Source organism: Prevotella sp. khp7 (assembly GCF_900109055.1).
Classification (GTDB): Bacteria; Bacteroidota; Bacteroidia; order Bacteroidales; family Bacteroidaceae; genus Prevotella.
The window spans coordinates 1-57,501 of the sequence record NZ_FOIV01000004.1 but is presented as its reverse complement, the minus strand read 5'-3'; the positions used below and the strand labels follow the sequence as shown (position 1 = coordinate 57,501).

Sequence of the window (57,501 nt, the reverse complement as noted above, 5' to 3'; positions counted from 1 at the left end):
CCGAATGTCGTGAAGCCGGAAGATATCAAAGAGCGCAGCCGACTGCTGCAAGAACTGGCTAACGCCATCGTCGAGTCACCCGAGAAGAAGAAGGATATTGAGCGGCAGATTGTGGCGCTGAGCCGTGGCAAAAACTGGAAGCACTACTATTACTTCACGCCCAAGACCGAGGCCCTGCAGGAGCCGACGCTCTACACCGGCATCGCCCACCGCATCCTGCGTGAGTTCATCGCTCACTTCAAGAAATACCCCAACAGCAACGCTCGTCTCTTCATCGCATCGAAGGCCGGTACCAAGCACCTGTTGGTGGAGAACGAAGGTGAGACCATCCTCGACCTTTTCGAGCAACTGAAGGACAAAATGCAGTTCAATACCTCGGTAAGTATCATGCCCAAAGCCTTCCGAGACCTACTAGAGCCCTACGCCGCCCCGATAGAAGAACGACTGGCTGCCGTGAAGATGTGTCAGGAGCGCGGCATACAGGCCAACTCGGCCCTGGTGCAGCCCATCTTCGTGCCTTACCTCACCGACGAGCACATCAAGGGGTTCTTCGACAAGCTTCATGATGCTGGCATCGTGAATTACAAGCCCGAGTTCCTCACGGCCTGCATGGAGAATCTGGCACAATTAGGGCAGTGGCTCGGCCATTTCGACAAAAATATGGAGCGCGACCTCTACATGGACTATATCAGTCCGAAGAACGCTGACCACCGCAAGCAGCGCGGACGCACTGCACCTAACCGTGCGCTCTCGATAGAGAATATCCAGCGACTGATGAAATATACTGAAACCCTTGGCATGTCCACCAGCATCTGCTTCTGGGTGCGCAACCAGTTGAAGGTGCCCACTAGCATCATTCCCATCATCAACCGTAACGGATTCCAGTGTCTAGGATACCAGTCAAGACTATTTAAAGGAGAGTGAGCCCTCAGGACATATGTTTTCAGCTGTTCGCTGACAAGACCGCCTACTACCATCATTGGTATCACGACCGCCCGATGCTGATTACCTCGGAGCGGCGCGATGAACTGCGCCGCGTGCAGGCCCTGCTCTATAAGTGTATTTCCTATATGGCGGAACACTACCGCGAGTGGGTACCGGAATATATGCCTTTGGATGAGAAGGTGATGGAGATTCTTGAACGTCAGAGCCGCTATCCCTTTCGGGCAGGTGCCTACCGTCCCGATTATCTCATAAGTGGGGACGGTAGGCTGTTGCTGGTCGAGATCACCAGCCGCTTCTTCGGTCACGGCATCTGGATGAACTATCCCTCTGTGGTCAAAGCCAAGCAATTCATGGCGACTCATCCCGGCGTATCCTGGGAAAACAGCTATAATGAGTTGCTGAGTTATATGCGCGACACCATCCCCGATAGTTTTCCTCTCTACGTGTTGAAAAGCAGCGACCCGACGCCTGAGATTGCCCTCTACAAGAGGTTCTATGAGTACTACGGACATGAGGTAACCGTCTATGAAGCAGAAGAAGTGGAAACTCATATAGACCAGTGGAGTCACGACGCAGTAGTGATCAGTGCGCTCAATCAGCAAGACCTTCTATCCTTCCGGATGGAGACCCTGCAAGCCATGATTGATGCACGGATGCTGAACGATTTCCGCACCATCTTCCTAGCTCACGACAAGCGCTTCCTGCACCTCATCTTCGTTGATGACTTCACCCGCCAGTGTCTCACACAGGAAGAAACGGCGTTTTTGCGCCAGCACACAATCCCCACCTATTTATATAATGAGCATCCGGAGATATGGGAGGATGCTCTAAAGAACAAGGATAACTACATTCTCAAACCCTACGATTTGGGTAAGAGTGTAGGTCTGTATGCCGGTGTCATGACTGATGAGCGGACATGGCGGAATGTACTGGAAGCAAAGGCCAATGTTTTACAGCCTTTCATCCAGCAGCGTACGTATCCCTGCGAATGGGAGGGCAAGCACTACGACGAGTATGTCTGTGGCATGATGCTCTGCATGGATGATCGCTATTTCGACAGCGGCATGTTCCGCACTAGCAGTGCCCCAGTGACCAACAAGGTCGATGACCGCAAGATGTGCGTCATCCATAGTGATGACGAAGGACTGAAACAAAACTGTTATGTGTTATGATTGACGGGAAACGCCATATTGCTATCATGCAGCCATACTTTTTCCCGTACATCGGCTACTGGCAACTCATAAATGCTACCGATTTGTTTGTTGTTGGCGACAATGTTCACTATATCAAGCATGGCTGGATCAACCGTAACCGTATTCTGGGCGAAGGCGGCCAACCACAGTACTTTGGCATTGAAGTCAGTCATGCCTCTTGCAATAGTCTCATCTGCGAGATAAGTCGGGTGGTTAGCCGCAAACGGGCTGATTATCTGTGCCGTGTGTTGAAGTTCTACTACAGCCAAGCACCACACTACAGCGAGGCGATGGAAGTCATCAAACCTATTTTACTGGATGAGGAATCCGACCTGACGCGTTATCTTGTCAAGCAACTGAGGGCTGTGGCCGATTATTTAGGCATCAATACGGAATTCAGAATGCTCTCGGAGGTGTCAGACCGCTGGGAGTTCAGGACTCCGGAGATTATCCGTTGCGCTTGCGAGCACTTCGGTTATACCGACTATATTAATCCTTCCGGTGCGGGAATGAATTACTACGACAAGGATACTTTCCGTGAGATGGGCATCAACCTCAGTTTCCTGCGGCGCAATGAGGACATCCGCTACAAGCAACGCTCTGATGAGTTTGTCCCCGATCTGAGTATCATCGACCTGATGATGTTCTGCTCGCGCAGCGAACTACACAATATATTGAACAGTTATCATTTCTTGTAAACATGGCAGAATCGCTGAAAAATAAAATGGTAAAAGGATTAGGCTGCTCGACCTTGGACAATGCTGCGTGCTACAATATGGTGGCAACAAGGTGTTTCACTTATAACCAAGCCACCTTGATAACAGATGCATTGCACGGATTTATAATTCAGAAGACAGATTTTCCTGTTGTATATATAGTAATTGACGATGGCAGTATTGACGGTGAACCCGATGTGTTGAAAAAATGGGCTGCAGAGAATCTGGATGTGGAAGAGGGCACGCAGTTATGTAAGACCATGCATTATGGACAACTTATTACTGCCAAGTTGAGGGGTAACTCGCTGGCATCTTTCGTAATAGTGTTATTGGCAGATAATCACTACCAGGCGGGTATTTATTATAAAGTTCATGAATACATTGCAGAATGGGAGGGAAATGCAAAATACTTAGCAGTTTGTGACGGAGACGATTATTGGACTGACCCTCAGAAACTGCAGAAACAAGTAGATATTTTAGAATCTGATGACAGTATTGGTTTAGTTCATGCAAAGGCTAAGGTTTTTGATCAAAACAAGAATCGCTACACTAGAATATATGGGAATGATAAGGACGAATTCAGACAGATTATAATATCTAATCCCATTTGTCATTCTACTACTTGCTATAGGAATTCACTTCGATCTGCATACGAAAATGAAAAGAAAAATTGGGACACCTCTAACTGGAAAATGGGAGATGCGCCTATGTGGCTGTGGATGTCGTATTACTTCACGTTTCATTTCATGGATGAAGAAGTGGCTGTTTATCGTGAAATTAAAGGGTCTATCGCTCATTCTGTATCAATAGATGATAGACTTGCGTTTCATAATAGTAGCCTAGAGGTTTGTTTATTTTTTGCAGACTTATTCCATCAAGGAATTGAAATAAAAAAGCAAATATATAATAGTGCATACAAGAATTGTGCATTAAGCTGTATTTATAGTGGTAGAATAATGGATGCAAATAAGTTTCTGAAGGAAGTGCCTTTTATGTACAGGTGTTACTTCATTTTGTTTGCTTTAGGGTACTATCTGAAAAAGAATATTAGCAATTATTTAAGGCTGAATTGCATCTAAGGAGCGAAGCCGCCAAAACATCATATGCAAAACTGGAAAATAAGTAGAATATGGAAAATATAGAGAAGTACATTGAAGCATTTGTGCATGTGTTTGGTGCACAGGCTGGAGATCTGAATGACAAGTATGGGAAGGCTACAGTAGAAGAGTGGGATTCTGTACACCAGTTGAGTCTGGTGGCGGAGCTGGAAGAGGCTTTCGACATTATGTTCGACCCAGAGGACATTATGGAAATGACGTCCTATGCCAAAGGAAAAGATTTGTTAAAGAAATACGATATTGAGTTGTAATGGCACGCTGGGAAATAAAGAATGTCAATATCGCCGGGGTGGCAATGGCGGTGCCTGAGCATACTGTCAAGACTGCCGATATAGACCTCTTTACTAAGGAGGAAGCTGAGCTGTTTGACAATACGGTTGGCATTAAGTCACGCCATATCGCACCAGAATCGATGTGCGCTTCTGACATGTGTCAGGCAGCTGGCGAGAAGTTGTTGGAAGAGCTTGGATGGGAAAAAGAGAGCATCGATGCGCTGATTTTCGAGTCGGTAACGGGGGACTATCGCACACCACCAACCTCCTGTCTGCTGCAATACCGCATGGGACTTAGCGAGGACTGCTTCTGCGTAGATGTTCCGATGGGCTGTTGCGGTTGTATGTATGCCATTACCGTAGCAGGCAACCTGCTCACTATGGGGCAGATTAAGCGAGCCCTGGTGTTGGTGGGAGATACGGCATTGAGGATGGGCTCGATGAAAGATAAGAGTCGTGTACCTCTCTTTGGTGATGGTGGTACTGCCTTGGCATTGGAATATGATGAAAGTGCGAACGATATCATTATCGACTTCCATACATTAGGAAAAGGAGGAGATGCTTTGATGACGCCTCATGGTGGTTTCCGACATCCTGCGACGCCTGAAAGTTTTGAGTACGAAGACTTTGGTAATGGCATTGTCCGTGCTCCAATTCACACCATGATTAATGGCATGAAGGTATTTACATTTGCCATCAGCCGTCCACCGAAGAGTGTTGAGCAGTTCATGGCAGATTATAATATCGACCGGAATACTGATATCGACTACTTCCTGATTCACCAGGCTAATAAGATGATCGTAGATCGCGTGGTTAAGAAGTTGAAACTGCCGTTAGAGAAGTGTCCGTATAATCTGGAAGAGTTCGGTAATCTGGGCGGTGCCAGTATTCCTTCATTGATGGTAACGAGAATTGCAGATAAACTTAAAAAAGAACCTACGACCATTCTCGGCTCGTCATTCGGTCTTGGCCTCACTTGGGGCACGATGCTGCTGAAAACGAAGCCGATGGTAATACCTGATTTGATTCGTTTGTATGTATAATAGATTCTTTAAACGGCTGTTGGATTTCTGTATCTCGCTCATTCTCTTAGTCTGCATATCTCCGATACTGCTGGCTATTTCTATATGGCTGTATTTCGCCAATAAAGGGGCTGGAGCTTTCTTTTTTCAGGAACGGCCGGGGAAGGATGAGAAGTTGTTCAAGGTTATCAAGTTCAAGACGATGAAAGACGAGTGGGGACCGGATGGAAAACCTCTACCCGATGCCCAACGATTGACCAAAGTAGGAAAGTTTATCCGCTCTACGTCTTTAGATGAGTTGCCACAGTTGATTAATGTTCTGAAGGGAGACATGGCTCTCATAGGGCCACGCCCCTTATTGGTTCAATATCTGCCACTCTATAGTAAGGAACAGGCTCGTAGACACGAAGTCAGACCTGGCATATCAGGCTGGGCGCAGTGCCACGGGCGTAATGCTATTAGCTGGACGGATAAGTTAAAACTGGATGTGTGGTATGTGGATCACTGCACGTTGTGGACAGACTTGAAGATTGTCTTCATAACGATTAAGAAGGTATTAAAACGAGAGGGCGTATCAGAAGAAGGCCAAGCTACAGTAGAGGAGTTTAATGGTCATAACTAGTAACAGATGATATATCGTAGGAAAGAAAAATCCCCGCTCAAATCGAGCGGGGATTTTTTATGTTTAGAGCGCCTTGGAGGTGGGCTCGGTGTATTCACTCAGGGTGAGCTGGGCAGTGGCTGGGAGGTTGCGACTGCTGTTGCCGATGAGGAAGGTGTACTGGCCTGCCTCGGTGAGCCATTGTGAGCCTGCCTCGTCGAACGAAGCCAGATCGCGCACGGGAATGGTCATGGTGAGTGTCTGGCTCTCGCCGGGCTGCAGCTCACGGGTCTTGGCAAAGGCCTTCAGCTCGTGGGACGGCTTTTCCAAGCGGGCCTGTGGGGCCTTGACATATACCTGAGCCACTTCCTTGCCAGCGCAAGAACCGGTATTCTTGACGGTGACCGTCACCTCTACTGCGGTCTTACCCTTTGCCTTCACCACAGGCTTCGAGAAACTGAAGGTGGTGTAGGAGAGACCGAAGCCGAAGGGATAGGCTACTTCTTTCTGATAGGTGTCGAAATAACGATAACCCACATAGATGCCCTCTTCGTGGTTGGTATAGGCATGTCCTGGGATTGGTTGCTTGTTGGCTGTCATATCCTTGAAGCTGTAGTAGTCGAGCTGACCAGGGAAGTTCTTCGTCGAGAGGTGGTCGGTGGCGGCGATGGGCCATGTCATGGTGAGCTTGCCAGAGGGGTTCACCTTGCCGGTGAGCAGGTCGGCAATCGAGTTGCCGCCCTCCATGCCTGGCTGCCAAGCGCAGAGAATGGCGTCGGGGTAGCTGCTCCAAGAGGCGGTCTCGATGACACTGCCTGAGTTGATAATCACGATGACGGGCTTGCCTGCAGCGTGGAAGGCGTTGCACACGTCGGTGATGAGGGCGCGCTCCTCGGCGATGAGGTTGAACTCGGTGTCGATGTCGCGATCGACACCTTCACCTGCCTGGCGACCGATGGTGATGATGGCTGCATCGGCAGTCTGCACCTCGTTGTTGATGGCGATGGGTGAGAGGCCGATCTCCGGATATTTCTGCTGACCGAAATACTCGCGCTGGTACCATTTGGCAGGATGACGCTCGGCCTGGAACTTGACCTTTGCGAACTCGATGTACTTGCGATAGATGTCGGTGAGAACGGGTGATGACTGGATGCCTGCGTTCTTCAGACCTTCAAGCATGTCAACTACATAAGGTGGATGTACACAGCCTGAGCCTGTGCCGCCAGAGAGGAAGTCGTAAGAGTTCTCGCCAAACAAGGCCACGGTCTTGATGGCACTGTCCTTCCAAGGCAGGGTGCCGTTGTTCTTCAGCAGTACGATGCCCTCGGCAGCCGTCTGACGGGTGATGGCGGCATGAGCTTTGAAGTCGGGGGCGTTGCTGGCTGGATACTTGTGGAAACTGGGCGTCTTGACGATGTACTCGAGCATGCGACGCACATTGCGGTCGACATCGGCGATGGCGAGGGTTCCGTTCTTCACACCAGCGATGATCTCTTCAACCTGAGCAGGCTGGCCCGGCTCCATGAGGTCGTTGCCTGCCTGTACCTCGCGGATGGTGGGCAGACCTTCGCGGATGCCAATCCAGTCGGTCATGACGATGCCCTTGAAGCCCCAGTCGTCGCGGAGGATCTTGGTGAGCAGGTCGTGGTTACCCATCGAGAACTCACCGTTCACCTTATTATATGATGCCATGATGGTCCAGGGGTTGCTCTCGCGGACTGCAATCTCGAAGCCGCGGAGATAGAGCTCACGGGCTGCACGCTGAGAGACGCGCTCGTCGACAGAGGTGCGGTCGGTCTCCTGTGAGTTCACAGCGAAGTGCTTGGCAGAGACGCCTGCACCCTGACTCTGTACGCCGTTGATATAAGCAGCGGCAATCTTACCGGTGAGCAGGGGGTCTTCTGAGTAGTACTCGAAGTTGCGACCGCAGAGGGGATTGCGATGGAGGTTCATGCCAGGACCCAGGATGACATCGCAGCGATATTCCTTGGTCTCATTGCCGATGGCCTCGCCCACACGTCCAACGAGTTCGGTGTTCCAGGTGGAAGCCAGACAGGAACCAATGGGGAATGCAGTGGCATAATAGGTCTTGTCGGTGCCCGGACGAGTGGGGTCGATACGCACACCTGCAGGGCCGTCGGTGAGTACTGTGGCTGGGATGCCAAGACGGGGAATGGCAGGGGAGGTGCCGGCAGCACCTGCCACGAGGTCGGCCTCGCCGCCTACAACGGCATTGGCGCCGAAGAAGTTGTTTGCACCGCCAACCAGAAGTTTGGCTTTCTCCTCAAGGGTCATGGCCTTAAGTACTTCGTCGATGTTTGTTGCCGAGAGTTGCGGCTGAGCATTTGTTGTCATAGCGAATGTGGTAGCTAGTAAACAAGATGTTAGTAATTTCTTCATTTTTTTATTGTTTAGTGTTTATAGTCGATAGTAAGGGGTTTAGGGGAAGGTGCGGAAAGAATAGCCCTGGTCTTTGAGCCATTGGAGACTCTCTGGGAGGGCTGTGCGGAGCTTGTCGATGGACTTGAGGGAGTCGTGGAAGGTGATGATGGAACCGTTGCGTGCGTATTTCTTGACATTGTTGACCACATCCTCGGCTGTCATCCATTTAGAGTAGTCGCGGGTGACAAGGTCCCACATCACGATTTTGTACTTACGACTGAGCCAGGCATATTGTGCCATACGCATCCAACCATGGGGCGGGCGCACGTAATGGCTGTGGATGTAGGCATTGGCCTTCTCGACATTATAGCTGTATTCCTTGATGGTGTGGCGTAGACCACCGATATGGTTGTGGGTGTGGTTACCCACCTGATGGCCCTCTGCCACGATGCGCTGATAGAGCTCCGGATACTTGCGCACATTGTCGCCCACCATGAAGAAGGTGGCCTTGGCATTGAACTGCTTCAGCGTTTCAAGGATAAACGGGGTGGCTTCTGGTATGGGGCCGTCGTCGAAGGTCAGGTACACTGACCTGTCGTGACGGTCCATCCTCCAGTAGGCCCTAGGGTAGAGCCAGCGGAGATAGGGTGCTGGTTGCTCAATAATCATTCTCCGTAGCTCCCTCCTTTGGATTCGTATATATGCATGAGGCTCTGGAGCTGTTGCTCAAGGCGCTCAGACTTCTTCTGATCTATCATGTCCTCGATGCTGAGTATCTGCTGCATGATATAGAGATGAACCATGCAGTCGTGCTGTGACATGCTGAAACGAGACTCGTCGAGCGAGCAGTAGAACTGCAGGTACTGTGCCGACTTCTTCCAGAGTTCGTCGATGAGCTGCTGGGCCTTCTTGGGCTGAGCCGTCAAGGCATAGGCACGAGCCAGGTCGAGTGAACCGCTCTGGAAGTCGTGCGGGATGTTATAGGATGGCAGAGCCTTCTCACACTTGTCGAGTACCTGCTTGGCCTTGTCGTTCTTACCCTCGTTGACGAGGTTCATGGCCAACAATGAGAGCAGGCGACGGTGGGTGTAGCACATACGGATCACCGTCTCGTCAAGATAGATGCCCTTGGTATCAACACCACCGAACTTGAACTTGTTCATCACGTTGTTGAACGTCTTCTCGGTATCGAAGTTCTTGGCACCTGGAGCGTTGGTGGTGAACGGCGTGATGCGATTGGCCAGACCCTCCTGCACGAAGTTGTCGCCCAGGTTCATGTAGTTCTCGGAACCCACGGTAAGGGCTACATAGACAGGACGTGTCCAGTTGGCATTGGCAAGAATCTCGAGCATCATGAGGTCGCCCTTGTAAAGGGCACTCTTACCCTTGAGCGAGATGACCATCTTGTCGGGGATGCTATCAGCTGCCATCATCATGCCACTCTTGCGGACAGCCTCTTTATCGATGGTCATATAAACGGTATCGGTGGGGATGACGTGGAAGTCCTTGACCTTAGAGCGTACCCAGTGGTTGAGGATGTTCTTCAGCTCGAAGGGCTCTTCGCCCAGCTGCTTCTTAGCCTCCTCAGGATTCTGACGATAGAGCTCGAGCACCTGTTCCTTAAGCGAGGGGTCGACCTGTACATACTCGTTGGTGCCGGCGCAATACTCCAGTCGGCTCCATGTGATGGGCAGTGAAGGTGAGTCGTAAGCCTGACGGCGCATCTGGTCGATATACCAGTCGGTCTGCAGGTAAGAGAGGTTGCAGACGCGGGCATCGGTACGCACGCCCTCGGTGTCTTGGTTGTACCAGAGGGGGAAGGTGTCATTGTCGCCATTGGTGAAGATGATAGGATTGCCCTCCTCCTGCAGAGTCATGAGGTAGTTCTGACCGAAGTCGCGACAAGTGTAGCGTCCAGAACGGTCGTGGTCGTCCCATGTCTGTGAGGCCATCTGGATGGGAACCAGCAGAGCAACGACAGCTACCACGGCTGCGATAATCATATTCTCCTTCTTCAGCTTGCGCTGGAGCCAGTCGATGATGGCTGCCACGCCCATGCCACACCAGATGGCGAAGGCATAGAACGAGCCTGCGTAAGCGTAGTCGCGCTCACGGGGTTGCATAGGTGTCTGGTTGAGGTAGATGACGATGGCCAGACCGGTCATGAAGAAGAGGAAGAACACCACCCAGAACTGGCGGATGCCCACGGGGTCGTCGATGATCTTCTCTGTGCCGTTGACCACGGTCTTACGCTTGCGGGTGTACCATGCCTGCCAGAAGAGACCGATGAGGCCCAAGATAAGTGGCATGCAGTAGAACACGTTGTGGCCCTTGTTCTCCTTCAGTTCGTCGGGCAACAGCTCCTGGTCGCCCAGGCGTGCGTTGTCGATGAAGGGGATACCTGTGATCCAGTTGCCGTGCTCGAGTTCACCATTACCTTGGATATCGTTCTGACGACCGGCGAAGTTCCACATGAAGTAACGCCAGTACATGAAGTTACACTGGTAAGACAGGAAGAAACGGATGTTCTCGAACTGTGAGGGGACCTTGACGGTCATGGGCTCGCCACAGCGGTCGTAGGGAACCTCGGTGCCGTCGACACCACCCATCCACGATTCGTAGGCTGCAGCATGACCTGCATCGTACATACGTGGGAAGAACATGTTCTGGGCATATACGTATTCGTCTTTAGTGCGAACTACGAAATAAGAGTCTTTCTCGTCGGCAGAAGCCTTCTCCTTGCGCTGGTAGACGGGCTTACCCTTCGACATGACGGGCTTGCAGTAGTTGCCATCCTGTTCGAGGGCTACCTGAGAGGTGTAAGCCTGACCATAGAACAGTGGGCGGTTGCCATACTGGTCACGTCCCAGATAGTCGCCGAGTGTGAAGATGTCCTCTGGAGAGTTCTGGTCCATCGGAGGGTTGGCAGAAGAACGGATGACAATCAGCGCGTAGCTGGAGTAGCCAATCATAAGCATGAGCATGCAGAGCAGGGTGGTGTTCTTCATGCGGGCTGTGATGAGTGCTTTCTTGTCCTTTGTATAACCCAATACGAACCAGAGGGCTGCCAGTACGATGATACCGATGATGAAGGCCGACCATCCCCAGCCGTAGAAAGGAATGCCAAGCATGCCCACTGAGAGCAGGAAGGCAATATTCTGTACCTTCTCGGAGTGACGCTGCGTCTGGGTCTCATAGACTGCCCAGATGACACAGCTCACCAGCAGGATGATATAGATGATCTCGCCCGTGTTGAACGGCATGCCGAGCGTGTTGACGAAGAATAGCTCGAACCAGCCGCCCACGGTGATGATGCCAGGAACGACGCCATAGAGCACGGCTGCCAGGATGACCAGCGAAGCCGCCAAGGCAATGAGCGAGCCCTTGAGATTGGCATCGGGATAGCGACGGTAGTAATATACCAGGCCGATGGCAGGTACACACAGCAGGTTGAGCAGGTGGACACCGATAGACAGACCTGTCATATACATGATCAGGATGAGCCAGCGGTCAGAATGAGGCTCGTCGGCATGGTCTTCCCATTTCAGGATGAGCCAGAACACCACAGCAGTAAAGGCCGAGGAGTAGGCATAGACCTCGCCCTCGACAGCCGAGAACCAGAAGGTATCGCTGAAAGTGTAGATCAATGCGCCCACCAAGCCAGAGCCCTCGATGGCTATGAGCTTAGAGAGCGAGAGGTCTTCCCAGCGGCTGATGAGCAGTCTGCGTACCAAGTGGGTGATGCTCCAGAAGAGGAATAGGATACACGTGGCAGAGAGCAGGGCGCTCATCGTGTTGACCATGCGGGCCACCTGAGTCGCATCGCTTGTGAACTGCGAGAACAGGTTGGCAGTAAGCATGAAGAACGGTGCCCCAGGGGGGTGACCTATTTCAAGTTTATAACCTGTCGTGATAAACTCCGGACAGTCCCAGAAGCTGGCTGTCGGCTCGATCGTGGAGCAATAGACAAAGGCGGCAATCAGAAAAGAAAGCCAACCGAGGGTATTGTCCACCAGTCTGAATTGTTTCATTGAAAATATGCTATTCTAACGTTAAAACTCAAATTATGACTGCAAAGATACTAAAAACTTTGTTTACATAAACAGCCCTGCGCCGTAAATTAAGATAATATAACGGAATAATTTGCCTATGGTGATGGCGATGAATGTGATGACGATGTTGGAGCGCATCAGTCCCAAGGCGATGGTGATGGCACTGCCGAGAACAGGCAGGAAGGCGAAAAAGCCCATCCAAGAGCCATGACCTGCCATAAAACGATGGGCTTTGTCGAGGCTTTCTTTCCTGACATGGAGGTACTTCTCAATCCATTCCATCCTGCCCATACGACCGATGCCGTAGTTGACCACAGAGCCCAGCACATTACCGATGGTGCCGTAGATCATGAGTTGCCAAGGGTCGAGGCCAGTGGCCATGAGCGCTATCATCACCGCCTCGCTGGAAAAAGGGAAGAAACTGCCAGCCAGAAAGGCTGCCAGCAGCATGCCCCAATAACCATACTGACTTAAAAGAGTGATGATGACATCCATAGGTTATAGCCTGTGAACAAAAGGGCCATGATGATGATGACGATGAACAGGATATTGGTGAGACGTGTGTGGGTGAGCGCAAAGAAATGGGCGACGATGGGGCTGACCACCAGAATCAGCACGCGGATTACCATGTCGTAGCACTGGGGCTGAACCACCACCAGCAATAAGGAATAAATGGCCACCATGATAAAACTGTAGTATATCTGGCGTACACGGATCTTATCCTTATAACTAGTGAGGATAAAGTGGATGGCACCGATGACAAAGAGCACTACAAGAAAGCCCAGAAATGTCAACTGGGACAAGTTGAGCATCGTGTAGTCGGGGCGCGACACGATATCGAACAGACTGCTCAGATGACTTGACAGCAGAGCCAGACTGTCTTCGCCCTGATAGACATAATAAGGCAGACAGAACCAATAGGGAGTGAGCAGGCCCAACAGGGAAGCAAAGAACGTGCGCCATGAGAGTGAGAAGATGAACCACGCCATCATAATCCAGAACGCAGGCAGGTAGTAAAGCACCTGACTCTGGATGATGCTTCCTATGCCCAGACAAAGGAATGTGTAGAATGTCCAGCCTACCGAGTCGCGGTCCTGATAGCTGTGCCAGAGCAGGTAAAGAGCCAAAGCTGCTCCCATCTGCATGAGTGCTCCTGAGCGCGAGGGAAAGAGAAAGACTGCCGCACAGGTGATTGCCAGATAGGCGCACGACACCAGTCGGCTGTAGATGCGGATGAGCAGGTTCTCATTGTTGAGTTGCATCATCATCCACGCCGACAGCACGAAACAGCCGAACTGGACCCACCACTGCTGGGACACCAGACCAGCGGTGAGCCAGATGAGTATGGCGTAGAAGGCCGTTACTGGCAATGCGTAACGGCTTTCTGCGATTCTGTTTTGTAAGCGTTTGATCATAGATCAGCGCCGATGTCGCGACGGAAATATTTATCGGTGAACTGAATCTTCTGAGCCTCCTCAAACGATTTCTGTAGTGCCTCGGCCTTATCCTTGCCGTAGGAAGAGACAGCGATGACGCGACCACCAGCCGTCACTACCTGACCGTCCTTCATGGCCGTGCCACTGTGGAAGACGATAGATCCCTCTACCTGGTCGATACCTGTGATGGGGTAACCCTTCTTGTACTCCTGGGGGTAACCGCCGCTCACCATCATGACGCACACGGCAGAACGGGAATCGAACTCGATGGCACGCTTGTCGAGGTCGCCGGCAGCTACACCCTCGAACAGATCGACGATGTCGCTCTTCAGACGGAGCATAACGCTCTCAGTCTCTGGGTCGCCCATACGACAGTTGTACTCGATGACGTATGGCTCAGCCTCTTTGCTTGGCGTATTGGTGCGGTTGATGAGGCCGAAGAAGATGAATCCCTTATAGTCGATGCCGTCAGCAGCCAGACCTTCTACTGTGGGACGGATGATGCGATCCTCCACCTTCTGCATCCACTCCTTGGTGGCGAAGGGCACAGGGGTAACGCTACCCATACCGCCAGTGTTCAGACCCGTATCGTGCTCGCCGATACGCTTGTAGTCCTTGGCCTCAGGCAGAATCTTATAGTTTTTGCCATCAGTGAGTACGAAGACAGAGCACTCGATACCACTCATGAACTCCTCGATGACCACACGGCTCGAGGCGTTGCCGAACATGCCGCCCAGCATCTCCTTGAGTTCTTTCTTGGCCTCGTCGAGGGTGGGGAGAATCAGAACGCCCTTACCTGCGCAGAGACCGTCGGCCTTGAGAACGTAGGGAGCTTCGAGGGTCTCAAGAAACTTTAGACCCTCCTCCAGATGTTCGCCGTCGAAGGTCTGATAGCGTGCTGTGGGGATGTTGTGGCGCTGCATGAAACTCTTGGCAAAGTCCTTGGAGCCTTCGAGTACGGCACCAGCCTTTGAAGGGCCGATGACGGGTACGTCCTTAGTACGCTCGTCGGCCTTCAGGTTGTCGTAGATGCCTTTCACCAGAGGGTCCTCAGGACCGACAACCACCATGTTAACGCCCTTGGCCACGATGAACTCCTTGATGGCCTCGAAGTCGTCGGCCTTCATGGCTACATTCTCACCGCAGTTGCCAGTGCCAGCGTTACCTGGGGCAATATAGAGTTTCTCACATTTCTCACTCTGAGCAATTTTCCAAGCTAGGGCGTGCTCACGTCCGCCACTTCCTAACAGTAGTATTTTCATATTTCTTATCCTTTTCTCTTTTTACTTTTTCACCTTTTTACCTTTTTACCTTTTTTACCTTTTTACCTTTCTACCTTTTTACCTTTTCACCTTTTTACCTTTAGGTAGTCTTCGAAGTACTGTGTGATGCGCTCATGCAGATGCACGCTGGCATGGCCGCGCATGTTGTGCTCCTCACCAGGGTAAGCGAAGAAGTCGGGCTGTGTGTCGGCCTTGATACAGGCATCGAGGAACGACAGGCAGTGCTGAGGTACCACGGTGTTGTCGTTGTAGCCGGTGATAATCTGCAGCTTGCCCTTCAGGTTCTTGGCTTTGGCAAGCAGAGAAGTCCTGGCATAGCCCTCAGGATTGTTCTCAGGGGTGCCCATATAGCGTTCGCCATACATCACCTCATACCATTTCCAGTCGATGACAGGGCCGCCAGCCACACCCACCTTGAACACATCGGGGTAGTTGGTCATCAGCGAGATGGTCATGAAACCGCCAAAGCTCCAGCCATGTACGCCCAGACGATCCATATCAACGTAAGGCAGGGTGCGCAGATAGTCGACACCCTTCATCTGGTCCTGCATCTCTATCTGTCCCAGCTGGTGGAAGGTGGCCTGCTCGAAGTCGCGTCCGCGATTCTCTGAACCGCGGTTGTCGAGGATGAACAGGATATAGCCTTTCTGAGCCATATATGTCTCCCACGAGCGACTCATCCAGTGCCATGAGGCATCGACGTTATGGGCGTGGGGACCACCATATACGTATACCACGGTGGGGTATTTCTTGCTGGCATCGAAGTCGGCTGGCTTCACCATGCGGAAATACAGGTCGGTCAGTCCGTCGGCAGCCTTGATGCTGCCATTCTCGAAGATGGGCTGCTGGTAGTTCTGCCAGGGGTCTTCGGCATTGAGCAACTCGTAACGCTTCCCATTGCTGGTGTTCACGATATCGATGATGCGAGGAATGTCGGGCGCAGAGAACTTCTCAACAGCCTGTTGGCCAGAGGCAGAGAGGCTGACGCTGCGAGTCACGCCGATGCCACGGTCGAGAAGGGTGCGCTTGCCCGTCTTCACGTTGACGGCATAGAGATTGCTCTGCAGGGGACTGAGCTCGTTGGAGCGAATGATGATGCTCTGGCTCTTGCGGTTGAAACCAACCACCTCCATTACCACCCAAGGGCCTTTGGTGAGCTGCTTGAGTTCCTTACCCTTCACGTCGAACAGATAGAGGTGGTTATAGCCGTCCTTCTCACTCTGTAGGATGAACTTCGTGTCATCCCAAGGCAGGAACTGGATGGGGTTCTGTGGTTCTACATATTTATCGGATGTCTCGCGATAGAGTTCTGCGATACGTTCACCAGTGATGGCGTTATAAGACACCAGACGACAGTCGTTCTGACCGCGATTCAGTTCAAGAATATAGACGGTCTTGCTGTCAGGGCTCCATGCGATGTTCGTGAAATAGCGGTCTGTGGGGTCGCCAGCCTGCAGGTAGACGGTCTGCTGCGACTGGAGGTCGTAGACGCCTACGGTGACCTTATGAGAGGTCATGCCGGCCATGGGATATTTGTCAGGCTCATGGGTAGCTTCGCGAGGGAAGATATCCACCTGCGGATAGTCGGTCACCATGCTCTGATCCATGCGATAGAAGGCCAGACGCATACCATCAGGACTCCAGAAAGTGCCCTTGTTGATGCCAAACTCATTGCGGTGGACAGACTGCCCGTAGACAATCTCGCGTGAGCCGTCGGTCGACAGCTGGTGTTTCTTGCCCTGTGCGTCGGCGATGAAGAGCTGATTGTTCTCGACATAGGCTGTGGCGCGCGATTGGGCGTTCCAGTCGTTTGCCTCCTGACCGGAGATGCTGTCCTGCCATACAATCTTCTTTGCCTCGAAGTCGACAAGGATGAAAGCCTTTCTGTTGCCTACTGCCACAATGGGCTGACTGGGGTAGGGGAAGGTGGCGTTCATCAGGTGGCGAACATATCTCACGCTGTCGCTCTCTGCCCATGTGTTGATGTCATCGAGGGTGAAGAGCAGGTGCTTCTCACCAGTCTTCGTGTCGATAAGGTAGCACTCCTCCACATCCGTCTGAACGAGTCTCTCGCCCCACCAGGTGAGGAACATGTCCCTGGGCTGCATACGGTAGTAGTTGTTGCCGCCGAAATTCAGGTCCTCAAGGGAGAAAAGTCTGTTTTGTGCGCTCATTGTCATAGAGGCTGCCAGGAGCAATGTCGTGGTCAGCAACTGCTTAATCCTCGTCATCGTTGAATCTCCTTTTCTTTCCGAAATCCTTGCCTTTGCTGAATGAGCGACCTTTGCCGCTGCGGTCGAAACGCTCATGGCCGCCCTTGTTCGCGCTGCTCTTGTAGCCGCCCTTGCGGTCTCTGCGCTCCTCACGGTCTTCACGGCCGTTGTCTCTGCGGCTTCTGCGCTCATTGCGCTTGTCTTTGTCGAGGTTGTGGCGGTGGAAGGTGAACGAGCGGATGTCGGCCTCTTCGTTCTCCTCCTGCTCCTCCAAACGTTTCTTGAACTCGCGCTCTTTCTTGAAGCGGTGCTTCTCGGCCATCTGGCGCTTCTCCTCCTCGGTCTTCACGATGCCGCCTTCAGAGCGGAAGTCCTTCAGTTTTCCATCGAACATCTGGTACTTGCGGAACTCGCACTCCAGACTGCCGTTATAGAGAGGAATCTTGATGCTGGGCTTCAGACCAATCTGGTCGAAACACTCCTCGCGATAGCTCAGCACCCAGGCGTCGTTGCCCTTGAACTGGTGCTTCAGTCGCTCGCCAATCATACGATAGGTACCCATGAGGTCAGGGGTAGAGATGCGCTCGCCATAAGGCGGATTGGTGATGATGATGCTCTTGTTCTCTGGCTGGGTGAACTCTTTGAAGTCGCGCTGCTCTATGCTGATGATGTCAGACAGGCCAGCAGCCTTCACATTCATGCGAGCTGTGTTTACAGCCTTCATGTCGATATCGTAGCCGTAAATCTTGTGATTGAACTCACGTTCCAAACTCTCGTCGTTATAGATGCTGTCGAAAAGGTCGGCGTCAAAGTCAGGCCACTTCTCGAAGGCAAACTCCTTGCGGAACAGACCAGGAGCCATGTTCTTGGCAATGAGGGCAGCCTCAATGAGCAGCGTACCGCTGCCGCACATGGGGTCGATGAAATCGGTGTCGCCCTGCCAGCCAGAGAGCAGGATCATACCTGCTGCCAGAACCTCGTTCAGAGGTGCCTCGACACTCTCCTGGCGATAGCCGCGGCGATGCAGCGACTCGCCGCTGGAGTCGAGACTCAGCGTACACTTGTCTTCTGCGATATGCATATTCAGACGGACGTCAGGGTTAGCCACAGAGATGTTGGGGCGCTTGCCTGTCTTCTCGCGGAACTGATCCACGATGGCGTCTTTCACCTTGTAGGACACGAACTTAGAGTGGCGGAACTCTTCAGAGAACACCACAGAGTCGACGGTGAAGGTCTTCTCCGTCCCTAAAAATTCTGTCCAATCTATCTTCTTGATTTCCTCATACACATCGTCAGCGCTCTTGGCTTTGAAATGCCGTATGGGTTTTAAAATTCTGATGGCAGTGTGCAACTGGAAATTTGCACGATACATCATTTCCTTATCACCTGTAAACGATACCATTCGTCTACCGATTTCCACATCGTTAGCCCCCAGTTGGGTCAGCTCCTTCGCCAGTACAGGTTCCAGTCCCATAAACGTTTTGGCGATTAATTCAAATTTTTGTTCCATGAATGTCATTCAATTACAGCCTGCAAAGTTAATGTAAAGTGAGCAAATATCACACATTTTTTCTGTTAATCTTACAAAAAAGATGACTTTTTACGAAAAAAACAGGCATTTTTGTTGGCAATTCAAATAAAATCCTTAATTTTGCCCACCGAATTCATGTTTGAAACCATTTAGAAACCATGCTTGGATTGCTACTTTTCTTCCAGATTAAAGATGCTTATCTTTATCCGTTGCTGTGGGGCATATTCATCTTGCTGCTGCTGGTAGCCGTGGCTGGTATCATTATACAATATCGCAATGGCATTAGGATACGTAAGGAAATCGACGATTTAACAAGGGTTCAGCAATATAATATTGAGTACGACCTGGTGCTGAAGGCCATGAAACTGTCGACGTGGCACGTTGATACCCGTACCCGCATCATCACCTATGATGCCGATTTCCGCGACGGCCCTACCTTCCCTTCAGGAACAGAGGCGCCAATCGACCTGCTGCAGGATGTGCTGATGCCTACCGATGCCTCGCGAGTGATGTCGGCATTGGAAGATCTGGCTGAGGGGCGTTCAATGTTCTTCAACCAACAGTATCAGGTAAAGGATAACCCGAATGCGAAATACCACTGGGCGCAGAGCTTCGCCACGGTGGCCGACCGCGATGCCGATGGCATACCGACGAAAATCGTGGGTGCCTCGATGCGCATCGACGACCAGAAGCAGATGGAGACAGCCCTGATCAATGCCCGTAACAGAGCAGAGGAGAGCGATCGCCTGAAGACCGCCTTCCTGGCTAACATGGGTCATGAGATACGTACGCCGCTGAATGCCATCGTTGGCTTTGCCGACCTGTTGCCTGTGGTGGATAACGAGGAAGACCGCAACCAGCTGATAGCAGAGATACAGATGAACAACCACAAGCTGTTGCAGATCATCGACGGTCTTGTGAGTATGTCAAAGGTAGAGGCCGAGGCTAAGAGTCTGGTCAAGGCTCAGACCGACATCGTGCCTGTGCTCACAGAAGTGGCAAGGAAGTGTGCCCAGCTGGTAGATGGCGTATCGGTGAAAGTGGTGACCCAGTATCCATACAACGAGTTGCTCATGAATACCGATGTCGACAAGCTGCGTGAGATGGTTGAGAACCTGATGGAGAATGCGGTGAAGTTTACTGAGAGCGGTACCATCACCTTGGGCTTCAGTCTGCCTCAGGGCGACCATGTCAAGATATGGGTGGAGGATACAGGTAAGGGTATCGCGCCAGAAGACCAGAAACGTATCTTCGACCGATTCGTCAAGGTCGACGACTACATCCCTGGCGCTGGTCTCGGACTGTCAGTAGCCAAGTCGCATGCAGAGAGTCTGGGCGGTAATATCGGCGTCGACTCGACCATCGATCATGGCTCTACTTTCTGGGTTGATCTGCCTTTGGTATAAATTTGATATAAAAATATTTGCTGACGATGAAACTTTTGCGGCTATCTTTGCGTCTAATAGGCAGAAGTTGAATAAAAAATACGAAAGCGTTATGAAGAAACATCATTTTCTGTTGGGCATCGCTATGGTGGGACTATCCGTCGCAATGTCGTCGTGTGTGAATTGTTATAGGAGTCTTTCCTTTAGCGAGAAGGATATGGTGACAGAGACGCGCCATCTGAAAGATTTCGAGCGTATCGAGGTCAATGGCTCGCCTACGGTCTATTATACTCAGGCCGACAGTTTCTCTGTAGTGGTGAAGGCGCCTGAGGATGTGATCGACGAGATCCTGACCGAAAAGGAAGGTAGTACCCTTATTGTGCGCAACCGTGGTAAAATGGGCATGGTGAACGTCAGTTTCAACGATGGTGCCGATATGTCGATATATGTCACATCACCCGACTTGACTAGCGTGCGCCTCAATGGCTCTGGCGACTTCGTCAGTCGCGAACTCATTGACACGGACAATATGGAGTTCGTGTTGCGTGGCTCTGGCGACATCGACGTGCAGGATGTGGTCTGCGACCGATGCCGTGTAGAGGTGGTAGGCTCAGGCGATCTGGATGTGAAAAACCTTGAGTCGCGCAACGTCTCAGTGACCCTCGTAGGCTCTGGCGACATCGACCTCAACCTGCATCGTGTGAATGATACCAACATCGGTTTACGTGGTTCAGGCGATATCAACGTGAACTTCAATAACGACTGTGGTTCAGTGGATTGCCAGCTCAACGGTTCAGGCGACATCAACCTCAGTGGCCGTGTCAGTCGCTTCCACATGGAAAAGCACGGTTCAGGCGATATAGATATAGACAATTTATCAATAGAAAAATAAATAAGATTTAAAAGTTTTCTGATTTTCGAGGGAAATACGTATCTTTGCCCCCAGTTTAGTGTACGTACAAGAGAATCAGAATGAAATATGCAATCATAGCCGCGGGCGAGGGCTCGCGACTGGCTCAGGAGGGAGTCCAGAATCCCAAACCTCTGGTAGAGGTATGTGGAGAACGGTTGATTGACCGTCTTATAAGAATCTTCATGGCTAATGGCGCCACAGAGATTGTGGTGATCTGTAATGAGCAGATGAAGATGGTGAGTGCCCATCTGGAGACAATACAGAAACGGGGCGACGTGCCCTTGAAGTTCATTGTCAAGTCTACGCCCAGCAGCATGCATAGCATGTGGGAGCTGAGCCGTTGGCTTGGCAATGAACCTTTTATACTCACCACTGTCGATACTATCTTCCGCGAAGAGGAGTTCTCAACCTATGTGGAGACCTTCCAGCACCAGCTGTTCTGCGACAAGATTGACGGTCTGATGGGTGTGACCGACTATATCGACGACGAGAAACCACTCTATGTGGCTACCGATGGAGAGCTGCGCATCACGGGTTTCCTCGACCAGTGTGACCAGCCCAAGTATATCAGTGGCGGCATCTATGGTCTGACGCCCCGTTCGCTCACTACACTGGCTCAGTGTATCGAGCGTGGCGAGAGCCGTATGCGTAATTTCCAGCGTGCGTTGGTGGCCGACGGACTGCGCCTGCAGGCATGGCCCTTCTCCAAGGTGCTCGACATCGACCATGCCAGTGATATCCAGAAAGCCGAAAGTTTCTTGAAGGGCGAAGATAGATGAAGAGGGTGCTGATGATACAGCGGGCAGAGGTCTTTTCGCCTAATTCTGTGGAGAAAGACCTGGCGATACTCGAGGCTGTGGCTCAGAGGCTGCGCAGTAAGGGCTGCGAAGTGAGCCTGGTGAGCGAGACGGCCCCCTTAGAGTCGGCTCCCAGTGCTGACGTCATCTTCACGATGGGTCGACTGCCTGAGACGCTGTCTTGGTTGAAGACGCTCGAGGGCGTACAGATAGTCAACCGTCCTGAGGGTATCGAGCATTGTGGCCGCTGTCAGCTCGAAGCTCTTATGGCGCGCATAGGCACCCCTATGCCCCCTAAGGAAGGAAGCGACGGCTATTGGCTGAAACGTGGCGACCAGGCTGCCCAGAGTCAGGGCGACGTGGTGTTCGCCCCCAACCGTGAGGCCTTGGAACAGGAGAAAGAGAAGATGCAGCAGCGTGGCATCAGTCAGTATGTGGTGAGTGCCCATGTGGTGGGCGACCTGGTGAAGTTCTATGGCGTTCAGAGCACAGGCTTCTTCCGCTATTATTACCCCACAGACGACGGTCAGTTCAAGTTTTCCGACGAGGCGCGCAATGGCGAGGCCCGTCACTACGCCTTCAGTGAGGCCAGGCTTCAGCAGTGCGTGGAGCAGTTGGCCGAGGCAGTTGGCATTAAGGTATATGGCGGCGACGCCATCGTGCGTGCCGACGGCTCGTGGTGCATCATCGACTTCAACGACTGGCCCAGTTTCTCGCGCTGTCGCGACGAGGCTGCCGACGCCATCGCAGATTTGATTTAGAAATTCGATTTTTTATAGATATATGGCAACATTTAAGGAATTATTGAGATTATCTTTTAAGTCAGAGGACACTGAGGAGTGGCTCGACGTCCACTTTACACGTCCCATAGGCTTGGCTTTCGCTTTGTTGTGGAATAAGTTTGACATCCACCCCAACGTCATCACCATCGTGTCCATTTTCCTGGGCCTGGGTGCAGGATGGATGTTCCATTATACCGATTTGTGGTCGAACGTCTGTGGCGTGCTGCTGCTCATGTTTGCCAACTTCTGCGACTCGACCGATGGTCAGATGGCGCGTCTCACAGGCAAGAAGACCCTCATCGGCCGAATGCTCGACGGCTTCTCAGGCGACGTGTGGTTCTTCGCCATCTACATAGGCATCGTGGCCCGTTTGTGGCATCAGCACATCCCCTTCACCAACATCGAGTGGGGCATCTGGGGCTTCGTGCTCTGTGCGCTGGCAGGCTTCGGCTTCCACTCCAAGCAGAGCTCACTGGCCGACTACTATCGCCAGATTCACCTCTTCTTCCTGTTGGGCAAGGAGGGTAGCGAACTCGACAACTACCGTCAGCAGCGCCAGATCTACGAGAATCTGCCTAAGGGCGAGGTGCTCTCGCGTCTGTTCTATTACAACTATGCCAACTACTGCAAGAGCCAGGAGCAGCGCACACCCCAGTTCCAGCAGTTCTTTGCCCGTTGGAAGAGCGACGCCGCCCTGCAGACCGAGGACGTGCGCCAGCAGTTGCTCGCAGGCAGTCGCCCCCTGATGAAGTACACCAACCTGCTCACGTTCAACTCGCGAGCCATCACCATCTACGTCACATGTCTGCTGGGCTGTCCGTGGGTCTATCCCCTCGTAGAGCTCACTGTGCTGCAGGCCATGTATGTGTATATGCATCGTAAGCACGAGAAACTTTGTGCTGCGCTAAATACAAAACAATATAAGGATAAAGCATGATAAAAGGATATATATTCGATTATGGCGGCACGCTCGACACGGGCGGACAGCACTGGGGCAAGGTCATCTGGCATGCCTACGAGCGCCAGCAGGTTCCCGTCGGCTGGGAGCTGTTTCGTGAGGCTTACATCCATGGTGAGCGCACGCTGGGCAAGAACCCCATCATACAGCCCGACTTCACCTTCCGCCAGACGCTCGAGAAGAAGGTCGAGCTGCAGATGGACTACCTGCGTCAGCACCATGCCAGGTTCGACGTGCAGAGCGCACTGCTCCATGTGGTCGACGACCTCTACGAGCAGACCTGTGCCGAGACGGCACGCAGCCGCGAGGTGTTGCTCCGTCTGAAAGAGCAGTACCCCTTGGTGCTGGTGAGCAACTTCTATGGCAACATCGCCACGGTGCTGCGAGAGTTCGGCCTTGAAGGCATCTTCGGCAAGATCATCGAGTCGGCCGTGGTAGGTGTTCGTAAGCCCGATCCACGCATCTTCATGCTGGGCGTCGAGGCCCTCCGCCTCCATCCAGACGAGGTGGTAGTGGTAGGCGACAGCATCGATAAGGACATCATCCCTGCCCGCGAGGCAGGCTGCCATACGGTATGGTTCAAGGGCGAGGGCTGGACCAGCGACCCCGTCGATGAATCAGTTCCAGAACAGATAATCACAAATTTAAAAGCGTTAATAAATGAGTAAAAAAGTATTCCTGTTACTACTCAGCCTTTTAACCTTTTTACCTATAACGACCTTTGCCCAGCACTTTGTGTCGGGCCAGATATTCGATGCCCAGACAGGCGAGCCTCTACCTTTTGCCAGTGCACAGTACAAGGGTCATGGCATCGGCGTGGCCAGCGATATCGAGGGCAATTTCTCCATCGCCCGTCATAACGGGTGGACGCTCACTTTCACGGCCGTGGGTTACGTGTCGCAGACGGTGGTAGTCAATGCCAACGTGAAGAGCATGTTCAAGGTCAGTCTGAAGCCCGACAATACCCTGCTGAAGGAAGTCACCATCAAGTCGAAGCGTGGGCGCTATAGCCGTAAGAACAACCCAGCCGTCGAGATGATGAAGAAGGTAGTGGCCGCCAAGAAGAGGACTGATCTCGACAACCGCGACTTCTACCAGTACAACAAGTATCAGAAGATTACCCTCGCGCTCAACGACTTCAGCCCGGAGATGCTCGACTCGCCCAAGTACAAGAAGAAGCAGTGGCTCATTGACCAGATAGAGCCCTGTCCCTATAACAACAAACTCATCCTGCCCATCAGTGTCGACGAGACCGTGTCACAGAAAGTCTACCGCAGGAAGCCACACGACGAGAAAGTCATCATTAAGGGCATGAACCAGACGGGCATCAACGACATCATCCAGACGGGCGATATCCTCAACACCGTCATCAAGGACGTGTTCACCGATGTTAACATCTACGATGACCAGATACGCATGCTGCAGTATCCTTTCACGTCGCCCATCGGCAAGGACGCCATTTCCTTCTACCGCTATTATATCCAGGATACCCTCATGGTGCAGGGCGACAAGTGTTTCCATCTTCATTTCCTGCCCAACAACCAGCAGGACTTCGGCTTCCGTGGCGACCTCTACATCCTGGCCGACTCGTCGTGGCAGGTGAAGCGCTGCGAGATGACCATCCCCAAGAAGAGCGACGTCAACTTCGTCGAGAACATGCAGGTGGTGCAGGAGTTCCGCCGGTTGCCCGATGGCGACTGGGTGCTGGCTGTCGACGACATGTTTACTGAGATTAAACTCGCCTCCTTCCTCCAGAAGCTGGCCGTCATCCGTAATACCCGTATCACCGACTATGCCTTCGACGAACTGCCGCGCCAGCTCTTCAAGGGCAAAAAGAAAGAGGTGAAGGATGTCAATGCCATGATGCGTGGCGACGACTTCTGGAACCAGTACCGTCAGGTAGAGCTCACCAGGAGCGAGAGCCAGATGGGCGACTTTATCTCCAACCTTGAGAACATCAAGGGCTTCAAGTACATTGTCTTCGGCGTCAAGGCCTTTGTCGAGAACTTCGTCGAGACAGGCACCAAGAAACATCCCTCGAAGGTCGACATCGGTCCTGTCAACACCATGATCACCAAGAACTTCATCGACGGCATCCGTACCCGTCTGTCAGCCCAGACCACGGCCAACCTCGACTCCAACCTCTTCTTCCGTGGCTACATCGCCCGCGGCTGGGACTCCAGGAAGAACTACTACAAGGGCGACGTCATCTGGTCGTTCAACAAGAAGGAGTATCTGCCTCGCGAGTTCCCTACGCGCACGCTCACCTTCTCGTCGAGCTACGACATTGAGTCGCCGTCCGATAAGTTCATGCGCACCGATAAGGATAATGTCTTCACCGCCTTTAAGTGGTCGAAGGTCGACAAGATGCAGTTCTACAACCGCCAGTCGCTCACCTTCGAACGCGAGGAAGACTGGGGCTTCCGTACCCGTCTCAGCGTGAAGGCCGAGGAGAACGAGGCTGCTGGCAATCTCTACTTTATCCCACTGAGCGAGAGTGCCAACCATAGCCTCTGGACCAACTGGAGCCATCCCGTGGCGCCTATGTTCCAGGGTAACACCTTCGTGACAGCCAACTATACCCCTGTGGCCTCCCGTAAGATCCGCACCACCGAGTTGCGTGCCGAGCTGCGTTTCGCCCCTGGTGAGACCTTCATCAACACCAAGCAGCGCCGACTGCCCATCAACCTCGACGCCCCAGTGTTCACCGTCAGCCACACCCTCGGCATCAAGGGCGTGCTGGGCGGCGACTACAGCTACAACTATACCGAGGCCTCTATCTACAAGCGCTTCTGGCTCAAGTCGTGGGGTAAGATGGACTGGCTCATCAAAGGCGGTATCGAGTGGGAGAAAGTGCCCTATCCGCTGCTCATCATGCCAGAGACCAACCTCTCCTACATCGTGCAGGACTATACCTTCGAGGCCATCAACAACATGGAGTTCCCCACCGACCGCTTCCTCTCAGCCCAGCTCAACTGGGACCTGAATGGTAAGATACTCAACCGCATCCCCCTCATCCGCAAGCTCAAGTGGCGTGAGTGGATAGGTTTCCGAGTGCTGTGGGGCGAGCTCAGCGACAAGAACAATCCCTTCCTCGCTCAGAACGCAGGCTCACCCCTGCTCATGTACTTCCCTGAAGGCTCCTACGTCATCGACCCCAAGCGTCCCTATATGGAGCTCTCGCTGGGTGTCCACAATATCTTCAAGCTCATCCACGTCGAGTATGTGCGCCGCCTCAACTACAACGAGTTGCCCACCGCCCACAAACACGGCGTCCGATTCATGGTCCGCATGACGTTCTAAGACAATAAAATATAAACTAAAATAAACGAATTATGAAAAAAAGTATTTTGACGATTGTACTGCTTTCGGTGACGGTGTCGCTGGTGGCAGCCTGTACGCAGAAACCAAAGGCCAATGAGGTGGCTACTACTGAGGTGGCTCAGGAGGAAATGACAACGGATGCAGACATGGCGCCAGACTTTGAGCTGCCCGATTTGCAGGGTAATGCACTGAAACTCTCGTCGCTGAGAGGTAAGTATGTGGTGCTCGACTTCTGGGGCTCGTGGTGTATCTGGTGTATCCGCGGCATTCCCAATATGAAGACGGCGTATGCTAAGCACAAGGATAAGCTGGAGATTCTGGGCGTGGACTGCCGAGACAGTGAGGAGAAGTGGAAGGCTGCCGTTGAGGAGCACGAACTGCCCTGGCTGCAGGTGCGTTGCAGCGACGAACAGCTGCCTAAATTGGGAGAGATGTATGGTATCGAGGGCTTCCCCACGAAGGTGATTATATCGCCAGAGGGTAAGCTGGTGAAGACGATTGTAGGAGAGGATCCTGAGTTCTACACCTTCCTCGATGAACTGCTGAAATAACAAAAAAGAATCCCTCGCTGATGAAGCGGGGGATCTTTTTTATCAGTAGGCGTGGTCGTCGCCTTGGAGCTCGTCTTTGGTGAGTTTCTTCTTGTCGATGGCGTGCCAGGCATGGACGATGTAGGCCAGCACGAAGGGCACGAGCAGCGAGACGTAGAACATGGTGGTGAGCGTGAACTCGCTGGAGCAGGAGTTCTCAAGGGTGAGCGACGACTGGAGGTCGGCCGTTGAGGGGTAGTATGCCGTGTGGTTCCACGCACTGCAGAGCAGCAGGGCAAGAACGGTGAGCACGGTGCCGATGCCTGCAGGCCAGATGCCACCGAAATAGCTCTTGGAGGAGATGGTTCTGAGAATGCCGTAGAGCACTAGGACGATACCTGTCAGCAGCACGACGAGCAGATACCACATCTCAAGCAGGTTGGTAAGATATTTGTTGGGCTCCATGTAGATGATGCCTTCGTCGTTGTAGGCAAAGCCGTCTTTGAGCAGCAGGTGGACCAGATAGGCCACGAAAAGCACCAGGAAGGGCACGGCAGCGCCGATGAGGCGCATGCTGCCACGCGAGCGGATGTCTTCGTCGTCGACGTTGTTCATGACGTAGAGAATGCCCAGCACACGGGCGAGGAACACCACGGCGAAGCCGAAGACAAGAACCCAGGGATTGAGCAGGGCGTCGAGGCCATGGGAGGCGTTGGCCCATCGCGAGATGATGGGGGTGATGGCGCCAGCGTCGATGAGGTTGTTCTTCTCTACGATGAAGTTGCTGCCCTCGAAGAAGGTGGCCACGGCGCCACCTAAGAGCAGTGGGCCGAGAATGCCGTTGAGGGTGAGGAAGAACTGGAACGTGCGAGGGCCGAGGATGTTACCCAACTTGTTCTGGAACTCGTAGCTCACGGCCTGAAGCACAAAGGTGAAGAGGATGAGCATCCAGAGCCAGTAGGCACCTCCGAACGAGGTGGAGTAGAACAGGGGGAAGGAGGCGAAGAAGGCTCCTCCGAAGGTGACGAGCGTGGTGAAGGTAAACTCCCACTTACGGCCTGTGGAGTTGTAGACCAGTCGGCGACCCTCTTCTGTATAGCCGAGACTACGGGCTACGGAGTTGGCGCCCTGGACGAACAACAGGAATACCAGTATGGCACCTAGCAGGGAGACGACGAAACACCAATAATGCTGTAAGAATGTGTATGTCATAGCTGAGGTCCTTTTTTGATTTGATGAAGCATGATGTTGATCTCGACGGCAAGCATCGTGGTGAAGAGAATGAGGAAGAGGAAGAAGGTGATGATGACGCTCGACGACTGGATGTCGGAGACGGATGCCCATGTGGGCAGCATGTCCTGAATGGTCCAGGGCTGGCGTCCGAACTCGGCTACGAGCCATCCGCTCTCTGAGGCGATATAGGCCAGCGGGATGAGGGCGATGGCCACCCAGTAGTGCCAGGCTGGCAGGGCGGTGATGTCGCGCTTCTTCCACAGGGCCTTAGGGAACTGGTAGGCGCCTGCCAGCACTACGGCGAAGAAGAGGATGAACAGGCACCCCATGCCCACCATGACGCGGAACGCCCAGAAGTTGATGGCAACAGGGGGCACCACGGCGTTCTTGTCTTTGATATAGCCATAGCCGAAATAGGGCATGTTCTCTTTCAGCACCTTGAGCTGGGCGGCGGCAATGGAGCCGTCGTCGCTCGAGGCGAACTTGGCGGCACGGTAGGCTGACAGGGCGGCGATGGCTTTCTTGCCTCGATCTATCTTCTCGTCGACAGAGAGCTCTGTCTTGCCGTTGGCCGTGGTGTAGCCGTTGAGAATGTCGTTGATGCCTGGCACGAAGCCATGGGGATCGTTGGTGGCCATGATTGACAGACCATAGGGAATCTCGATGCCCTCGACAATCTTCAGACCTTGTTCTGTGCCTCCGTCGTAGAGGGCCTCCATGGCCGCGAGCTTCATGGGCTGTACCTCGGCCACGTCCATGCCAGACTTATGACCTGTGACACCTGTCAGCAGTGCGGCTGCCAGACCCACGGCGGCGCCTATCTTCATGCTCTCGAGGGCCATCTTGGTCTCGCGCTTCTTAAGGAGATACCAGCAGCAGACACCCACACAGAACACGGCGCCGATAATCCAGGCTGAGGTGACGGTGTGGCAGAACTTGCTTACTGCGAAGGGCGAGAGCGCTACCTCGGCAAAACTGACCATCTCGTTGCGCATGGTGTCTGGGTTGAACTCGCAGCCCACGGGATACTGCATCCAGGCGTTGGCAACGAGTATCCACCAGGCTGAGATGGTGGCGCCCAAGCCTGTAAGCCAGGTGGAGGCGAGGTGGAAGCCTGGCGATACTTTCTTCCAGCCGAAGTACATGACAGCTACGAAGGTCGACTCCATGAAGAAGGCCACGATGCCCTCGACTGCCAAAGGAGCGCCGAAGATGTCGCCCACGAACCAGGAGTAGTTGCTCCAGTTGGTGCCGAACTCGAACTCGAGGATGATGCCTGTGGCCACACCCATGGCAAAGTTGATGCCGAACAGCTTCTGCCAGAACTTGGCTGTCTGTTTCCAGAATTCGTCTTTTGTGCGATAGTAACAGGTTTCCATGATGCCCATGATGACCGCCAGACCCAGCGTGAGGGGCACGAAGAGCCAGTGGTAGATGGCTGTGAGGGCGAACTGTGCTCTCGACCAGTCGATGGTACTGGCATCAATGTCTAAAAGTAGATGATTGAACATAAATATTGTATTGTTTAATTGATTATTGTGCTCTGTCGATGAGTTCTGTGGCCACATAGCCTGCTTCATTGTCGGGAGCTTTCTGTTTTAGGAAATCAGAAAAAAAGAACACTTTCAGTATAGCGAAGATTATGAACAATTTGATAAGGATGACAGCCCAGAGGGTTCGTCCGAGACTCATATGGCGAAATCCGTCATAATAAAGGTCGAACGCGCGATAGAGGAATCCTTTCTTGTTCATAGGGTGTGGTAATATTGTCGTTGCAAATATACGTTATTTATTCTTAACTTCCAAACTTTTTCTTTTGTTTTTTCACCGAAATGACATATCTTTGCACCCGTTAACATGATTGATTAGGTATATGAATAAGAAGATATTGATTCCGATTGTTGTGGTGATGCTGGCGCTGGTAGCTGGTGTGGCGTGGTTGTTCATGAGTCTGCAGGAGCAGAAACAGGTGAACCAGGACATGCAGGAGCTGGCTGAGCTTGACAAGAAGGAGATGGAAAACGAGTATGAGCGCTTTGCCTTGCAGTATAGCGAGATGAAGACGCAGATTAATAACGACTCGATCATAGAGCAGCTCACGCAGGAGCAGATGAGAACCCAGCAGCTGCTGGAGGAACTGAAGCAGGTGAAGGCTTCCGACGCGCGCGAGATAGCCCGTCTGAAGAAGGAACTGGCCACGGTGAGAGCCGTGCTGCGCGACTACGTGATGCAGATTGACTCGCTGAACCGTCTGAACGAGAGTCTGAAGCAGGAGAACACTACCGTGAAGGCCGAGCTGGCCGAGAAGAACCAGCAGGTGGCCGGACTGAGCAGTGAGAAGGCGTCGCTCTCGGAGAAGGTGGCCATTGCCGCCCAGCTCGACGCCACCAACATTGTGATGCAGATGATTGACAAGCATGGTAAGGTGGCCAAGAAACTGAAGGACTGTAAGCAGATGAAGGTGAACTTCGCCATCACGAAGAATGTCACAGCATCGAATGGTAACCGTACTATCTATGTGCGCATACAGAATCCTGGCGGTAACGTGCTCACTGGAGGTGGCACCTTCGCCTATGAGAACCGCAACCTGGAGTGCTCTGCTAAGAAGGTGATAGAATATACGGGTGAGGAAACACCTGTGACTGTATACTGGAACATGACCCAGATGCTGGAGGCTGGCGACTACCGCGTAAGCATCTTCGCTGACGGGAACATGATAGGGTCGAGGACCTTTAACTTTAAGTAAAGAGGATGATGAACAGGAAAGGACTGAAGACGGTAAGAAGTGGGGTGAAAGGGTTTCTGCCTTTTTGCCTTTTTGCCTTTTTACCTTTCACCGCAAGTGCCCAGCGGGTGCTCTCACTCGACAGCTGTAGGCAGATGGCCTTGCGGAACAACAAGCAGTTGGGCATCTCGAAACTGAAGCAGGACGTGGCTGCCAACACCCGAAAGGCGGCACGCACGAAATACCTGCCTCATGTGAGTGCCTTGGGCGCCTATGAGTACACCAGCAAGGAGATATCGCTGCTGAGTGATGTGATGCAGGGCGAACTGGGACAGTTGGGCACCTCGTTTGCAGGTGGACTGACTCAGGGCATGGCTCCGCTGTTGGCACAAGACCCGAAGATGGCTGCCATCATGGGACAACTTGGACCGATGATGGAACAGATGCTCAATGCCGAAGGACAGAAGATTGTAGATGCTTTCCATACAGACACGCGTAACATGTTTATCGGCTCTGTGACGCTGACACAGCCCATCTTCATGGGAGGCAGCATCATCGCCATGAACAAGATGGCCGACATCGCTGAGGAGATGGCGGGGCACTCAATGGAGGCCCGTCGCCAGGCTACCCTTTACAAGATTGATCAGGCCTACTGGCAGGTGGTATCGCTCTATCATAAGAAGAAACTGGCCGAGGGCTATCTCGACCTGGTAAAGAAACTCGACGCCGATGTTCATAAGATGATTGACGAGGGCGTGGCTACGAGAAGTGACGGCTTGACAGTCGACGTGAAAGTGAACGAGGCTGAGATGACGCTCACCAAGGTCAGCGACGGACTGGTACTGTCGCGTATGCTGCTCTGTCAGCTCTGTGGACTGCCCCTCGACGAGCAGGTGGCGCTGGCCGACGAGCAGGCAGAGAACATTGCCGTGGTGGAACTGACGCCACAGCTCGACGTAGAGGCTGCCGTGGAGAACCGTCCTGAGCTGAAGATGCTCCAGAACAGTGTCGACATCTCGAAGCAGACCACCAACGTGCTGAAAGCAGGCAATCTGCCTCAGGTGGCTCTTACGGGTGGTTATGCCGTGAGCAATCCTAATGTGTTTAACGGTTTCGAGAAGAGATTCGCTGGTTTGTGGAACGTGGGCGTGATGATTCGCGTGCCCATCTGGAACTGGGGCGACGTGATGTATAAGGTACGTGCCTCAAAGGGGGCCACCTCGATTGCCAACCTCGAACTGGCTGAGGCTAAGGAACTGATTGAACTGCAGGTGAACCAGACAACCTTCAAGGTGGCTGAGGCCAACAAGAAACTCACCATGGCACAGGCGAATATCCAGCGTGCCGATGAGAATCTGCGCATGGCCAACCTCGGATTCAAGGAGGGCGTCATCACGCCAGCCACCGTGATGGAGGCACAGACGGCATGGCTACAGGCCCAGTCGCAGAAAATCGACGCAGAGATTGATGTCAAGCTCTCGCAGGTTGACCTGCAGAAGGCTTTGGGAACGCTTGAATAAAGGCGGAAAATATTAAAGGTAAAAAAGTAAAATAAAGATATGTCAGCAAAAAGTCAACACAATAACATTCTACTGGCCATCGCAGGATTCGTGGCAGTAGTCATTATCGTAGCCCTGATCGGATTCCTTGCCCTCGATCGTGAGCCAGACGTGATTCAAGGACAAGTGGAAGTGTCTGAGTATCGTGTGTCGAGTAAGGTGCCAGGACGTATTTTGGAACTCCGTGTGAGTGAGGGCGACTACGTGAAGGCTGGTGATACCCTTGCCATTCTCGATGCTCCTGAGGTGAGAGCCAAGATGGAGCAGGCGCAGAGCGCAGAGAGCGCTGCCGCTGCCTTGGAGCTGAAAGCCAGAAACGGTGCCCGCGAGGAGCAGATACGTGGTGCCTATAACGTGTTGCAGCAGGCTAAGGCCGGCTACGAGATTGCAGAGAAGTCGTACAACCGTGTGCAACGCCTCTACGACGAAGGGGTGATGAGTGCCCAGAAGCGCGATGAAGCCTTTGCAAACTATAAGGCTATGGAGGCTCAGATGAAGGCTGCTCAGAGTCAGTACGACATGGCTGTGAACGGTGCTCGCAAGGAAGACAAAATGGCCGCTGCTGCCCAGGTGGGGCGTGCCAAGGGTGCCGTACAAGAGGTGAACAGCTATATCCACGAGACTGTTCAGACTGCCCCAAAAGAGGGCGAGGTGAGCGACGTCTATCCCAAGGTTGGCGAGCTTATCGGCACTGGTTCGCCTATCATGTCGATTGCTGTGATGGACGACATGTGGGGAACCTTCAACGTGCGTGAGGATCAGCTTGGCGACTTGAAGGTGGGGTCTGAGTTTACGGTGTTCGTGCCTGCCTTCAACAAGGAAATCAGGATGAAGGTGTACTATCTGAAGGATCAGGGTTCGTATGCCGTATGGAAGGCTACGAAGGCCAACGGACAGTACGACCTGAAGACCTTCGAGGTGAAGGCTCGTCCTGTTGATAAGCTCGATGGTCTGCGCCCAGGCATGTCGTTGATTATTAAAAAGTAACAAATTGAAGTATCTATCGCAAATATGGCTGATAGCAAAGCGTGAATGTAGGATTCTTCGCAAGAATACTATTTACGGCTTCTGTATGGTCGTGTTCCCGCTGCTGGCGCTGGTGTTCTTCACCTCGCTGATGGGGGAGGGACTGCCTCAGGACATGCCAGTAGGAGTGGTAGATCTCGACAATACAAGTACCACGCGCGGCATTATCCGACGCCTTGACGCCTTTCAGAGCTCGCAGGTGGTGGCGCATTATCCCAGTGTGGCCGAGGCGCGCAAGGCTGTTCAGGAAAACGAGATATACGCCTTTCTGTATATCCCCAAGGGAACGACCGACGACCTGTTGTCTTCGCGGCAGCCTAAGATATCCTATTATTACAACATGGCATCAGTGATGTCGGGAACACTGCTGATGAAAGACCTGAAGACCATCTCTACGCTCGGCTCTGCGGCTGTCGGCCAGGCCACGATGCGTGCCAAAGGTTATACACAGAGTCAGATACAGACCTTCCTGCAGCCCATCCGCATCGACCTGCACCAGATTGCCAACCCGTGGACCAACTACAATATGTACCTCTCGACGGTGTTCGTGCCAGGTGTCATGATGCTCTTCATGTTTCTCATATCAGCCTATTCGCTGGGTATGGAGCTGAAGTTCGACCGCGGTAAGGAGTGGCTTCAGAAGGCCGACAATAACATCGTGGTAGCCCTGTCGGGCAAGTTCCTGCCTCAGGCACTGGTGTTTCTGGTGCTGATATTCTTCTATGAGTTCTATATCTACGATATCCTCCACTTCCCCCATGTGGGAGGCTGGTGGCGCATCGTACTGTTGGCGCTGCTCGAGGTGTTTGCCTCGATAGGCTTTGGTATCTTCGCCTTCGGACTGATGCCGTCGCTGCGCATGTCGATGAGTATCTGCTCGCTGTGGGCTGTGCTCAGCTTCTCACTGGCAGGCTCGGCTTTCCCTGTGATGGGTATGGACACGCCGATACAGGCGCTGACGTGGCTCTTCCCCCTGCGTCATTACTATATGCTCTATCAGATTACGGTGTTCAATGGCTATCCGTTTATCGACGCGTGGTTCCACCTTGTGGGACTGGTGGCTTTCATCCTCATGCCGTGGTTTGTCATCAGTAAGATTAAAAATGCAATGCTCACCTATGTCTACATTCCCTAACATACTGAAGTGGCTGAACGATGTCGCCTATGTATGGCGTCAGGAGATGAAGCAGGTGTTCCGCGACGAGGGCGTGCTCATATTCTTTATCATCGTACCCTTGATATATCCGCTGCTCTACTCGTGGATATATAATAATGAGGTAATCCACGAGGTGCCTGTGGCGGTGGTCGACCAGTCGCACTCCCAGCTCTCGCGCCAGTTCATCCGTATGTGCGATGCCTCGCCCGATGTGCATGTGACTTATTATGCCGAGGATCTCGACGATGCCCAGTCGCTTGTGAGCCGTCAGGTGGTGAAGGGTATCTATCTCATACCTGAGGACTTCGCAACAAAACTGAATCGCATGGAGCAGGGCACCGTCAGTGTGTACTGCGACATGGCGCTGATGCTCACCTATAAAGCCATCTACCAGACCGCCATGATGGTGAGTCAGCAGATGGGCGCAGAGATACAGAAACAGGTGTCGGGCAACTATACCGCTCGTGAGGATATGATTACCACGCGTCCGCTCGATTTTGAAGATGTGCCTATCTTCAACCCCAGCGCAGGCTATGGATCGTCTATTCTGCCTGCTGTGCTGATACTTATCCTGCAGCAGACACTGGTGCTGGGTATCGGACTGGCTGCTGGTACGGCTCGTGAGCGCAACCGTTATGGCGATCTCGTACCCATCCATCCCTGTTATAGCGGGGTGGGGCGCATTGTCAGTGGCAAGGCACTGGCCTATCTCATGGTCTATGCTGTGATGGGCGCTTTCCTCACACTGGTTGTGCCTCGGCTGTTCCACTTCCCACAACTGGCCTCGTGGCAGAATATGCTTGCCATGATGACACCCTACGTCTTGGCCTGCGTGTTCTTCGGTATGACCGTCTCGTGCTTGGTGCGCTATCGTGAGAACGTCATGCTGATTGTGGTGTTCGTATCACTGCCGCTACTGTTCCTCAGTGGCATCTCGTGGCCGCAGTCCAACATCCCAGGCTATTGGCAGGGTGTGTCGTGGCTCTTTCCGAGTACCTATGGCGTCAGGGCTTTCGTGCGAATGAACACGATGGGCGGTACGCTGGGCGACGTGGCTCCTGAGCTGCGCTATCTCTGGATTCAGGTGGCTGCCTATATGGGAGCAGCCTGTCTGGTGTATGGCCATCAGCTGCGCCTCTCAAATCAGCATGCCAAGGAGCGCCTGGAGTATCTGCGACGTAAGAAGGCTGTGCGCAAACAGTTGAAGGAGACGATAATCAAACATTAAACAAAATACGATATGTACTGGCTCAACGAATTCCTGACTGAACTCAGTGGCCTGCTATGGGGATGGCCGATGATCATCCTCCTGTTGGGTACGCACCTGTTTCTCACCATCCGCCTGCGTTTCCCACAGCGTTATATCTTCAAGGCCATCCGCCTGTCGGTCAAGAAAGACCCTGACGCCACTGGAGACGTGTCGCAGTTTGGCTCGCTGGCCACAGCCCTTGCTGCCACCATCGGAACGGGTAACATCGTGGGTGTGGCTACTGCCATTGCCCTTGGAGGACCTGGCGCCGTGCTGTGGTGCTGGCTCACGGGCGTGTTTGGCATCTCAACGAAATATGCCGAGGGCCTGCTCGCCATCAAATATCGTGTCAAGACTCCAAAAGGCAAGATGCTTGGCGGACCCATGTATGCCTTGGAGCGTGGCTTGGGGTGGAAGTGGCTCGCGGTGCTTTTCGCCCTATTTACTGCCATTGCCTCGTTTGGCATCGGTAATACCGTTCAGGCTAACGCCATCGCCACCGTGGCTCATGAGTCGTATGGCATATCGCCCTATATCACGGGTGTGTTCGTCTGTCTGATGACGGGGGCTGTGATTCTTGGCGGCGTGAAGAGCATCGCCCGTGTGTGCGGCATGCTGGTGCCTGTCATGGCCTTTCTCTATATCCTGGGCTGTGTGTATATCCTCTTCGTGAATGCAGAATATCTGTGGCCTGCCCTGCAGCTCATCTGTCGCGCAGCTTTCAGTCCTGAGGCCGCTGGTGGCGGCTTCATCGGCTCTACGGTCATGATGGCCGCCCGTTTTGGTATTGCCCGTGGACTCTTCTCCAACGAGAGTGGTATGGGTTCTGCTCCCATCGTGGCAGCAGCCGCTCAGACGCGCAACCCTGTGCGCCAGGCTCTCGTCTCGTCGAGTGGTACCTTCTGGGACACCGTGGTCATCTGCGCTCTGACAGGACTGGTTATCGTCAGCAGCGTCATTGCCTATCCTGACATCTCATTCGCAAACGGCGCTACCCTCACCAAGGCCGCCTTCTCTAAGATTCCTGTGGTGGGAACGCCTCTGCTCACGTTCGGTCTGCTCACCTTTGCCTTCTCAACCATCCTGGGCTGGTGCTACTATGGCGAAAGGGCTGTGGAGTATCTGAAGGGCAAGCGCTGGGTCATCGCGTTCCGTGTGCTTTATATGCTGGCAGTCTTTGCAGGCAGTGTCATGAACCTCGCCGTGGTGTGGAACCTCGCCGACTGTATGAACGCCCTCATGGCCATTCCTAACCTTGTGTCGCTACTCTGCCTCAATGGCATCCTCGTCCACGAGACCCGTAAGTACCTCTGGCGTCACCGACTTGACGAGGAAATGTAGTTTTCTGTTCTTTTCTCCGTTGGAAAACGCTGTTTTCTCCTAAGGAAAACACTGTTTTCTCAGTAAGAAACCACCCTTTTCTAACCGAGAAAACAGCGATACCTGACGTGTCCACCATATCTGTGGGTGCGGAAACTAATGTGTCGTTCTCGAAATGTGTGTGCTTAGTCCTTGCCGACAATCTTGGTCTTGGGCTGTTCTTTGTTGCGACGGTTCACAACAGTGACAACAGCCTGAGCCAGATTGATGAAAGCCAGACCTGTGGCGCTGTCGTTGTTGAGAGCGGCAGGAGTTCCTGCATCGCCATTGTCGCAGATGCTCTGAACCAATGGTATCTGGGCCAGCAGGGGTACTTGCATCTCTTCAGCCAGTTGCTTGCACCCTTCCTTACCGAAGATGTAGTAACGGTTCTCTGGAAGTTCGGCAGGGGTGAACCATGCCATGTTCTCGATGAGACCGAGGATGGGTACATTCACCTTGTCGTTACGATACATATCGATACCCTTGCGAGCATCGGCCAGGGCTACCTGCTGTGGGGTGCTGACGATGACGGCTCCTGTGATGGGGAGCGTCTGAAGGAGTGTCAGGTGAATGTCGCTAGTGCCTGGAGGTGTGTCGAGGATGAAGTAGTCGAGCTCGCCCCAGTCAGCATCGGCAATGAGTTGCTTCAAAGCGCTTGTTGCCATGCCGCCACGCCAAAGGGTGGCTGTGGTGGGTGAGACGAAAAAGCCGATACTCAAGAGCTTGACACCGTATTTCTCGACTGGCACGATGAGGTCGCGACCGTCTTTCTTGATGGCGTAGGGACGCTCGTCTTCTACATTGAACATCTTTGGCATGGAAGGGCCGAAGATATCGGTATCGAGCAGACCGACCTTATAGCCGAGGCGTGCCAGGGCGATGGCAAGGTTGGCGGAGACTGTGCTTTTTCCAACGCCTCCCTTTCCAGAACTGACGGCAATGATATTCTTCACGCCAGGCAGCATCTGTCCGACCTCAGGGCGTGGAGCGGTCTTGAACTCAGTCTCGATGGTGACCTCGACATCTTTGCCGCAGTGGTATTTAATAGCTGCCTCGGCAGCCTTAACGGTAGACTTCAGGAATGGATCGGTGTCGCGAGGAAACTCGAGCACAACCTTTACTTTCCATGGCTGGCCCTCTTGCTGGGGCGCTGATACAGCAGGGGTATCGGCCACCATGCCGCTTTCTACAAGGTTCTTCTTAGTGCCGGCATACGTCACCGTTGCCAGGGCATCCATAATCAATTGGGGATATAACGTCATTTCTTACCTTTTTCTTTTAGTCGCTACGCTTTGTAAAAGCGCTGAAGCGTGTTCATTCTTACCTTCTATCTTATTTACCTTTTTTTCCTTCTTACCCTTTTATTTCGCTTTTTCGAGGCTACTGCGCTTAGAGCGATGGTAGGAACGGTAGTCGTCGAGTTCTATTTCTACATCGGGCTCTTTGAGCTCACCTGTGCGTGGTAGCTGCCATTTCTGGTATTTGATGTTCAGACCGCGAGCTATCCACATTGATTCATAATAGGTCTGGATGGAGAGTATCTTCTTCGTGCCTTCGTCGATACGCTCATCATGGTAGAGGTCTTCTGTGCGGAAAACGACGGGCAGTCGGTTGCCGTCTACCATATAGGTGGTGTAGGTGAAGAGGAAGTTGGAATCGGTCTTCAAGTGAATAAGACCACCGTCGACCAGGAATTTGCGATAGCGCTCCATGAAATAGGTAGATGTGAGGCGTTTGCGGGGGTTCTTCATCTGAGGATCGCTGAAGGTGAGCCAAATCTCATTTACCTCATCTTGCGCGAAGAAACGTTCGATAATCTCGATGTTGGTGCGAAGGAAGGCCACGTTTTTCAGTCCTTCGTTGAGAGCCTGGGTGGCTCCAGTCCACATGCGGGCTCCCTTGATGTCGACGCCAATGAAGTTGACATCGGGATAGAGTTTAGCGAGTTCCACGGTATATTCTCCCTTTCCACACCCGAGCTCGAGCACGATAGGGTTGTTGTTCTTGAAATATTGCTCATGCCAGTGACCTTTCATCTCGAAGGGCACATTCTCTATTACTGAATACGGATATTGGAATACGTTTTCATACGTTTCCATGTCCGCAAATTTAGCTAACTTACCTTTTCCCATAATTAAAATTGTGCTGCAAAGTTAGTGCAAATCGAGTGAAATACCAAATAAAACCGTTTTTTTTTGTATTTCCGAAATGCAGCCTAACTTCGAGCGTCAGCTCAAGGGTACGTTTTTCTTTTGATATACGCAAATATTTGTCAACAAAAAAGCCCCGCTGGAAGCGAGGCTTGATTTCTGTTATTCGATAACGTATTTGGGTGAGTCGCCATACTTGTTGGGGCCTGGCGTACTGTCGAACAGACACATGATAATCACGATGAGTGCAAAAATGCTGTGGATAATAGACATGAAACCTATGCCTGCAATCTCACCAAAACTGTTCATCATGATTTTCTCTACGGCATGCTGACTGAGCGCACCGTAACTGGCTTCCTCTATCAGTTCGTTCATAGCTGCCGATGTAGAAAAAAGCAACTGGAACGCACAGCCCATGGCATAACTGATGTAAACCCAAAGGGCACTCTTGCCTGAGTCTTGCAGTCTGCGGGCAGTGGCTGAAAGGCCAAAGAACATGCAGATGATGGATAGAACGGCGTTCGCCAGCAGATTGTTGGCAAACATGGAGATAATCCATCCAACGACAATGACAACAAGCATCCACCACCAAAACTCAGAGCGGCGGCTGCGACCCTTGAAATCCAGAATACGACTTGAGGCCAGTTTGATAGCCTCTATGAAGTCAAGTTGAGGTAATGCTCTCATACGACGATTATTCAATGACTACGGTTGTCCAACCATGTTTGTCTTCAATCTCACCATACTGAATACCACGAAGGGTGTCGAAGAGTTTCTTTGACTGGGGACCTGGCTTGTCGCCGAAAGAGTAGCGCTTGCCTGTGTCGAGGTCGTCGATATATGAAATAGGTGAAATAACAGCTGCTGTTCCGCAAGCACCTGCTTCCTCGAAGGTCTCGAGTTCTTCTTCTGGAATTGGACGGCGCTCTACCTTCATGCCCAAATCCTCAGCCACCTGCATCAATGACTTGTTGGTGATAGAGGGCAGGATAGAGGTTGATTCCGGTGTTACGTAAGTGTTGTTCTTAATACCAAAGAAGTTGGCGGCACCACACTCGTCGATGTACTTCTTCTCCTTGGCATCAAGGTAAAACTCACAGGCATAGCCCTTCTCGTGAGCCAGATTGTTGGCAAAGAGAGAAGCGGCATAGTTGCCACCTACCTTATATTTACCAGTGCCAAGAGGTGCACTGCGGTCGTAGTCGCGAACAATGACGTAAGGATTGCTTGAGAATCCACCCTTGAAGTATGGGCCAACGGGAGTAACGAAAATCAGGAAGCAGTACTCCTTAGCAGGATGAACACCTACCTGGGCACTGGTACCAATCAGTAATGGACGGATATAGAGTGTGGCTCCGCTCTCGTATGTGGGAATCCACTCCTGGTTCAAACGAACAACCTTCTTCACCATCTCAGTGAACAGTTCGGTAGATACTTCGGGCATCATGATACCACGGCATGTTGACTGAAGGCGGGCGGCATTCTCCTCAACGCGGAACACACGGACCTTACCATCGGGGCAGCGATAGGCCTTCAGACCTTCGAAAGCCTCCTGACCATAGTGCAGACAGGTAGCGGCCATGTGCAGCTTCAGATACTCGTCGGAGCATACTTCGATTTCGCCCCATTTGCCGTCGCGATAGTAGCAACGTACGTTGTAGTCGGTCTTCATATAACCAAACGACAGACTAGCCCAATCTAAATTTTTCATTGTAACAATCTTTTTATAAGTTTCAAATTCTCTGCAAAAGTACACATTTTCATGTTAAATTAACAACTTTTTCCCATAAAACTTACGAATCTGATAGTATTTTCTTGATTTCCTCGTCTGTTTTGGTCAGTTTGTCCTTACAGAGCCTGATAAGTTCCTGGGCACGCTTCAGTTGTTCTGACATCTGGTCGATGTCAAGTTCATCGTTCTCCATCTTGCGTACGATGGACTGTAGTTCCGCAAAGGCGGCTTCATATTTGATATCTTTCATTGGATGATGGATTTGATGGTTCCTTTCTCTATTCTGGTCTCTATCTCGTCGCCTTTCTGTAACTGTTGAGGATCGCGCACTGCCTTGCCGTTGTGGAGCGTGATGCTGTAACCTCGCTTCAGAAGCACCTGAGGGTCGAGCGACCGGGTCTTCTCTTCAAGTATCTCCAGCCGATGGCGCTTTTCTGCGATATTCCGCATCAGAATCATGGATATCTGATTGTAAAGAGTATCGATTTTTGCCTCTTGACGAGTCTTTACGATAGAGAACAAGCGGGTGATGCGCTCTTGCGAATCATTGATGACTTCAAGCACTTCCGACAGATGTGAAATAAGGAATTCAGCAGCAGCGGTAGGTGTTTTTACTCGTTGGAAGCTGATCATGTCGAGGATGCTCTCGTCGCGTTCATGACCAATGCCTGTGATAATTGGTAAGGGGAAGTTGGCTACGTTTTCTGCTAAAGCCAATGTGTCGAAGCCCGACATGTCGCTGGTGGCACCACCTCCACGGATGATGACTACGCAATCGAACTCGTCGGAGACGGCATTGATGCGGTTCAGGGCTTGAATAATACTCTGTTCTACGCCCTCACCCTGCATGGTGGCAGGGAACAGCCATGTCTGAAACTGAAAACCGTAGGCGTTGTTGCTAAGCTGATTACAGAAGTCGCCATAGCCTGCTGCTGTCTCGCTGGAGATGACGGCAACATGTTGGCAGAACAGGGGAAGTGAAAGCTCTTTCTGTAAATCAAACACGCCCTCTTCCTTGAGCTGGCGGATAATCTCCTGACGCTTGCGGGCCATATCGCCAAGGGTGTAGGTGGGGTCGATGTCGGTTACGATCCAGGAGAAACCATAAGCTTCGTGGAACTGGGCATAGACCTTTAGCAAGACCTTCATGCCTGTATGGAGTTGCTGACCAGTTGTACGTTCAAAATATGGTCTGACGACTGTCCATTTCGATGCCCAGCATTTAGCGCTGGCCTTGGCTATTGGAGTTGCTGTCCGCTCGTCTTTCTCGATGAGTTCCATATAGCAATGACCTCTTGACTCGCGGCATTCAGACAGTTCTGCCTCTACCCAATATTCATCAGGCAGTTCGCTCTCGATGGTCTCTCGCAACAACCGATTCAGCTCAAACAGCGATATGTGTTTTTCACTTTTCACTGTCCAGTCTCCCTATCATGTAGGCTCTCCAAAAATTGGGAATGCCATAACCATAGATGTTATCAGGCTTTTCATAACCATTGCTGGTCTGGCGCACCAGACTGATGATTTCTAATGCCGTCTTCTGTGGGAAAGCCTGCCACAGACAGGCTACGAGCCCTGCCACGATAGGCGTAGAGAATGAAGTACCCATATCTCTTACGATGAAGCCCCGCCCAGATATCAGAGAGGCAGGACTGCCCAGAGCCATGACGTCGGGCTTGACTCTGCCGTCCTGTGTCGGCCCGACACCGCTGAAGGGCGCATTCTTCCCATCTGTGTTGAGGGCGCCAACCGTCAGTATGTTGTTGGCATCAGAAGGAAAAGTGATTTTCTTCCAAGGTCCCATGCCTGAATTACCTGCAGAATTGACAAGGATAATGCCTTTCTGTGCCAGCATCGAGGCCGTACGGCTGATGAGGGCAGTATGACCGTCGAGGTCGTGCTGGTGATAATAGTTGGGAAGGTTATCGTAGTCGTTGTATCCGAGACTGGAGCTGATGATGTCGGCACCAACGGAATCGGCAAATTCAGCGGCCATAGCCCAGTAGTCTTCTTCTACGGGCTGTTCTGTCTGTTGGTCTTCACAACGCAAGAGCCAATAACGGGCTTCTGGTGCTGTGCCTACCATAACCTCTGGCTCGTTGGCTGCCATCGCTGAGAGAACTTTTGTGCCATGATCGGTCTCTTGGTAGAAATGAGAGCTCCTTGGGTAGACAAAGTCCTTGGCGCCTATGATGTTGGCATGTCGGAAAGCTGAGATGACATCGCAGTTCATGAAACCTCCGTCGAGCACAGCAATGGTCATGCCCTTACCTTTGTGACCCAGATTATGAAGTCGCTGGCCCATCAGCATTGTGATTTGCTCTAAACCGTTTCCGTAGTATTCAGCCTTGATACTGTCCCAGGGATTAAATGACTCATGCGCTTTTTGCTTGATGGTGCGTGAGATGCTATCCGGTGAAGTCCATACCAACTCTGCCTTTCTGACACAGTCAAGAGCACCCAAACGGTTGAAGACAGTTGTGTCGTTGGAGCGTACAAGCACGGTGTTGTTCCATCGGCTTGTGCCGATGATGGTACATGCTATCGTGCCCTTTCGCTTTTCTCTGATGCGGTCGTCAGACACCTTGTCGAACATCTTCAGGTATCTGTTGCTGACGGGAAGGTCGGTAGAGTCGACTTGTAAACCTTGCTTTTTTCTGCGTTCTACTGATTTGTGTGAGAGCCAGCGGCCTGGGTGGTCGATAGAGTAGGAAGATCCCTGCTTGTCTTTCAGCGTATAGCGCCAGATATAGAATTTCCCACCAGGATATTTTATCTTGGGACTGTTGGCCGCACTGGCTTCTGGCATCCATGGCAGCGCAAAAAACAGAGATGCAATCAATAAAAACAGACTTCTTAGATGCATAACGACTGCAAAGGTACGAAGTTTTTTTTAAATTGTCGCTTATCTCGAAAAATATTCGTACCTTTGCACCATATTTTAGTTAGGTATAAGAATGAAGGATAATAAACAGGCTGCACTCGAGTTGGGACAGAAACCCGTTGGACGACTGCTTTGGCAGTATGCCCTGCCTGCCATTGTGGCCATGACGGCGTCAAGCCTCTATAATATAATCGACCGTGCGATGATTGGTCAGATTGTGGGTCCGGAGGCCATTGCTGGTCTGGGCATCACTTTCCCGTTTATGAATCTGAGTGCCGCTTTCGGAGCTGCGGTAGGCGTGGGCTCCTCAGCATGTATCAGTGTGAAGTTAGGTCAGCAGGACTATGATGTTGCAGAGAATCTGTTGGGCAATACCATCACGCTGAACCTGATTATTGGCTTCCTCTTTATGGCCGTTAGTCTGATATTCATCGACCCGATATTACGGTTCTTCGGCGCCTCGGATGTGACGTTGCCTTATGCCCGCGAGTTTATGACTGTGATTCTGTTGGGCAACATGGTGACGCACATGTACTTCGGAATGAACGCCGTGCTTCGTGCGGCTGGCAAGCCCCGTCATGCCATGTATGCCACACTGTTTACAGTGGGAATGAATATTCTTCTGGTAGTAACCTTTGTGTGGTGGTTCCGCTGGGGTATTCGTGGTGCGGCTCTGGCTACGGTCTCGTCGCAGTCGATGGCTCTCTGCTGGCAGATGTGGATATTCTCGAATAAGAAAGAACTGCTGCATCTGAAGAAAGGAATCTATAAGCTGAAGAAAGACCTGGTAAGGAATATCATCTCTATCGGTATATCCCCCTTCCTGATGAACGCCACGTCGTGTGTAATCGTGATTTTCATGAACAACCAGTTTGTGCATTATGGTGGTGATATGGCTGTGGGAGCCTACTCGATTGCCAACTCGATGGTGATGGTGTTCTTTATGTTTGTGATGGGTGTGAACCAAGGTATGCAGCCGATAGTGGGATATAATTACGGCGCTGAGAAATTTGACCGCATGTTCCGTTGTCTGTGGCTGACTATTGCCTGTGCTACAGGCTTCCTGCTGGTTGGTTGGGCGTTGTCGATGCTCTTCCCACGTGAGATAGCCCGTATCTTTACTACAGATCCGCAGTTGATAGAACTCTCGGCAAAGGGCCTTAAGATAGATATGCTGGTGTTCTTCGTAGTGGGTTCACAAGCTGCTATTACCCACTTCTTCCAGAGCATTGGCAAGGTGAAGGTGTCAATATTCCTTTCACTTTCGCGTCAGCTGATTCTGCTGTTGCCAATGGCTTATGTGTTCCCGTTGTTCTGGGACCTCGACGGTGTGTGGTATGCCATGCCCGCCAGCGACTTCGGGTCGTTTGCGATGACTATCCCTATGCTTATGTGGTATATGAAAAAAATCAAGGCTTATGGACAATATAATCATTAATGTAGGCAGACAGTTAGGAAGTGGAGGCCATGACATAGGACGTATGCTGGCACTCGACTTTAATGCTAAGTATTATGATCGGGAGTTGCTGAACCTGGCGGCCAAGGAAAGCGGTTTCTCAGAGAAGATCTTTGAAGAGAACGACGAGAAGAAAGGTTTCTTGCGTGGCTTGCTGAATGTGCAGACACCACATCTGGGCGGAGGTAATCTCTATAAGTCAAACTTCTCGCAGGAGAGTTTGTTTCAGTTCCAGAGCGATGCTATTCGCAAGGCAGCAAAAGAAGGTAGTTGTGTGTTCGTGGGGCGTTGTGCCGATTATATCCTGAGGGATTTCAAGAATGTGGTGAATATATTCGTTACCGCCTCTATGGATTTCCGTATCAATCAGGTGATGGTCAAGAGAAACATCACTCGCGAGGAGGCGCGCCACTTTATTGAGCATGGTGAGAGCCGCAGAGCGCAATACTATAATTACTATACAGGCAAGAAATGGGGAGCTGCTGAGAGTTATGACTTGTGTATAGACTCCAGCATTCTCGGACTCGTGGAGACAGAGAAACTGATTGCCGACTTTATCCGTAAGCGTTTCAGATAATGAAGAGAATCGGTATATTAAGCGATACCCACAGCTATTGGGACGAGAAGTATCTTCATTACTTCGAACCTTGTGATGAGATATGGCATGCTGGCGATATTGGTAGCGTAGAGGTGGCAGAGAAACTGGCAGCCTTCAGACCCTTCCGCGCTGTATGCGGTAACTGTGATGGGGGTGACCTGAGACTGATGTATCGCGACATAAACCGCTTCAAGTGTGAGGATGTGGATGTGCTGATTAAGCATATAGGTGGCTATCCCGGCAACTATGATTCAAGTATCCGCTCTATGCTTTATGCCAGTCCGCCACAGCTTTTTATTACGGGGCATTCGCATATACTGAGAGTTAAGTACGACAAAACACTAGGTTTACTCCATGTAAACCCTGGGGCTGCTGGCATGCAAGGCTGGCATAAGGACCGCACGATTGTTCGCCTCACGATTGACGGCAGGGATTTTAAAGACATGGAGGTCATTACATTAGGAGATAATAAAACAAAATAATATATGAAAAGAACTATTGTTATTACTGGTGGTGCAGGTTTTATCGGAAGCCATGTGGTACGTCTGTTTGTGAACAAGTATCCCGAGTATCACATTATTAACCTCGACAAACTGACATATGCAGGAAACTTGGCAAACCTCAAAGATATAGAAAACAAGCCCAACTACGAGTTTGTTAAGATGGATATCTGCGACTTCGAAGCATTCTACAAGTTGATGCAGGATAAGAAGGTGGATGGTATCATCCATTTGGCTGCAGAAAGCCATGTAGACCGCTCTATCAAGGATCCCTTTACCTTTGCCAAGACAAATGTGATGGGTACCCTGAGTCTTCTCCAGGCCGCTAAACTTTACTGGGAATCGTTGCCTGAGAAGTATGAGGGCAAACGCTTTTATCATATCTCTACCGATGAGGTCTATGGTGCGCTTGAACTGACTCATCCTGAGGGTATCGAACCTCCATTCACCACAACAGCAAGCAGCGCAGAACATCATCTGGCTTATGGCGACAAGTTCTTCTTGGAGACTACGAAATATAATCCCCACTCACCATATTCGGCATCTAAGGCTTCAAGCGACCACTTTGTGCGCGCATTCCACGATACCTACGGCATGCCAGTAGTAGTAACCAACTGCTCGAACAACTATGGCCCTTATCAGTTCCCTGAGAAGCTGATACCTCTTTTCATTAATAACATCCGTCATCGCAAGCCGCTGCCTGTTTATGGTAAAGGCGAGAACGTACGCGACTGGCTGTATGTAGAGGATCATGCACGTGCCATCGATGTGATTTTCCATGAGGGAAAGATTGCTGATACTTATAACATCGGTGGCTTCAACGAATGGAAGAACATCGATATCATCAAGGTGGTGATAAAGACCGTCGACCGTCTGCTAGGACGCAAGGAGGGCGAGGATATGGATCTGATAACCTTCGTAACCGATCGTGCAGGCCATGACCTCCGTTATGCCATCGATTCAACAAAATTGCAGAAAGAACTCGGTTGGGAGCCCAGTCTGCAGTTCGAGGAGGGCATTGAGAAAACCGTACGCTGGTATCTTGATAACCAGGAGTGGCTTGACAATGTAACCTCGGGTGATTATCAGAAGTATTACGATAACATGTACGCAAATAGATAAGTGGATAAACTGACTCAATCTCTCCATTCCTTCCTGGTGCGTATCGGTATGACGCCTGGAAGTATCAGTCCTCAGATGGAACACTATCTGGAACATCTGCTCTATCTTCTTCCGCCAGAGGAAGAGGAGGCTGTGACTCATTATTACGGCCTTTTCGGCACACATCGCTATTCGTTACAAGAGATAGCTGCTGAGTTGCACTTGTCGCAGGAAGATGCCATGGAGCGCATTGATCAATGTGTCAGAAAACTGGCTATAACCCCAGAATGGCAAATGATGAAACAAAGTTTAAAGATATGAAGAAAATATTGCTTTTAGGCTCAGGTGAACTCGGTAAGGAGTTCGTGATAGCCGCTATGCGTGCTGGACAGTACGTGATTGCTTGTGACCGTTATGATAATGCGCCGGCCATGCAAGTGGCTGATGAGCGTGAAGTGTTCTCTATGCTTGATGGCGACGCTTTGGAAGCTGTTGTCAATAAGCATAAGCCCGACATCATCGTGCCAGAGATTGAGGCCATCCGTACGGAGAGGCTCTTCAAGTTCGAGGAGCAGGGTATTCAGGTGACACCTTCTGCCCGTGCCGTGAATTTCACCATGAACCGTCGTGCCATCCGCGACCTGGCTGCTAAAGAGCTGGGACTGCGTACAGCAAAATATTTTTATGCTAAGACTTTTGAGGAATTCAAGGCTGCTGCCGATGAGATTGGTTTCCCCTGTGTGGTGAAACCCTTGATGTCGTCATCTGGTCATGGTCAGAGCTATGTGCATAATGATAGTGAACTGGAGCAGGCTTTCAAGGAAGCGATGGAGGGAAGCCGTGGTGATGTGAAGGAGGTAATCATCGAGGAGTTCATCGATTTCGATTCTGAATTTACCTTGTTGACAGTTACACAGAAGAATGGTTGGCCTACACTGTTCTGTCCGCCCATCGGACACGTGCAGAAATCGGGAGACTATCGTGAGTCATGGCAGCCATATAAGATTTCTGATGAAGCACTGAAACAGGCTCAGATGATGGCTGATAAGGTGACGAAAGCTCTTACAGGTGCTGGCATCTGGGGTGTTGAGTTCTTCTTGACAAAGCAGGGAGAGGTCATCTTCTCAGAACTTTCTCCACGTCCGCATGATACTGGTATGGTGACATTGGGACATACCACAAACCTCTCTGAGTTCGAACTTCACTTCCGTGCAGTCATGGGACTGCCTATCCCAGCCATCCATCTGGAGCATGCTGGAGCCAGTGCGGTGATTCTTTCTCCCGCAGAAGCATCGAGCCCTGTAGACCGTTCGCTGTTGCCTTATAACTTGGATGAGGCTCTGAAGGAGGACCGAACTCGTATTCGTATCTTCGGTAAACCCGAGGCTCATAAGGGACGCCGTATGGGTGTCGTACTCTGTTATGGTGAAGTGGGTGACGATGTGAATGCGCTCCGTGATAAAGCTAAGCGTCTGGCAAAGACTGTCTTAGGTACCGATCCCTATGCCAAGCTTGGACATTAAGATATTCGACCTGCCAAAGATTACAGACCCTCGTGGTAACCTAACAGTTGCCGAGGGTCTGGATATTGTTCCGTTCGACATCAAACGGGCTTATTGGGTTTATGATGTTCCTGGTGGCGGTAGCCGTGGCGGACACGCCCATAAGCGCCTGCGCCAGTTCGTTGTTGCGTTAAGCGGCTCTTTCCACGTAACACTCGACAATGGCTATGAACGAAAGACGGTGCTTCTGAATCATCCTTATCAGGGACTGTTGATTGACACTGATATCTGGCGTACGCTGGATGATTTCTCTTCTGGCGCTGTATGTCTCGTACTTGCCTCTGAACATTTCGATGAAGAGGATTATATCTATGATTACGATGAGTTCCTGAAATACATAGGATGTTCGAGATAAAGCGATATACGCCTGACTGTGCAGACGAATGGAACCGATTTGTCGCAATGTCGAAGAATGGTACGTTTCTGTTTGATCGTGGATACATGGACTACCATTCAGACCGTTTCAACGATCATTCGCTGATGTTCTACGACGCGAAAGGGCTTTTCGCTCTCTTGCCTGCCAATGCCAGAGATGGTGTGCTTTATTCTCATCAGGGACTGACTTACGGGGGACTGGTAACAGATGGGCGTGCTACGACAGAGAGTGTATGCCAGCTGTTTCGTGAAATGAATGACTCTCTTCGCACTGTCGGATTCAGACAGGTGGTGTATAAACCTGTACCTTGGATCTACCATTCATTGCCTTCTGAGGAAGATCTTTATGCGCTTTTCGTTGTGTGTCAGGCCCGTTTAACAGGGCGCGACGTGTCTTCTGTCATTCCGTCAACGGATAGTCTGGCGTGGCGTCGTGACCGTCGTTATGCAGCTAATAAGGCCTGCAGAAATGGTGTCGTTGTTAGTCAGAACGATGATTATCATACTTTCTGGCATATCCTGACTGAAAATCTCCAGACAAGGTATGGACTGTTGCCTGTGCATACGCTGAATGAGATGCTCCTTTTGAGAGAGCGCTTTCCTCTGCATATACGACTTTATACGGCCACAAAAGATGGTGAGATGCTAGGAGGTACGGTGTTATATCTCTGTGGAAAGACCATGCATTCGCAATACATTGCCTCTACACCTGAAGGCAAGCATCTTCACGCAGTGGATGCTCTGTATGAGCGCATATTGAAAACGGATTTTCCTCAGGAGAGCGATTTCTTCGATTTCGGGAAGTCTACTTTAGGGTACAGCTACGACCTCAATGGGTCGTTGATGTCCCAGAAAGAGGGCTTCGGCGCCCGAGCTGTTTGTTATGATACATATGAATGGACGCTATGATCAGATATCTCGATTTGAAACTCATTAATGACAAGCATGATGCGGAATTGCGCCAGGCTGTAAATGATGTGCTGGATAGTGGATGGTATCTGAAAGGCGAGGCGACTAAACGTTTCGAGGTACATTATGCGAAATATATCGGCAGTCGCCACTGCATCGGTTGTGGCAACGGGTTGGATTCTCTGATGCTGATACTCCGTGGTTATATGGAGTTGGGTGTCATGCAGTCGGGAGATGAGGTTATCGTACCAGCTAATACATATATTGCTTCAATACTTTCCATTACGCAGTGTGGGTTGAAACCGGTATTGGTTGAACCAAGATTCGACACGTTGCAAATAGATGATGCCCGAATTGAAGCTGCAATTACAGAGCGTACCAAGGCCGTCATGATAGTCCATCTTTATGGTCGATGTGCCTATACGACTCGTATAGGACAGATATGTCAGAAGTATCAGTTGAAATTGATTGAGGACAATGCCCAGGCTCACGGATGTGTTTTTGGAGAACGGCGAACGGGCTCTCTAGGTGATGCTGCAGGGCATAGCTTCTATCCGGGTAAGAATCTTGGTGCGTTGGGTGATGCCGGGGCTGTAACCACAGATGATGATGATTTGGCTGAGGTAGTAGTAGCACTTGGAAGTTATGGGTGTCGTCAGAAATACATACATGACTATCAGGGGCGAAACTCGCGTATCGATGAAATCCAGTCAGCTATGCTTGACGTCAAACTGAAACATATCGATGCCGACAACCAGCGCCGTAAAGAGATAGCTTCCCTATATATTAATAAGGTGGAGAATCCTCTGATCCGCATTCCTCAGTCTGATAGGGATTGCGTGTGGCATATCTTCCCCATTTTTTGCGAGCAGCGCGACCAGTTGCAGCAATACCTTGCTGAAAACGGCATAGAAACCCAGATCCATTACCCCATACCTCCCCACAAACAGAAGTGCTATGACCATTGGAATCATCTTTCATTACCCATCACCGAACAAATCCATAACGAGGAGTTGAGCATCCCTTGTCATCAGGCTTTGACAGACGAAGAGGTCGCCACCATCATCCAGGCCCTAAATTTTTTCTCATAAAGTGTAATATCACACAAAAACATGCGTCTAACTAAGTAGAGACATGTAAACAGAACATTAACAATTTAAAAAACATTACGATTATGGATTGGATTACAGCTCCCCTGGTATGTGCCATCATTTTTGGTTGTATCTACAAAGTTGTTGAGTTGTTTGTCCGCAAGCGCGAACGACTGATGCTGATCAACAAAATCACTGAGATCTCTAACACCGATTTCAAGGGTATCAACCTCTACAACAGCGGCAACAAGTTCACGGCCCTGCGCGTCGGGTGGCTGATGTTGGGTGCAGGTTGCGGATTCTTGTTCGGATTCCTCATCAACATGATGGCTACTTACGGACAATATGCCAGTAATTTCGACAACGTTTGGCGTTATCACAGTGTAGTTGGAGGTATTGTCTATGTGGCCTGCATCTGCATCTGTGGCGGTATCGGCCTGCTGTTGTCCTACAGGGCTGAGAGAAAAGCAGAACATCCTGAGGAGAAGAAAACCGACGAATTCCAGGTCTAACCGATGCAGACGGACGAAAAAGAATTAATAGCCCGAATCCTCGACGGTCATGCCGAGGACTTCGGCTATTTCTTAGAGCGTTATAGCCAGGAAGCCTTTGCCATTGTGGTACGCCTCGTACCACAACAGGAAGACGCAGAGGAACTGGTTCAAGACGCTTTCGTCCGTGCTTTCAATCGGTTGGAGACGTTTGCCGGCCACGCTTCTTTTTCTACATGGATCTGCAGGATTGCCTACACTACTACGATATCGTGGTTGAGAAAACGGCGCATCAAATACCTCAGTATGGAGGACCTGCCAAAATTGACGGACACAGAAGTTGATGAAACCCTCGACGATGAATCCCGTATCGAGGAACTGCGCCGGGCTATCACACTGCTAAAGCCCGATGAGCAGACTCTTATCACGCTCTATTATTACGACAATCGTCCGTTCAGCGACATTGCCTATATCCTCGATGCTGAGCCAAACACATTGGCAACCCGCCTGCATCGTATTCGACGCAAACTTTATTTACTCATGAAACATGGAACAAACAACTAAAGATCGTGCATTGATGAAAGCTCTTGCTCCCGAAGAGCCAAGGAAACTGCCATCCAACTTCCCATATCTCACCATGCGTCGTATCAAGGAAGAACAACGTTTGGAGGAGCGTCGTCAGCATGTCATTGCCATTGTCACGACCATAGCCGTATCTCTTGCTGGTATTAGTGCCATTCTCTACTTAATCGGCGATATGCTTTGGCATTCTTTAGTGAGCGTCTGCAGCGAGCCAGAAGCGTTTGCTCTCGTCTTGCCAACGCTTTTCTGCCTGCTTTTCTTCGCTCTGGTGAACCATTGGCTCTCCCGCCGCAACCTCACTGAGGACAGTTCTCTGTGAGGTTGAAAAAAAAGGTCGATGAAATCATCAACCTCTTTGATTCTTTTACTCCGGCATGAGTAGGATGGTGGCGCTGCGGGCGGCTTGGGCACCCATCACCAGGACTTGGGCAATATCGGCTGTCTTTGAGGGGCCACTGATAAACACGCCGTAGCCATCGTACTCTTTGTCGAACTCGATGCGCGTGTAGGCCTCGTGCATGTTGTTCACAATCTGGCTCTTCGGCAGCAGGATAATCAGGTTTTCTGAGATAAAGCAGACGGCCTTCTCTTTCATGGTCTGGGGAATCCAGATGCAGCCATTCTCTGCCACACCGAACTTGCCACGAATCACGCCAACATCCGTGCCGTTCAGGTCGCGAGCACGCTCAACGGTGTCAGGATTACGTGTGGCGATGGTGATCTCTGGAAGGTTTGATGCAATCTCCTTGGCATCAGGGAACAACTCACGGATGAGTGCATTTACATCACGTTCTGGGTCGACCTCTATCACTTGTCCGCCCACCATCTCACTCATCTTAACGAACTGCACCAACGGGTTGGGGTAAGTGATGGCCTTGATATCACTCAGGTCGGGCATGTCGAACTTCTCTTTGACATTCGCCCTGTATTTCTTCAGTATATCGTCTTTGTTACTCATAACTCCAATTTATTACTTCACTTTTCCTTTTTTCCACAATGAATGGAACGTCTCCTTTGGGAATTTCATCATCTCATGTCCCTCAGCCCATGGGTTCAGTTTTATGTTCATCAGAGGTGATGGGATGAAGTTTGCCATGAAGGCCATTGAGGTAGCGGTATTGTAAACACCGCTACTGCCATAGAGCACTCCCATTCCTTTACATATCAGTTTCTTTTCAGGATTGGCTGTGCCAAAATCGTCAAGTTGCTGGCGCCACATATAAATCTGGTCGCCCAGATTGACTTTGGCCGGACAGACGGTTTGACAACTGTTACAGAGCGTGCAGGCACTCACGTTGCCAGAGTGCTCCTGAGGATTACGCAGCATACCGAGGTTGATACCGATGGGACCTGGGATGAAATAGCTATAGCTATAACCACCACTGCGACGGTATACAGGGCAGCTGTTCATGCACGAACCGCAACGGATGCATTTCAGTGCTTCCCAGTGGTCGGGATTGCCAATCCACTCACTTCGCCCGTTGTCCACCAAAATGATATGCATGGGGGCTGCTGTGGGGCGAGCTTTGCGGAAGTGACTGGTATAGGTTGTTGTCGGTTGTCCAGTACCTGCTCGGCATAGCATACGCTGGAAAACTGCCAAACAATCATAGTCGGGGATGACCTTCTCAAGTCCGATGGCGGCGATGTGCAGTTTGGGGCATGAAGTCGACATGTCGGCATTACCTTCATTGGTACAGACCACAATGTCACCAGTAGACGCTATACCAAAGTTAGCGCCAGTCATGCCGGCATCGGCTGTAAGAAACTCATTACGCAAACTCAGACGAGCTCTGTAGGTAAGGTATGTTGGGTCGTGGTTGCCTTTCTCGGTTGAGATGCCTTTTTCTTCAAACAGCTCGCCTACGTCGTCGTGATTCAGATGGATGGCTGGCATCACAATATGACTCGGCTTTTGACCCTTCAATTGAATGATGCGTTCTCCGAGATCAGTCTCTACGACCTCAATGCCTTTCGACTCTAAGTAAGGGTTCATGTCGCATTCCTCTGTGAGCATTGACTTCGACTTAACCATCTTCTTCACATTGTGCTGTTTTAAAATGCCATATACAATCTCGTTGAATTCTTCTGCATCCTTGGCCCAATGAACGATACAGCCGTTCTTCTCTGCATTGGTAGAGAATTGATCGAGGTATTCGTCTAGGTGAGTAATGGTATGGCGCTTAATGGCACTGGCCTTCTCGCGCAGTTGCTCCCACTCGTCTAAGCCGTATGCCATATTGTCACGTTTGGTGCGCACTGACCAGAAGGTGGCGTCATGCCACTTGGCGTATGTCTGGTTCTTTAGGAACTCTTTTGCCGCTTTACTATGTGATGTACTCATGTCTTTACCTTATTTAATTATACTATATCGTTAAAGGCCTGCTGCGAGAATCTCTACAACATGTTTGAATTCTATGTTTAGTCCTTCTTTCTTAGCAACACCTGCCATGTGCATTAGACAGGAACAGTCAGGTCCTGTCACATATTCGGCTCCAGTCTGTATATGACGTTCAACTTTGTCTCTTCCCATTTGTGCACTGATGGCTGTCTCTTCAATAGCGAACATCCCGCCAAAGCCGCAGCATTCATCGGGACGCTCGGGCTCAACCACCTGAATGCCGTCAACCAGTTCAAGTAAATCTTTGATTTTGTTGAACTTAGGGACATTTTTCTCACTGGGCGAACTCAGACCAAGTTCGCGAACACCATGACAGGAATTGTGTAGACTGACCTTGTGAGGAAAAGTGCCTAGGCGTTGGTCTACTTTGACGACATCATGCAGAAATTCAACAATGTCCATGATTTTATCAGAGGTTGTGCATTGGTGCTTACCTTTCAAAAGGCGTGGATAGTTCAGCTTTATAAATGCAGTGCAACTGACTGATGGTGCGACCACATAGTCAAAGCTCTTGAATTTTTCCTCAAACTTCTCGGCCAGAGGTGTGGCTTGGTTCTCAAAACCTGCGTTAGCCATTGGCTGACCGCAACAAGTCTGATTCAGAGGATAGTCCACATCAAGCCCAAGATGTTTCAGTATCTTGTATGCTGCAACACCCACTTGCGGGTATACCACGTCTACATAACAGGGAATAAATAGTCCAATCTTCATATTCGTAGTTTGATTTTTTAGTTATTCGTGGGTACAAATATAGTGAAAAAGTTCCAAAAATACTAATTATTCGGTATTTTATCTCTCTGTTTTATGTTTTATTAAAAGTAAATGTTTACCTTTGTGGCATCATATTTGCAGATAGATTATTGAATCAAAGAAAACTTTATGAGTATGAATTATAATGAATTGAATTTTAATGGTATGACTCGGGAGCAGGAGCTTTCGATGTCTTCAGCTTTTCCGGTATTAATGCGGAAAGTGTATGTATGGATGACGCTGGCTCTAGTCCTGACGGGCGTTACCGCTTATGGCGTAGCTACATCTCCTGGTATTATGACGACGCTGTTTACAAATCGTATCCTTTTCTGGGGTTTGCTTATTGCAGAATTTGCATTGGTTATAGGTATTAGCGCAGCTATTAATAGGTTGTCTTTGACTACGGCTACATTGATGTTTGTGCTGTATTCTGTCATCAATGGCGCGGTGCTATCATCAATCTTCATGATTTATACATTGTCAAGTATTGCCAGTGTGTTCTTTATCACCGCTGGTACGTTTGCTGTGATGGCACTTATTGGTTATACCACAAAGACCGATCTGACCTCTATGGGTAAGATCCTGTTTATGGCACTGATTGGTATTATCATTGCCACTATCGTGAATATATTCCTCAAGAGTTCTGGTTTGGAGACTGTGGTAAGCTATCTGGGCGTGCTCATCTTTGTAGGACTGACGGCATATGATTCTCAGAAAATCAAGAATATGTTGCAGATGGCGCCCGATGCAAGTGAAGGGGCTCAGAAGCTGGCTTTACTTGGTGCGCTGACTCTTTATCTCGACTTTATTAATCTCTTCATTTATTTGCTTCGTATTTTTGGACGACGAGAATAAGTCTCGCGTACATTATATATAATATATAAAGAATAGTGATATTTGTAATGATTCCCGAAAACTTTAATGTTTTTGGGAATTTTTTCTTTTAAAAATTTGGATGGTATTGATATTTGTTGTAACTTTGCACTCGCTTTCGCTCAAAAACAGGGCTGAGGCACAAAAAGAAAGAGTTCTTTGAAAGATTTACATAGACAGAAGTAGTACAAGAAGCGAGAGCAGAGATGCTCTTGGGTAGAAAGAAACGAACCGTTTCAATTTCTTGAATTTGGATAGTCGTTCTGAGACAGATAATGATTAT

At 51.0% G+C, this 57,501-nt stretch carries 55 protein-coding genes (1 of these 55 only partly in view); 34 read left to right on the top strand and 21 right to left on the bottom strand.

All coding sequences use genetic code 11. The features are described 5' to 3' along the window. The 7 genes in view from BMX82_RS10630 to BMX82_RS10600 are tightly spaced (at most 50 nt apart) and all read left to right on the top strand, a layout consistent with a single transcriptional unit that may run on beyond the window. Nucleotides 1–924, top strand: the 3' portion of a protein-coding gene (locus tag BMX82_RS10630) for a radical SAM family protein (RefSeq protein ID WP_091768761.1). Its footprint begins 516 nt before the window's first position; only the last 924 of its 1,440 coding nucleotides appear in the window; its start codon lies off the left edge, out of view; it ends in the stop codon at nt 922–924. Further along, the gene (locus BMX82_RS10625; protein WP_091768758.1) at nt 921–2,117 is read left to right on the top strand and encodes a hypothetical protein; all 1,197 of its coding nucleotides are present in this window, start codon (nt 921–923) and stop codon (nt 2,115–2,117) included. The genes BMX82_RS10630 and BMX82_RS10625 overlap by 4 nt, the downstream gene beginning before the upstream one ends. Further along, entirely contained in the window at nt 2,114–2,836 is a 723-nt protein-coding gene (locus BMX82_RS10620) for a WbqC family protein (RefSeq protein ID WP_091768755.1), read from the top strand. The genes BMX82_RS10625 and BMX82_RS10620 overlap by 4 nt, the downstream gene beginning before the upstream one ends. A gap of 2 nt (nt 2,837–2,838) precedes the next feature. Then, nucleotides 2,839–3,933 carry a glycosyltransferase family protein gene (locus tag BMX82_RS10615; RefSeq protein ID WP_091768752.1) on the top strand — a complete coding sequence of 365 codons (1,095 nt, stop codon included), beginning with the start codon at nt 2,839–2,841 and terminating at the stop codon, nt 3,931–3,933. Between the two features lie 50 nt (nt 3,934–3,983). Beyond that, entirely contained in the window at nt 3,984–4,223 is a 240-nt protein-coding gene (locus BMX82_RS10610; RefSeq protein WP_091768749.1) for a phosphopantetheine-binding protein, read from the top strand. Beyond that, entirely contained in the window at nt 4,223–5,287 is a 1,065-nt protein-coding gene (locus BMX82_RS10605) for a 3-oxoacyl-ACP synthase III family protein (protein WP_091768746.1), read from the top strand. Before BMX82_RS10610 ends, BMX82_RS10605 begins: the two co-directional genes overlap by 1 nt. Then, the gene (locus tag BMX82_RS10600) at nt 5,280–5,888 is read left to right on the top strand and encodes a sugar transferase (protein ID WP_091768725.1); all 609 of its coding nucleotides are present in this window, start codon (nt 5,280–5,282) and stop codon (nt 5,886–5,888) included. The genes BMX82_RS10605 and BMX82_RS10600 overlap by 8 nt, the downstream gene beginning before the upstream one ends. 63 nt (nt 5,889–5,951) lie before the next feature. Here the strand turns inward: BMX82_RS10600 and BMX82_RS10595 are convergent, their stop codons facing one another. The 8 genes from BMX82_RS10595 to BMX82_RS10560 all read right to left on the bottom strand — a co-directional run bounded on the left by BMX82_RS10595 (nt 5,952) and on the right by BMX82_RS10560 (nt 18,743). Further along, nucleotides 5,952–8,267, bottom strand: a complete 2,316-nt coding sequence (locus BMX82_RS10595; RefSeq protein ID WP_255396599.1) for a glycoside hydrolase family 3 C-terminal domain-containing protein — start codon at nt 8,265–8,267, stop codon at nt 5,952–5,954. Between the two features lie 39 nt (nt 8,268–8,306). After that, the gene (locus BMX82_RS10590; RefSeq protein WP_036909522.1) at nt 8,307–8,918 is read right to left on the bottom strand and encodes a polysaccharide deacetylase family protein; all 612 of its coding nucleotides are present in this window, start codon (nt 8,916–8,918) and stop codon (nt 8,307–8,309) included. Further along, nucleotides 8,915–12,280: a protein O-mannosyl-transferase family gene (locus tag BMX82_RS10585; protein WP_091768719.1), complete on the bottom strand. Its 3,366-nt coding sequence runs from the start codon at nt 12,278–12,280 to the stop codon at nt 8,915–8,917. Before BMX82_RS10585 ends, BMX82_RS10590 begins: the two co-directional genes overlap by 4 nt. A gap of 63 nt (nt 12,281–12,343) precedes the next feature. Beyond that, nucleotides 12,344–12,796 carry a YqaA family protein gene (locus BMX82_RS10580; protein WP_091768716.1) on the bottom strand — a complete coding sequence of 151 codons (453 nt, stop codon included), beginning with the start codon at nt 12,794–12,796 and terminating at the stop codon, nt 12,344–12,346. Next, complete coding sequence (locus tag BMX82_RS10575) at nt 12,772–13,716, bottom strand: hypothetical protein (protein ID WP_091768713.1); 945 nt, start codon at nt 13,714–13,716, stop codon at nt 12,772–12,774. Before BMX82_RS10575 ends, BMX82_RS10580 begins: the two co-directional genes overlap by 25 nt. Next, nucleotides 13,713–14,999 (bottom strand): phosphoribosylamine--glycine ligase, encoded by a 1,287-nt coding sequence (purD, locus tag BMX82_RS10570; protein ID WP_091768710.1) that lies wholly within the window; start codon nt 14,997–14,999, stop codon nt 13,713–13,715. The genes BMX82_RS10575 and purD overlap by 4 nt, the downstream gene beginning before the upstream one ends. Nucleotides 15,000–15,085: 86 nt before the next feature. Then, nucleotides 15,086–17,251, bottom strand: a complete 2,166-nt coding sequence (locus BMX82_RS10565) for a S9 family peptidase (protein WP_091768707.1) — start codon at nt 17,249–17,251, stop codon at nt 15,086–15,088. Next, entirely contained in the window at nt 17,238–18,743 is a 1,506-nt protein-coding gene (locus BMX82_RS10560; RefSeq protein WP_091769491.1) for a THUMP domain-containing class I SAM-dependent RNA methyltransferase, read from the bottom strand. The genes BMX82_RS10565 and BMX82_RS10560 overlap by 14 nt, the downstream gene beginning before the upstream one ends. Nucleotides 18,744–18,922: 179 nt before the next feature. Between BMX82_RS10560 and BMX82_RS10555 the strand changes: the two genes are divergently transcribed. From BMX82_RS10555 to BMX82_RS10520, 8 genes are all read left to right on the top strand, one after another. Continuing rightward, on the top strand, nt 18,923–20,170 hold the full coding sequence (locus BMX82_RS10555) for a sensor histidine kinase (protein WP_091768703.1): 1,248 nt from the start codon (nt 18,923–18,925) through the stop codon (nt 20,168–20,170). Nucleotides 20,171–20,261: 91 nt separating this feature from the next. Further along, nucleotides 20,262–21,041, top strand: coding sequence for a head GIN domain-containing protein (locus BMX82_RS10550; protein WP_177172083.1), 780 nt, complete (start codon nt 20,262–20,264; stop codon nt 21,039–21,041). Between the two features lie 80 nt (nt 21,042–21,121). Further along, entirely contained in the window at nt 21,122–21,841 is a 720-nt protein-coding gene (locus BMX82_RS10545) for a nucleotidyltransferase family protein (RefSeq protein WP_091768698.1), read from the top strand. Beyond that, nucleotides 21,838–22,620 carry a hypothetical protein gene (locus BMX82_RS10540; protein ID WP_091768695.1) on the top strand — a complete coding sequence of 261 codons (783 nt, stop codon included), beginning with the start codon at nt 21,838–21,840 and terminating at the stop codon, nt 22,618–22,620. The genes BMX82_RS10545 and BMX82_RS10540 overlap by 4 nt, the downstream gene beginning before the upstream one ends. 22 nt (nt 22,621–22,642) lie before the next feature. Then, nucleotides 22,643–23,578 (top strand): CDP-alcohol phosphatidyltransferase family protein, encoded by a 936-nt coding sequence (locus tag BMX82_RS10535; RefSeq protein ID WP_091768692.1) that lies wholly within the window; start codon nt 22,643–22,645, stop codon nt 23,576–23,578. Next, complete coding sequence (locus tag BMX82_RS10530) at nt 23,575–24,267, top strand: HAD family hydrolase (protein WP_091768690.1); 693 nt, start codon at nt 23,575–23,577, stop codon at nt 24,265–24,267. Before BMX82_RS10535 ends, BMX82_RS10530 begins: the two co-directional genes overlap by 4 nt. Further along, on the top strand, nt 24,260–26,902 hold the full coding sequence (locus BMX82_RS10525; RefSeq protein ID WP_091768689.1) for a DUF5686 and carboxypeptidase-like regulatory domain-containing protein: 2,643 nt from the start codon (nt 24,260–24,262) through the stop codon (nt 26,900–26,902). Before BMX82_RS10530 ends, BMX82_RS10525 begins: the two co-directional genes overlap by 8 nt. Before the next feature lie 32 nt (nt 26,903–26,934). Continuing rightward, complete coding sequence (locus BMX82_RS10520) at nt 26,935–27,474, top strand: peroxiredoxin family protein (protein WP_081910984.1); 540 nt, start codon at nt 26,935–26,937, stop codon at nt 27,472–27,474. A gap of 42 nt (nt 27,475–27,516) precedes the next feature. Here BMX82_RS10520 and BMX82_RS10515 read toward each other — a convergent pair whose 3' ends face one another. The 3 genes from BMX82_RS10515 to BMX82_RS10505 are packed head-to-tail and all read right to left on the bottom strand — an operon-like array spanning nt 27,517 to nt 30,438. Next, complete coding sequence (locus tag BMX82_RS10515) at nt 27,517–28,665, bottom strand: cytochrome d ubiquinol oxidase subunit II (protein WP_036909505.1); 1,149 nt, start codon at nt 28,663–28,665, stop codon at nt 27,517–27,519. Further along, nucleotides 28,662–30,197 (bottom strand): cytochrome ubiquinol oxidase subunit I, encoded by a 1,536-nt coding sequence (locus tag BMX82_RS10510; protein ID WP_091768686.1) that lies wholly within the window; start codon nt 30,195–30,197, stop codon nt 28,662–28,664. The genes BMX82_RS10515 and BMX82_RS10510 overlap by 4 nt, the downstream gene beginning before the upstream one ends. A 22-nt stretch (nt 30,198–30,219) precedes the next feature. Continuing rightward, a complete protein-coding gene (locus tag BMX82_RS10505; protein ID WP_091768683.1) occupies nt 30,220–30,438 on the bottom strand; it encodes a DUF4492 domain-containing protein in 219 nt (72 codons plus the stop codon). 121 nt (nt 30,439–30,559) lie between these two features. Here BMX82_RS10505 and BMX82_RS10500 point away from each other — a divergent pair, with 121 nt between their 5' ends. The 6 genes from BMX82_RS10500 to BMX82_RS10475 are packed head-to-tail and all read left to right on the top strand — an operon-like array spanning nt 30,560 to nt 37,742. After that, a complete protein-coding gene (locus BMX82_RS10500) occupies nt 30,560–31,432 on the top strand; it encodes a hypothetical protein (RefSeq protein WP_036909502.1) in 873 nt (290 codons plus the stop codon). A 5-nt stretch (nt 31,433–31,437) separates the two neighbouring features. Continuing rightward, the gene (locus tag BMX82_RS10495) at nt 31,438–32,931 is read left to right on the top strand and encodes a TolC family protein (protein ID WP_410524415.1); all 1,494 of its coding nucleotides are present in this window, start codon (nt 31,438–31,440) and stop codon (nt 32,929–32,931) included. Between the two features lie 39 nt (nt 32,932–32,970). After that, nucleotides 32,971–33,957: an HlyD family secretion protein gene (locus BMX82_RS10490; protein WP_091768680.1), complete on the top strand. Its 987-nt coding sequence runs from the start codon at nt 32,971–32,973 to the stop codon at nt 33,955–33,957. A gap of 4 nt (nt 33,958–33,961) precedes the next feature. Beyond that, nucleotides 33,962–35,131, top strand: a complete 1,170-nt coding sequence (locus BMX82_RS10485; RefSeq protein ID WP_255396598.1) for an ABC transporter permease — start codon at nt 33,962–33,964, stop codon at nt 35,129–35,131. After that, nucleotides 35,115–36,380: an ABC transporter permease gene (locus tag BMX82_RS10480; protein WP_091768674.1), complete on the top strand. Its 1,266-nt coding sequence runs from the start codon at nt 35,115–35,117 to the stop codon at nt 36,378–36,380. The genes BMX82_RS10485 and BMX82_RS10480 overlap by 17 nt, the downstream gene beginning before the upstream one ends. A 12-nt stretch (nt 36,381–36,392) precedes the next feature. After that, nucleotides 36,393–37,742, top strand: coding sequence for an alanine/glycine:cation symporter family protein (locus BMX82_RS10475; RefSeq protein ID WP_091768672.1), 1,350 nt, complete (start codon nt 36,393–36,395; stop codon nt 37,740–37,742). Between the two features lie 164 nt (nt 37,743–37,906). Here BMX82_RS10475 and BMX82_RS10470 read toward each other — a convergent pair whose 3' ends face one another. The 7 genes from BMX82_RS10470 to BMX82_RS10440 form a co-directional block, all read right to left on the bottom strand. Next, nucleotides 37,907–39,025: an Mrp/NBP35 family ATP-binding protein gene (locus BMX82_RS10470; protein WP_036909495.1), complete on the bottom strand. Its 1,119-nt coding sequence runs from the start codon at nt 39,023–39,025 to the stop codon at nt 37,907–37,909. Between the two features lie 99 nt (nt 39,026–39,124). Next, nucleotides 39,125–39,895, bottom strand: a complete 771-nt coding sequence (gene trmB, locus BMX82_RS10465) for a tRNA (guanosine(46)-N7)-methyltransferase TrmB (protein WP_091768669.1) — start codon at nt 39,893–39,895, stop codon at nt 39,125–39,127. Nucleotides 39,896–40,075: 180 nt separating this feature from the next. After that, nucleotides 40,076–40,600, bottom strand: a complete 525-nt coding sequence (locus BMX82_RS10460) for a DUF805 domain-containing protein (protein WP_091768666.1) — start codon at nt 40,598–40,600, stop codon at nt 40,076–40,078. A gap of 7 nt (nt 40,601–40,607) precedes the next feature. Beyond that, on the bottom strand, nt 40,608–41,624 hold the full coding sequence (locus tag BMX82_RS10455; RefSeq protein ID WP_036909490.1) for a branched-chain amino acid aminotransferase: 1,017 nt from the start codon (nt 41,622–41,624) through the stop codon (nt 40,608–40,610). Nucleotides 41,625–41,706: 82 nt separating this feature from the next. Next, nucleotides 41,707–41,895 (bottom strand): exodeoxyribonuclease VII small subunit, encoded by a 189-nt coding sequence (gene xseB / locus BMX82_RS10450; protein WP_036909489.1) that lies wholly within the window; start codon nt 41,893–41,895, stop codon nt 41,707–41,709. Further along, a complete protein-coding gene (xseA, locus tag BMX82_RS10445; protein ID WP_091768664.1) occupies nt 41,892–43,061 on the bottom strand; it encodes an exodeoxyribonuclease VII large subunit in 1,170 nt (389 codons plus the stop codon). Before xseA ends, xseB begins: the two co-directional genes overlap by 4 nt. Next, nucleotides 43,051–44,511, bottom strand: a complete 1,461-nt coding sequence (locus BMX82_RS10440) for a S8 family peptidase (protein ID WP_255396597.1) — start codon at nt 44,509–44,511, stop codon at nt 43,051–43,053. The genes xseA and BMX82_RS10440 overlap by 11 nt, the downstream gene beginning before the upstream one ends. A gap of 91 nt (nt 44,512–44,602) precedes the next feature. Between BMX82_RS10440 and BMX82_RS10435 the strand changes: the two genes are divergently transcribed. The 12 genes from BMX82_RS10435 (at nt 44,603) to BMX82_RS10380 (ending at nt 53,513) form a co-directional block, all read left to right on the top strand. After that, nucleotides 44,603–45,967, top strand: coding sequence for an MATE family efflux transporter (locus BMX82_RS10435; RefSeq protein WP_036909485.1), 1,365 nt, complete (start codon nt 44,603–44,605; stop codon nt 45,965–45,967). Further along, nucleotides 45,948–46,562 carry a cytidylate kinase-like family protein gene (locus tag BMX82_RS10430; RefSeq protein ID WP_036909484.1) on the top strand — a complete coding sequence of 205 codons (615 nt, stop codon included), beginning with the start codon at nt 45,948–45,950 and terminating at the stop codon, nt 46,560–46,562. The genes BMX82_RS10435 and BMX82_RS10430 overlap by 20 nt, the downstream gene beginning before the upstream one ends. After that, entirely contained in the window at nt 46,562–47,065 is a 504-nt protein-coding gene (locus BMX82_RS10425; RefSeq protein ID WP_091768658.1) for a metallophosphoesterase family protein, read from the top strand. Before BMX82_RS10430 ends, BMX82_RS10425 begins: the two co-directional genes overlap by 1 nt. A gap of 3 nt (nt 47,066–47,068) precedes the next feature. Further along, a complete protein-coding gene (rfbB, locus tag BMX82_RS10420) occupies nt 47,069–48,205 on the top strand; it encodes a dTDP-glucose 4,6-dehydratase (RefSeq protein WP_036909482.1) in 1,137 nt (378 codons plus the stop codon). Next, the gene (locus tag BMX82_RS10415) at nt 48,206–48,505 is read left to right on the top strand and encodes a sigma factor-like helix-turn-helix DNA-binding protein (RefSeq protein ID WP_091768655.1); all 300 of its coding nucleotides are present in this window, start codon (nt 48,206–48,208) and stop codon (nt 48,503–48,505) included. Further along, nucleotides 48,502–49,707, top strand: a complete 1,206-nt coding sequence (purT, locus tag BMX82_RS10410; RefSeq protein ID WP_036909480.1) for a formate-dependent phosphoribosylglycinamide formyltransferase — start codon at nt 48,502–48,504, stop codon at nt 49,705–49,707. The genes BMX82_RS10415 and purT overlap by 4 nt, the downstream gene beginning before the upstream one ends. After that, nucleotides 49,688–50,101, top strand: a complete 414-nt coding sequence (locus BMX82_RS10405; protein WP_177172082.1) for a sugar 3,4-ketoisomerase — start codon at nt 49,688–49,690, stop codon at nt 50,099–50,101. The genes purT and BMX82_RS10405 overlap by 20 nt, the downstream gene beginning before the upstream one ends. Then, a complete protein-coding gene (locus BMX82_RS10400) occupies nt 50,089–51,030 on the top strand; it encodes a GNAT family N-acetyltransferase (protein ID WP_091768653.1) in 942 nt (313 codons plus the stop codon). The genes BMX82_RS10405 and BMX82_RS10400 overlap by 13 nt, the downstream gene beginning before the upstream one ends. Further along, the gene (locus BMX82_RS10395; protein WP_091768650.1) at nt 51,027–52,121 is read left to right on the top strand and encodes a DegT/DnrJ/EryC1/StrS family aminotransferase; all 1,095 of its coding nucleotides are present in this window, start codon (nt 51,027–51,029) and stop codon (nt 52,119–52,121) included. Before BMX82_RS10400 ends, BMX82_RS10395 begins: the two co-directional genes overlap by 4 nt. An 83-nt stretch (nt 52,122–52,204) precedes the next feature. Beyond that, nucleotides 52,205–52,633 carry a DUF6249 domain-containing protein gene (locus tag BMX82_RS10390; RefSeq protein ID WP_091768647.1) on the top strand — a complete coding sequence of 143 codons (429 nt, stop codon included), beginning with the start codon at nt 52,205–52,207 and terminating at the stop codon, nt 52,631–52,633. Nucleotides 52,634–52,636: 3 nt separating this feature from the next. Continuing rightward, nucleotides 52,637–53,176, top strand: a complete 540-nt coding sequence (locus tag BMX82_RS10385) for an RNA polymerase sigma factor (RefSeq protein ID WP_091768644.1) — start codon at nt 52,637–52,639, stop codon at nt 53,174–53,176. After that, the gene (locus BMX82_RS10380; RefSeq protein WP_091768642.1) at nt 53,160–53,513 is read left to right on the top strand and encodes a hypothetical protein; all 354 of its coding nucleotides are present in this window, start codon (nt 53,160–53,162) and stop codon (nt 53,511–53,513) included. The genes BMX82_RS10385 and BMX82_RS10380 overlap by 17 nt, the downstream gene beginning before the upstream one ends. Before the next feature lie 45 nt (nt 53,514–53,558). Here BMX82_RS10380 and BMX82_RS10375 read toward each other — a convergent pair whose 3' ends face one another. The 3 genes from BMX82_RS10375 to BMX82_RS10365 are packed head-to-tail and all read right to left on the bottom strand — an operon-like array spanning nt 53,559 to nt 56,306. Beyond that, nucleotides 53,559–54,152 carry a LutC/YkgG family protein gene (locus tag BMX82_RS10375; protein ID WP_091768640.1) on the bottom strand — a complete coding sequence of 198 codons (594 nt, stop codon included), beginning with the start codon at nt 54,150–54,152 and terminating at the stop codon, nt 53,559–53,561. 12 nt (nt 54,153–54,164) lie between these two features. After that, nucleotides 54,165–55,538, bottom strand: a complete 1,374-nt coding sequence (locus BMX82_RS10370) for a lactate utilization protein B (protein ID WP_091768637.1) — start codon at nt 55,536–55,538, stop codon at nt 54,165–54,167. A 30-nt stretch (nt 55,539–55,568) separates the two neighbouring features. Next, nucleotides 55,569–56,306, bottom strand: a complete 738-nt coding sequence (locus BMX82_RS10365; RefSeq protein ID WP_091768632.1) for a (Fe-S)-binding protein — start codon at nt 56,304–56,306, stop codon at nt 55,569–55,571. A gap of 174 nt (nt 56,307–56,480) precedes the next feature. Here BMX82_RS10365 and BMX82_RS10360 point away from each other — a divergent pair, with 174 nt between their 5' ends. Further along, on the top strand, nt 56,481–57,200 hold the full coding sequence (locus tag BMX82_RS10360) for a Bax inhibitor-1/YccA family protein (protein ID WP_036909991.1): 720 nt from the start codon (nt 56,481–56,483) through the stop codon (nt 57,198–57,200). Nucleotides 57,201–57,501: the final 301 nt, after the last annotated feature.

What these genes read in the sequence shown, in the direction of transcription:
- BMX82_RS10560 (WP_091769491.1), bottom strand. Translation starts at nt 18,743, where the DNA reads ATGGAACAAAAATTTGAATTAATCGCCAAAACGTTTATGGGACTGGAA.
- trmB (WP_091768669.1), bottom strand. Translation starts at nt 39,895, where the DNA reads ATGGGAAAAGGTAAGTTAGCTAAATTTGCGGACATGGAAACGTATGAA.
- BMX82_RS10530 (WP_091768690.1), top strand. Translation starts at nt 23,575, where the DNA reads ATGATAAAAGGATATATATTCGATTATGGCGGCACGCTCGACACGGGC.
- BMX82_RS10370 (WP_091768637.1), bottom strand. Translation starts at nt 55,538, where the DNA reads ATGAGTACATCACATAGTAAAGCGGCAAAAGAGTTCCTAAAGAACCAG.
- BMX82_RS10395 (WP_091768650.1), top strand. Translation starts at nt 51,027, where the DNA reads ATGATCAGATATCTCGATTTGAAACTCATTAATGACAAGCATGATGCG.
- BMX82_RS10475 (WP_091768672.1), top strand. Translation starts at nt 36,393, where the DNA reads ATGTACTGGCTCAACGAATTCCTGACTGAACTCAGTGGCCTGCTATGG.
- BMX82_RS10600 (WP_091768725.1), top strand. Translation starts at nt 5,280, where the DNA reads ATGTATAATAGATTCTTTAAACGGCTGTTGGATTTCTGTATCTCGCTC.
- BMX82_RS10455 (WP_036909490.1), bottom strand. Translation starts at nt 41,624, where the DNA reads ATGAAAAATTTAGATTGGGCTAGTCTGTCGTTTGGTTATATGAAGACC.
- BMX82_RS10440 (WP_255396597.1), bottom strand. Translation starts at nt 44,511, where the DNA reads ATGCATCTAAGAAGTCTGTTTTTATTGATTGCATCTCTGTTTTTTGCG.
- BMX82_RS10505 (WP_091768683.1), bottom strand. Translation starts at nt 30,438, where the DNA reads ATGAACAAGAAAGGATTCCTCTATCGCGCGTTCGACCTTTATTATGAC.
- BMX82_RS10605 (WP_091768746.1), top strand. Translation starts at nt 4,223, where the DNA reads ATGGCACGCTGGGAAATAAAGAATGTCAATATCGCCGGGGTGGCAATG.
- BMX82_RS10380 (WP_091768642.1), top strand. Translation starts at nt 53,160, where the DNA reads ATGGAACAAACAACTAAAGATCGTGCATTGATGAAAGCTCTTGCTCCC.
- BMX82_RS10470 (WP_036909495.1), bottom strand. Translation starts at nt 39,025, where the DNA reads ATGACGTTATATCCCCAATTGATTATGGATGCCCTGGCAACGGTGACG.
- BMX82_RS10575 (WP_091768713.1), bottom strand. Translation starts at nt 13,716, where the DNA reads ATGATCAAACGCTTACAAAACAGAATCGCAGAAAGCCGTTACGCATTG.
- BMX82_RS10585 (WP_091768719.1), bottom strand. Translation starts at nt 12,280, where the DNA reads ATGAAACAATTCAGACTGGTGGACAATACCCTCGGTTGGCTTTCTTTT.
- BMX82_RS10620 (WP_091768755.1), top strand. Translation starts at nt 2,114, where the DNA reads ATGATTGACGGGAAACGCCATATTGCTATCATGCAGCCATACTTTTTC.
- BMX82_RS10565 (WP_091768707.1), bottom strand. Translation starts at nt 17,251, where the DNA reads ATGACGAGGATTAAGCAGTTGCTGACCACGACATTGCTCCTGGCAGCC.
- BMX82_RS10590 (WP_036909522.1), bottom strand. Translation starts at nt 8,918, where the DNA reads ATGATTATTGAGCAACCAGCACCCTATCTCCGCTGGCTCTACCCTAGG.
- BMX82_RS10525 (WP_091768689.1), top strand. Translation starts at nt 24,260, where the DNA reads ATGAGTAAAAAAGTATTCCTGTTACTACTCAGCCTTTTAACCTTTTTA.
- BMX82_RS10520 (WP_081910984.1), top strand. Translation starts at nt 26,935, where the DNA reads ATGAAAAAAAGTATTTTGACGATTGTACTGCTTTCGGTGACGGTGTCG.
- BMX82_RS10615 (WP_091768752.1), top strand. Translation starts at nt 2,839, where the DNA reads ATGGCAGAATCGCTGAAAAATAAAATGGTAAAAGGATTAGGCTGCTCG.
- BMX82_RS10535 (WP_091768692.1), top strand. Translation starts at nt 22,643, where the DNA reads ATGGCAACATTTAAGGAATTATTGAGATTATCTTTTAAGTCAGAGGAC.
- BMX82_RS10490 (WP_091768680.1), top strand. Translation starts at nt 32,971, where the DNA reads ATGTCAGCAAAAAGTCAACACAATAACATTCTACTGGCCATCGCAGGA.
- BMX82_RS10390 (WP_091768647.1), top strand. Translation starts at nt 52,205, where the DNA reads ATGGATTGGATTACAGCTCCCCTGGTATGTGCCATCATTTTTGGTTGT.
- xseB (WP_036909489.1), bottom strand. Translation starts at nt 41,895, where the DNA reads ATGAAAGATATCAAATATGAAGCCGCCTTTGCGGAACTACAGTCCATC.
- BMX82_RS10500 (WP_036909502.1), top strand. Translation starts at nt 30,560, where the DNA reads ATGAATAAGAAGATATTGATTCCGATTGTTGTGGTGATGCTGGCGCTG.
- purD (WP_091768710.1), bottom strand. Translation starts at nt 14,999, where the DNA reads ATGAAAATACTACTGTTAGGAAGTGGCGGACGTGAGCACGCCCTAGCT.
- BMX82_RS10430 (WP_036909484.1), top strand. Translation starts at nt 45,948, where the DNA reads ATGGACAATATAATCATTAATGTAGGCAGACAGTTAGGAAGTGGAGGC.
- BMX82_RS10515 (WP_036909505.1), bottom strand. Translation starts at nt 28,665, where the DNA reads ATGACATACACATTCTTACAGCATTATTGGTGTTTCGTCGTCTCCCTG.
- BMX82_RS10550 (WP_177172083.1), top strand. Translation starts at nt 20,262, where the DNA reads ATGAAGAAACATCATTTTCTGTTGGGCATCGCTATGGTGGGACTATCC.
- BMX82_RS10580 (WP_091768716.1), bottom strand. Translation starts at nt 12,796, where the DNA reads ATGGATGTCATCATCACTCTTTTAAGTCAGTATGGTTATTGGGGCATG.
- BMX82_RS10405 (WP_177172082.1), top strand. Translation starts at nt 49,688, where the DNA reads ATGCCAAGCTTGGACATTAAGATATTCGACCTGCCAAAGATTACAGAC.
- BMX82_RS10545 (WP_091768698.1), top strand. Translation starts at nt 21,122, where the DNA reads ATGAAATATGCAATCATAGCCGCGGGCGAGGGCTCGCGACTGGCTCAG.
- BMX82_RS10460 (WP_091768666.1), bottom strand. Translation starts at nt 40,600, where the DNA reads ATGAGAGCATTACCTCAACTTGACTTCATAGAGGCTATCAAACTGGCC.
- rfbB (WP_036909482.1), top strand. Translation starts at nt 47,069, where the DNA reads ATGAAAAGAACTATTGTTATTACTGGTGGTGCAGGTTTTATCGGAAGC.
- BMX82_RS10365 (WP_091768632.1), bottom strand. Translation starts at nt 56,306, where the DNA reads ATGAAGATTGGACTATTTATTCCCTGTTATGTAGACGTGGTATACCCG.
- BMX82_RS10435 (WP_036909485.1), top strand. Translation starts at nt 44,603, where the DNA reads ATGAAGGATAATAAACAGGCTGCACTCGAGTTGGGACAGAAACCCGTT.
- BMX82_RS10555 (WP_091768703.1), top strand. Translation starts at nt 18,923, where the DNA reads ATGCTTGGATTGCTACTTTTCTTCCAGATTAAAGATGCTTATCTTTAT.
- BMX82_RS10400 (WP_091768653.1), top strand. Translation starts at nt 50,089, where the DNA reads ATGTTCGAGATAAAGCGATATACGCCTGACTGTGCAGACGAATGGAAC.
- BMX82_RS10375 (WP_091768640.1), bottom strand. Translation starts at nt 54,152, where the DNA reads ATGAGTAACAAAGACGATATACTGAAGAAATACAGGGCGAATGTCAAA.
- BMX82_RS10540 (WP_091768695.1), top strand. Translation starts at nt 21,838, where the DNA reads ATGAAGAGGGTGCTGATGATACAGCGGGCAGAGGTCTTTTCGCCTAAT.
- BMX82_RS10595 (WP_255396599.1), bottom strand. Translation starts at nt 8,267, where the DNA reads ATGAAGAAATTACTAACATCTTGTTTACTAGCTACCACATTCGCTATG.
- BMX82_RS10385 (WP_091768644.1), top strand. Translation starts at nt 52,637, where the DNA reads ATGCAGACGGACGAAAAAGAATTAATAGCCCGAATCCTCGACGGTCAT.
- BMX82_RS10360 (WP_036909991.1), top strand. Translation starts at nt 56,481, where the DNA reads ATGAATTATAATGAATTGAATTTTAATGGTATGACTCGGGAGCAGGAG.
- BMX82_RS10610 (WP_091768749.1), top strand. Translation starts at nt 3,984, where the DNA reads ATGGAAAATATAGAGAAGTACATTGAAGCATTTGTGCATGTGTTTGGT.
- BMX82_RS10425 (WP_091768658.1), top strand. Translation starts at nt 46,562, where the DNA reads ATGAAGAGAATCGGTATATTAAGCGATACCCACAGCTATTGGGACGAG.
- BMX82_RS10495 (WP_410524415.1), top strand. Translation starts at nt 31,438, where the DNA reads ATGATGAACAGGAAAGGACTGAAGACGGTAAGAAGTGGGGTGAAAGGG.
- purT (WP_036909480.1), top strand. Translation starts at nt 48,502, where the DNA reads ATGAAGAAAATATTGCTTTTAGGCTCAGGTGAACTCGGTAAGGAGTTC.
- BMX82_RS10510 (WP_091768686.1), bottom strand. Translation starts at nt 30,197, where the DNA reads ATGTTCAATCATCTACTTTTAGACATTGATGCCAGTACCATCGACTGG.
- BMX82_RS10480 (WP_091768674.1), top strand. Translation starts at nt 35,115, where the DNA reads ATGTCTACATTCCCTAACATACTGAAGTGGCTGAACGATGTCGCCTAT.